The organism is Larkinella fluvii (genome assembly GCF_051857545.1).
Classification (GTDB): Bacteria; Bacteroidota; Bacteroidia; order Cytophagales; family Spirosomataceae; genus Larkinella.
Genome location: NZ_JBPZHB010000014.1, coordinates 1 through 57,671 on the forward strand (window position 1 = coordinate 1; position 57,671 = coordinate 57,671).

Genomic DNA, 57,671 nt, shown 5'->3' on the forward strand with positions numbered 1-57,671 from the left:
TCAAAGAACTACAAGCCAACGTCATTCTGGAAGTGCTCGACTTACCCAACGGTGTTGAGCTACTCAGAAAATACTTAGCACACCAAGCCCGAAGGAGTTAAAACAATCCTTCGTACAGTACTGATTTTACATTTGAAATTTCCGACGTCTGGTCAACCCAGCCGCCTTTCCTTCCACTTACTTTTCTTCGCGTCGGTGACAACGACCTCCGGGGCGGTTTTTACCTGGCGGTTTTGAAACAGCCAGGCCGCTAAAACCCCCGCCAGTTGGGTTTCTTCCAGACTGGTTTCGGGCGTCAGTTTATCGGGTGTAAAATAATGGTTGACGAAATGGGTGTCGAACTGTCCCGAGCGGAAGGCGTCGTGCAGCATCACAAACCGGCAGAACGGCAGCGTCGTTTGCACCCCCGTAATGCGGTATTCGTCGATGGCGCGGATCATTTTCTCGATGGCTTCGGCGCGGGTGGCGCCCGTTGTCACCAGTTTGGCAATCATCGGGTCGTAATAAATCGGAATGGCCATGCCCTGTTCAAAACCGTCGTCGACCCGAACGCCGTTGCCCTGGGGGCGCACGTAGGTTTCCAGCGTTCCGACGTCGGGCAGAAAGTTGTTGGCCGGATCTTCGGCATACACCCGGATTTCGATGGCATGACCGTTGATTTTCAAATCCTCCTGTTTGATTTCCAGCGGTTTCCCTTCGGCGATGTAAATCATCTGTTTCACCAGATCGATGCCCGTAATCTGTTCCGTCACGGGGTGTTCGACCTGAAGCCGGGTATTCATTTCCAGAAAATAGAAATTCAGTTGGTCGTCGACGATAAATTCCACCGTTCCGGCCCCGTAATAGCCACAGGCCCGCGCCACTTCGACCGCGCAACGACCCATCTCGGCCCGAATGGCCGGTGTCAACACCGACGATGGTGCTTCCTCCACCACTTTCTGGTGTCGGCGCTGAACCGAACATTCGCGTTCGAAGAGGTGAATGATGTTGCCGTGTTGATCGCCCAGCACCTGAATTTCCACGTGGCGGGGCGACGTAACGTATTTTTCGATAAAAACCGACCCGTCGCCAAAGGCCGATGTGGCTTCGCTGACGGCACGGTTCATGCCTTCGTCAAACTCCGCGTCGTTTTCCACAATCCGCATTCCTTTGCCTCCTCCGCCTGCACTCGCTTTGATCAGAATCGGGTAACCGATCCGGGCGGCCGTTTTCCGGGCGTCGTCGCGATCCGTAATGGCTTCGGGGGTGCCGGGAACCATCGGAATATTATAGGACGCAACGGCCGCTTTGGCCGCCAGCTTACTGCCCATCACTTCGATGGATTCCGGTGACGGCCCGACAAAAATCAGCCCGGCGTTGCGGACGGCGCGCGCAAAACCGGCGTTCTCCGACAAAAAACCGTAGCCTGGGTGAATGGCGTCCGCACCGGTTTGTCGGCAAGCTTCAATGATGGCATCGGCCCGCAGATACGACTCGGAGGAGGGGGGCGGCCCCACACACACGGCCTCGTCGGCATATCGGACATGGAGCGACTGGCGGTCGGCTTCGCTGTAGATGGCTACGGTTCGAATGCCCATTTCGCGGGCGGTTCGCATGATTCGCAGGGCAATTTCACCGCGGTTGGCGACGAGTAATTTCTGAATTTTAGCCATGGAAGTTGAATCGTTGGTCAGGCGGATTTCGGTGGCAAAAGGGCCTAGTTGCAGCGTAGGACCGAAACGGAATGCCCCTGCAAAAATATACTTCTCGCTGCCTGCTCCTAATTTCCGGCGGTAATTTCTAAAACCAACCCCCGCTTTGTGGTTGACAGATTTTAATTTACTTTTGTACTAATGTGGTTAACAAACTCATTATAAACCGGTAAATAGCGCAATAAAGTGGATTTATTTGAGAAATTACGCACCAACCTCGGACCCATCGGTTCGTCATCGCGGGAGTATAACGCGCACCATTATTTTGCATTTCCCAAGCTGGAAGGCGAGTTAGGGCCGCACATGGTGTTTCGGGGGAGGAAGATGCTCAATTGGAGTTTGAATAATTATCTGGGGTTGGCCAACCATCCCGAAGTCCGGAAAATCGATGCGGAAGCGGCTAAGGATTGGGGTCTTGCGTACCCGATGGGCGCCCGGATGATGTCGGGTAATTCGGATTTGCACGAAGAACTGGAGAAGCAATTGGCCGAGTTTGTCGGCAAGGAAGACTCTTTCCTGCTCAATTATGGCTACCAGGGGGTGATGTCGGCCATCGAAGCCGTAGTCGATTACCGGGACGTGATCGTCTATGACGCCGAATGTCACGCGTGTCTGATCGATGGTATTCGGTTACACAAAGCCAAGATGGGCGAATACTACAAGTTCAATCACAACGATATCGATAGTCTGGAGAAAAACCTGCAACGGGCCACCAAAAAAGCCGCTGAAAAAGGGGGGGGGATTCTGGTCATTACCGAAGGCGTATTCGGCATGTCGGGTAAAGTCGGCATTCTGAAAGAAATCGTGGCTCTCAAGGAAAAATATGATTTTAAATTGCTGGTCGACGACGCCCACGGTTTTGGAACCATGGGGCCGACGGGGGCTGGTGTGGGTGAGTTGCAGGGGTGTCAGGATGGCATCGACCTGTATTTCTCGACCTTCGCCAAGTCGATGGCGGCCATTGGCGCGTTCATTGCCGGTGACCACGATATCATTATGTACCTGAAGTATAACATGCGTTCCCAAACGTATGCCAAGGCCTTGCCAATGCCCTACGTCGTTGGAGCCATGAAGCGGCTCGAACTCATCAAAACCCAACCGGAACTCCGCGAAAAACTGTGGCAGAACGTACGGGCGATGCAGGACGGTCTGCGGGCGCGCGGGCTCAACATCGGGGATACGACCTCGCCGGTGACGCCGGTTTTCCTGCACAGCGAAGGCGGTGTTCAGGAAGCGGGGGTGCTGGTTCGCGACCTGCGCGAAAACATGGGCGTCTTCTGTTCCATTGTTGTTTATCCGGTGGTTCCAAAAGGCGTGATCATGTTGCGGATCATTCCAACGGCTGCTCACTCGCTCGAAGACGTCGACTACACGCTGAAAGCCTTCAGTGAAGTGTCTGAAAAACTAAACCGGGGATTTTATCGTGAAAATGCCCATCAGGTCCTGATTGATTCTGCTCTGGTGCCCTCAGAAGTCGCAAAAACGGTGGCGGAATGACCGTTTAGTAAGGAAACGTGCTTTATTTGGATTTTTCCAACGTTTTTTTTGACGGTTTTCTTGCGCTGAATCATAGAATGCGTATATTTCGTCAAAAACGCGGTTTTTGAGCGTTTTAGGGCATTTTTCACAACTATTTAACCCCCATACGAACTGTTATGGCACGTTTCGATGAAATAAAAAATCTGGTCATGTCTTTGGAAGGCGATTTCGAGAAATTCTACGAAAAAGGCAATCAGGCTGCCGGTACCCGCGTACGGAAAGGCATGCAGGATCTGAAGACGCTGGCTCAGGAGATTCGCTCTGAAGTGCAAGGTCAGAAAAATGCAAAAGAGTAAACAACAACTTACTCCAAACCAAACAAGCCCGGCGATCCACCGGGCTTGTTTGGTTTTTGGAGGGCAATGAATCCGGCGTTCAGGATTTCTTATACATCAAGGTCGCCACACCCCGCGTCGTTAGCTTGCCGGTTTGGGCATCTTTAATGTCGGTCGACACCTCGGCGATGTGTTTGTCCGGATTGGTGGAAACCACCGTAAAAACCGCTTCATAGTCTGTATCGACAAACATGGGGCGCAGAAAGTCCAGCGTTTGTTTCAGGTAGACCGAACCGTGTCCGGGAAATTGCGTTCCCAGGATTTTGGTGAACACGCTGGCACCCAGCATGCCGTGAATAATGGGCCGTTTGAAGGGCGTCTGGCTGGCAAACTCTGCGTCGAGGTGCAATGGGTTGTCGTCGCCGGTAACGCGCGCAAACGCTTCGACGTCGGCTTGCGAAAAGCGAAAGGCATGCCGGTGAACGGCGTTTAATTCAAAAGGGGTCATAAAAACGAAAACGTGATTAGCTGGAATGGTCGCTGACGATCACCCATTGTCCGTTAATTTTTCGCCAAAGTAACGTAAAATGTCCTTCCGCATCGCCGACTTTCGGGCGGGTCAGGTGAAATTTTCCGATCACATACGCTACATTTTTGGCCTGGAACTCCAGTTTCAGAATGGTAAACTTCAATGTTCCCATGGCCGCCCGGTCCGGATACCGGCGTTTGTAATTGCTCAGCGTAGCATCGTAGCCGTACGTAATGCCCACTTTGCCGATAAACGTCAGCGAGTCCGACTTCCAGTAGCCGTTCATGAAAGCCGTGGTATTGCCGGCATTCCAGTCGGCGGTTTGGCGATCCAGAATGGACAGAATCGCTTTGCGGTCGGCGGGTGTCTGGGCCTGAGAACCGGTGATGACGAACAAAAAAAGAAAGAAGCCGACTAGTTTTTTCATTTTATCCCGTACTTTGATGGCTTATAATTTCCCCAATACTAATGAATAAAATTCGCAAATTTTACGAAGAATATAAGCCTTACATCTTTTCCGATGGCTGGTATTATATTTTTATCATCGTGTTCATCCTGATTCTGTTTATTTTCTTTTCCTGACCGTGGCGCAAACAACTTTGCTGGCAATTGTCAATCCCCTGTCGGGGACGGCTTCGGTACAAAAAAAGCAGCAATGGATTGAATTTCTGTTGAAAATAGCCATCGATGCTGGTTTTACACCCGAAGCACGCTTTACAACGCATCCCGGACACGCCACCGAGATGGCCACCGACGCCGTTCGGCAAGGCATCCGCCGGGTGGTGATCATCGGGGGCGATGGCACGATGAATGAAACCGCCCGCGCACTCCTGAACACGCAAACCGCCCTGGGCATCGTTCCGGTGGGTTCGGGAAACGGGCTGGCGCGGCATTTACAGCTGCCGTTGAATCCGAAAAAAGCCATCGAACGGGCCGTTCAGGGCCGCCCGGTGGTGATCGACAGTGGGCGGATTAATGAGCACGCTTTTTTTTGCACCACGGGAATAGGATTCGATGCGCATGTGGCCCGGGAATTTGCCCGGCAGCCCATCCGGGGGTTACCCACCTACATCCGAACCACCAACCGGGCGTTCTGGAACTACCAGCCTGCGACCTACGAAATTGACGGGAAACCGCAGTCGCTCTTCTCCCTGACCGTGGCCAACGCCGGGCAGTTTGGCAACAATGCCTGGATTGCTCCCCATGCCAATGTCGCCGACGGGTTGCTGGATATCTGTCTGCTAAAACCGTTTCCCCGCAGCGCGGTGGGCCTGCTGGCGTGGCGGCTTTTTAACAAAACCCTTGACCAGTCGAACTACCTGACGGTGCGACCCGCCCGGTCGGTGGTGGTGAAAGGAGCGGGGCCGCTATTGATCCACGTCGATGGGGAGCCGTTGCTACTGGACACCGACACGGCAACGGTTCAGGTGGTGCCGTCGAGTTTGCTGGTGATTCGGTAGAGTGGTTCGTCTTGGCTTTTTGGTCGCATAGCGACCGAATGTTTGTAGAAAAAAGTAGCAATATTCCCTCTATCGGTCGCGTAGCGATCGAACTAAAATGGCTAAAAACGATGAGTAAGAAAAATAACAACGATAAATCCCGCTTCGGAATCGTGTATTCGACGGACCCGAATTATGCGTACCAATCCGGCGCTTCCAACGCGAAAACGCTGAAACCGGAACAGCAGAACCTAAAAATCTGGCTTGATCGCAAGGGGGGCGGGAAGGTCGTGACGGCCGTCCGGGACTTCATCGGCACCGACGCCGACCTGACCGAAGTGGCCAAACAGCTAAAAACCGTATGCGGCTCCGGCGGCTCGGCCAAAGACGGCGAGATCCTGATTCAGGGCGATCACCGCGACAAAGTCCTGGCCTGGCTCACGGCAAAGGGGTATAAGGGGAAAAAAGCCGGTGGCTAAATTAAAAGTGAAGAGTTAAAAATTAAAAGTAGGCTGACGCAAGCAGAATACGAATGCGTCAGCCTACTTTTAATTTTTAACTCTTCACTTTTAACTCTTTATTTCACCCCTCCAAGCCAGCTTTTTAGCGGTTTGTAGAAGAGCAGGATCAGGAGGGCGAAACCGAAGCTGAAATAGACGACGCTCATGAACATTTCGGGCATCTGCTGGACGTTCCCTTCGTCGAAACCGCCCGCAAACAAACCGGCGATCAGGTTGCCCAATGAGGTGCCCACAAACCAGATGCCCATCAACTGACTAAGGTACCGTTTGGGCGCCAGTTTGGTGAAAGAACTCAGCCCCACCGGACTTAGGCAAAGCTCACCCAGCGTATGAAACAGGTACGTAAAAGTCAGGAAGATCGGGGAGGTGAGCTGGCCGGTCAACGCAATTTTGGAGGCCACCACCATCACCAGATAACCCAGCCCCAGCAGAAGCAGCGCGACGGCGAATTTGAGGTGGGGCGCCGGATTCTGGTTGCGGTTTCCCAGATAAATCCAGAGCGCAGCCAGAATCGGGGAGAAGATGAGAATGAATGCCGGATTGAAATTCTGGAACCAGCTCGACGGCATTTGCCAGCCGAAAAGATTCAAATCCGTATACCGGTCGGAGAAAATCTGGAGCGACGAGCCCTGCTGTTCAAAGCCCGCCCAGAAGACGGCAGAACCCAGGAAGAATACGAACAGAACACCCACCCGTTTTTTTTCAACGAGTGTTAAGCCGCCCGCCAGCAGAATGAACAGAAAATAACCGACCGCCGTCAGCGTAATGATCACTCCGGCGCCTTTGGCTAATCCCTGCGCAGTGGTCAGATCCAGAATACCCGTAAACTGCAAAAGGGCAAGGATGGCGGCAAGGCCCACTACAAAAAACAGACTGCGGTTCTGGTTGGTCGTGTCGGTAGACGCTTCGGCTTTGGCCGGGACATTTCCGTAGTCGCTGAGGTATTTCTGACCGAAAATCCGGAAGACCACCAGGCCGAACAACATGCCGACGGCAGCCGCGCCAAACCCGTAATGCCATCCCACTTTCTGTCCCAAATATCCCACGATGGTGATTCCCAGAAAGGAGCCCATATTGATACCCATGTAGAAAATCGAAAAAGCCGCATCGCGCCGGGCACCACCTTCGGGATAGAGTTCACCAACGATGGAACTGATGTTGGGCTTTAACAAACCCGTACCGATGGCAACGGTGGCTAAACCGATGTAAAACAAGGCGCTCCCGGCCGGAATGGCCAGCAGAACATGCCCGAACATGATGACAAAACCGCCGTACCAGATGGATTTTCGCTGTCCCAGAATGTTATCGGCAATCCAGCCACCGGGCAGCGAAAGGAGGTACCCCGAAGCCGTGTATAAACCATAGATGGCGGCTCCTTCCATTTCACTAAGGCCCATGCCGCCCCGGACGTTGTCGATCAAAAAGAGCAGCAGAATGGCCCGCATGCCGTAGTAGCTAAACCGCTCCCACATTTCGGTGAAAAACAGGACATACAGGCCTGTAGGGTGTTTGGCAGACGTGGTAGTAGGGGATGCGGTGGCTTGCATTCGGCAGTTTAGGTTGATGAGTGTAGTTAAGAACGAAAATTCGGTGTTTTTTCAGGATTCAGGACATTAAATATAGATGTTACGCCGGAATCTCCCAAAAGTTGTACGGGTATTGGCAAAACTGACCAACTTTGCGCTATGATTTTGCCCTTCGATTTTCGCACCGATCCGTATCTGATACTGGATTTTACCGCCCAAAACCCAGAGCTGGACGGCATTGACCTTACCAATACGGCGGTTTTTACTGACTACGTTTTTGGGAAACTCCGCCGACAGGGTGCCGTGGTGGGCGTGGGCGGTTACAACGAACACCGGGTTATTTACCGGCGCAGTTCGCACTTCAATCAGGCCGAAGCATCCCGCTGCATCCATTTGGGAGTCGACCTTTGGGCTGAAGCCGGAACGCCGGTTTTTGCCCCGCTCGACGGCGTTGTACACAGTTTTCAGGATAATAATCATTTCGGCGACTACGGCCCCACGATTATTCTTGAACACCGGTTGGATGAAAAACCGCTTTTTGCGCTTTACGGGCATCTCAGCCGTTCGTCGCTGCGGGGTTTAACGGTAGGAAAGCCTTTCAAAGCCGGGGAGAAAATTGCTGAAATTGGCCCGTATCCGGAGAACGGCGACTGGCCTCCGCACCTGCACTTCCAACTGATGACCGATTTATGGGGTCATACGGGAGACTTTCCGGGTGTTTGTTCGCTGGCGGATCGGGAACGGTATCTGGCAGTTTGCCCGGATCCGAACCGCTTGTTGCAAATACCGGGATTACCCCGAATCCCCTGAAGGGTAGGGCTGTTAGGTTTTGAATTGGAATTGATTAGGCCGATCGTTCTGACCCTCATTTGCCCCCAGTCCCCTAAAGGGCGAGCTTGGAGCGCGAGAAAGCTCCCCCTTTAGGGGACTGGGGGGCAAATGAGGGTCGGGGATAATTATTTTTCGGTAATCGAAATGATGATGTCGTGGGGGGCCGGTTCGTCACCACCGAAATACGGATAGAGCCGGTAGCGTTTCGTACTTTCTATCGTCGTACAGCCGCGTGCAATGGTGGTTTCCTGTCCTTTGAAGGTGAAGACATAGTTGCCGCCGACGATGCTGATTTGGTAATCAGCAGGCTTGTTAAGCTCAGCGGTGCCGAGTTCCTGCGAAACACGTTCGCCGTTGCGGTAGCAATACGCATAAATCCGGAGGGCTTTGTCCCGCCAGTTCCAGCCAAACCGGGCGCTGGACGTGTTGTGTTGAACATTACAGTCCGAAAAACCGTATAGTTTGTTAATGTCGTGCTGGTTTTCGGGGATTTTATTGGTATAAACGGCAGAACTGTCGAAAATGACGCTAAATGATAAGGTGGTTTTGGCCGTATACGAAAAGTCGTTGTGATCGGCGTAATTGCCACCGGCTTTGATTTTGTACACGGTGGTGACCGGTGCCACAGGGTCATCCGGTTTTCCGGAAGGAATCTTGCACCCGTGAAGACCAATCAGGCCCAGGAATATCAAAAGAATAAAATAACGCATTACCAGGTTGATCCAGAGAATCTTAAAACGAGTGTGAGGTGTGAATGGTTTTGGGCAATCGAAAATAACGAAATGATCACTTATTCAAAAACGGTAAACAACCAGTAATCTTTTATAACCATGTGGAAACTTAGTTTTTTTGTATTGAGCGTATTGAGTCTTTTTTCTCCGGCCGTTGCACAGACGCCGGATCTGCCCGTAAACCGGATTGTGGTTTTGGGCGATGCAGAGCTTGAATTACCGGCCGATCAGGTTCGTATCACGGTCACGTTGCAATTTTCGGACCCGTCCGACGCCCGGAAAGCGTATGTTGCGCACCAGGCTGCCGAAAAACGGCTAGTGAAGTTACTGAAAGATTACCAGATTGACGAGAAAGAAATTCGGTATACCCTATTGCAGGTTCAGAAAAATGACGTGACGATCTACCAGAACGGCCAGCAGAAGCCGGAGGTCATCACCAATCAGCAAGTCATTTTTGAGTTGAATAAACCGGAACGGTATCCGGATTTGCAACTGGCGCTGATCAATGGCGGTTTCAACCGCTTTCAGGCTGGCTATCGTTCGACCAAACAGGAGGCCAGCAAAAATCTGGTGCTGGAAAAAGCCGTTGAGGTGGCCCGCGAAAAAGCGGTCATTCTGGCCAAAGCCGCCGGGCGAACGCTGGGAACCGTGCTGAGTGTGCGCGACACGGAAGAAACCGACCCGGTTTTGCAGCGGGGCTTTGGACTTAGTACAATGGACGAAGTCGTACGTGTCGGTTATGGCGGCAGTTTACTTGATATTCCGCAGACGATCCGGATTCCGGCGCAGGTGAAGGTGACGTTTGAATTGAAGTAAAAAAGGCGAAATGCCGCCGGTATTTGAATAAAGTGGTTAAAAAAAGGGGTGGTTCTGGGTTCAGAGCCATCCCTTTTCTATATTTAGTGCAAGAATACGAACCTGCACTTTATGAACAAACTACTCCTCGCATTAACCATTTTGCTCACTACTTCGGCAGTTGCCCAGACCGCTTCGACCGGCACTCCCCCTACCATTGCGTCGTATACGGCAGGCATGGAAAAGCAACCCGGTTTTATGACGTTTTACTGGGATGCCAAAAAAGGGAAGATTTGGCTGGAAATCGACAAGTTCGATACTGAATTCCTCTACTACCCGACCCTGGCGTCGGGCATCGGTTCCAACGACATCGGCCTTGACCGGGGGCGGCTGGGGCAGGAACACATCGTCAAATTTCAACGCACCGGCCCCAAGGTGCTGATGGTCGAACCGAATTACCAATACCGCGCCATCACCAGCGACGCCCTCGAACGCCGGGCGGTCGAAGAGTCGTTTGCGCAGTCGGTGCATTGGGGGTTCGACATTGTGGCCGAAGAGGAAAGCGGTCCGACGGGTCGGCGGGTGCTAGTCGATCTGACGCCGTTTCTGATGCTCGATGCGGTGGGAGCGGTGCAGGCCATCAGCCAGACCCGCCAGGGAAATTTCCGGCTCGATGCCAGCCGTTGCGCCATGTATCTGCCGCATTCCAAATCATTTCCGCAAAATACCGAATTTGAAGTAACCATTACGCTGACCGGCGACACGCCCGGTGCGTACCTGCGCTCGGTGGTGCCGACGCCAACCGCCGTAACGATGCGGCAGCACCATTCCTTCGTTCAGTTGCCGGAAGCGGGTTATAAAGCCCGGGAGTTCGATCCGCGCATCGGCTACGGCGGTATTGAATATTTCGATTACGCAACGCCCGTCAGCCAGCCGATTATCAAGCGGTATATTTCGCGGCACCGGCTGGAAAAAAAAGACCCGAAAGCGGCTGTCAGCGAAGCCGTTAAGCCTATTGTCTATTACCTCGATCCGGGTACGCCGGAGCCCATCCGCACGGCCTTGATGGAAGGCACGGCCTGGTGGAATCAGGCGTTTGAAGCCGCCGGGTACAAGGATGCGTTTCAGGTGAAATTGCTGCCGGCCGATGCCGATCCGATGGACATTCGCTACAACCTGATTCAGTGGGTGCATCGCTCCACGCGGGGCTGGTCTTACGGAGCGAGTATCATCGATCCGCGAACGGGTGAAATCATCAAGGGAAAAGTGACGCTGGGTTCTCTGCGGGTTCGGCAGGATTACCTGATTGCGCAGGGACTGGTCGGCAACTTCGATACCGATACCTCGCACGTAACCGAAATGATGCAGATGTCGCTCAACCGGCTGCGGCAACTGGCCGCGCACGAAGTGGGCCATACACTGGGGCTGCCACACAACTACATTGCCAGTACCCAAAATCGGGCGTCGGTGATGGATTATCCGACGATGGTGGCCAAAGTGAAAGGCGCGGCCATCGACCTGTCGGATGCCTACACGCTGAGCATTGGCGACTATGACAAATGGAGCATCATCTGGGGCTACCAGGATTTTCCGGCGGGAACCAACGAGAAGCAGGAGTTGAACAAAATCGTTCAGCAGATGCACGCCAAAGGCCTGACATTCCTGACCGATCAGGACGCCCGGCCCGAGAGCAGCGCCCACCCGGCCACGCACTTGTGGGACAATGGCGGCAATGCGGTCGATGAATTGAAGCGCACGATGGAAGTTCGGCGGGTGGCGCTGGATCATTTTAACGAAAAGAAAATTCCGGCGGGAACGCCGATGGCAACGCTGGAAGAGGTTTTTGTGCCGATGTACCTGTTTCACCGGTACCAGGTCGAAGCGGCCGCCAAGGTGCTGGGCGGACAAACGTACACCAATGCGTTGCGGGGCGATGGACAGCCGGTTTTGTCGGTGGTTCCGGCGAGCGAACAACGCCGGGCGCTGGATGCTCTGTTGTCTACGCTCCGCCCACAGGTTTTGACGGTACCGTCGGTGCTGTTGAAATCCATTCCACCGAGGCCGTTCCGGTACAGCCCCAATTCGCGGGAGGTGTTCAAACGCCGGACGGGCATGACGTTCGATCCGCTGGCTCCACCCGAAGCGGCCGTGGCGATGACGTTGCGGATGCTGCTCAACCCGGAACGCTGCGCCCGGCTGGTTCACCAGAAGGCCTTCGATCCGGCCCAACTTGGTTTGGAAGAGGTTCTTGATCAGCTACTGAAGGCGGTTTATAAACGACCCTTCGATAAAGGCTATGTTGGAGAAATTAACCACATGACCAGTTTGAAGGTAGCGGAACAACTCATCGCGTTAGCCCAGAACAAAGAGGCCGATGGAGCGGTTCGGGATCTGGCCCATCGGTCGGTGTTGCGCATCAAAACGCTGGACAGACCCGCCCAGGCAAGCGCCACTTCCTATAGCCTGATTTCGCACCTGATTCAACAGTATGAGCAGAATCCGGCGGAGGTGCCTGCCCCTTCCGTCCTGGCTGCGCCGGATGGAGCGCCCATCGATCCCGGTCAGGAGTGGCTGGAGTCATTGCTGGGCGAACCCGCCTGCGAGTGGGTGCGCTAAACGCATTACGGTTTCAGCCGTATTAAATCAACGCGAACTATGAGATGATGCCCTTGCCTAACCGTAGTTTGAGTGCCAGCGGCACGTAATGTTAATAGCAAATGCGTATTCTGAGCACTCCAGGCGTGCCGGAGTGCTCAGAATACGCATTTGCTATTAACATCAGACCCCTGCGGGGTCAATAATCTCATAGTTCAAGTTAAATCACATTTTAGCAGAAATTAAAGACCGAACCGCCTACTTTTGGGGGTTCGGTCTTTAATTTTTTCGGAAAAGAGAACTGAGACAAGACCAGGTGCAGAGAAGAGTCTTTTCTCTCTTGTCTCAGCTCTCACATCCTTTACACCACCTCCTGATGAGAAAAATACTAGCTATCCTTTGTTTTGTAAGCAGTCATTCGATTTTCGCCCAACCATCCGCCGATTCGCTGGCTTCGGCCAAAACCGCCCGACCAAAACCGGTACCGGAGAAAAATGAGCTGAGATACAACCTGAACGAGTCGGGTTCCCATTTTTTTAAAGTCACGTTTCTGAACCAGACCTGGTTGAGGCTTAACCAGAGCAACCCCGGCACAACGGTGGTCGGTGACCCCAAAGACCAGACGTTCGATATTGGCTTGCGCCGGACCCGGATTCAGCTATTCGGGCAAATCAACGACCGGGTTCTGGTGTATTTCCAGTTTGGGATGAACAACTTCAATTTTCTGAACGCATCTCCCGCTTTCAACACCACCGGAACGGTTGCAAACCGGAAAGTGCAGGCATTTTTTCACGATGCCGTGGCGGAATACCTGGTTTTCAAGGACCGGGATTATCTGAAAATCGGGGGCGGTTTAACCATTGTGAACGGCTTGTCGCGCTTCAGTCAGCCCGGCGTCAGTTCGATCCTGTCGATGGATGTGCCGGTTTTTGCCCAGGCGACGGTCGATCAAACCGACGAGTTTGCCCGGAAACTAAGTCTGTACGCCCGGGGTCAGGTCGGTCGGTTCGACTACCGGGTGGCCATCAGCGATCCTTTTCCGATTCAGACCAACGGGGCGGCTCCTCCGGCGCTGGGACCCAACGCCAATTTTGCGCTGAAAGGCCACACCAAGCAGTTTCAGGGCCTGTTGCTGTACCAGTTTTTCGACAAAGAGGCCAACCAGACGCCAGGCTACATGACGGGTACGTATTTAGGGAAAAAGAAAATCGTCAACCTCGAAGCCGGTTTTATTTCGCAGAAAAACGCCGTCTGGCACACCGGTGCCACGGCGACCGACACGGTTTACCAGAACCTAAATCTGTGGTCCGTAGCGGCTTTTCTGGACATGCCGGTCAACCGCGCGAAGGGTTCCGCCATCAGTGCGTACCTCGGGTATTTCAACCTCGATTACGGCAAAAATTACCTGCGCTACAACGGCATCATGAACCCGGCCAGCGGCACCACGCAGTCGGTTGGCGGATTGGGCGGGACACAGGGCAATGCGTTTCCAATGTTCGGAACGGGCAGTGTAATTTATGCACAAGCCGGGTATTTGTTCCGGCAGGATTTGCTGGGCAACCACGGAACGCTGATGCCCTACGCGCAGGCCCAAATTGGCAACTACGACCGGGTGAACCAAAGCATGGGTGTTTACAACGTCGGCCTGAACTGGCTGATCAAGGGCCACAATTCCAAAATTACACTCGACTATCAAAACCGCCCGTACTACATCGCGCTTCCGGCCACCGGCCAACTCGACGCGCAGGGACGGCGTGGTCAGCTTGTCCTGCAATACCAGGTCTTTATTTAAGCGACCAAGGATGAAAATCAAGGAGAGCGGCTCGAAAGACCGCTCTTTTTGATGCGACGGCAAAAAAGGATTTAGGTGTTTATTTTCTTGCTACGATCTTCATATGGAGTTCGATATCATCCGAAACCGTTTGATCCGCTAAATTATCGTAAAACTTTCCTGATCTGTAACGGATACCCCAATTTGTTCGATCAATAATTAACTTGCCATTCGCTTTTACAATGCCATCCTGAACTTCCATTCTGGCCGGAAAAGTAACCGGGTGTGTTACCCCTTTAATGGTCAGATCACCTTTAACGATAGTGTGACCTCTCAATGATTCAATCTTGGTAATTGCGATAGTAGAAATAGGGAATTTTTCGACATCAAAATAATCAGGCGATTTTAAGTGTTTAACAGGCGTGTTTTTACTTGCCTTGTCTTTATATTCAATTGAATGCATGTCTATTTCAGCTGTACCACCCATAAGTTGACCGTTTTCAATCATTAATTCTCCTTTTGATAGATGGACATACCCTACGTGTTCTTCGTCAATATCAAATAGCATTGAACCTTTCCATGTTATAACACTTTCAGTCGTATCTATACTATATTTTTGTCCCCGGGATACGGCGCTTGCTGATGCATTGTTTTTATTTTCCTCTTTTAGAGATTCACTGCAACCGAAGAATAAAAGGGCAATAAATAAAATTAAGTAAGTGATTGATAATTTGTTGTTCATACTACAGAGATAATAATAATTGACAAATGATTTTTAAATTAACGCGAACTATGGGATTATTGGCCGCGTAGCGGACTGATGTTTGTAGCAAAACTTGTTGCGTACCCAGAGGCACGCGGAGGAACTGGGTAATTCGTTTTGCTACAAACATGTCGTACCTATGGTACTTAATTAGTTCATAATCAATCTAATAGTTTGCGTTAAATTAGCAATACACCTTATTTCTTAACCTCTTTACTTTTAAAGTCCGTGATGGTCTTTCCATCATAACGATACACGCCACTCATAGATCCCAGACCTCCAAACCAAATACTTCCATCGTTAGCTTCCAAAATCCCCAAAAGAGCTGGTCCTCCTGACACTATTTCGGTTACAGTGGGCATTTTATCGTACAAGGACTTTGCATCATAACGTGATAGTGCCCAGACCTGCGGATTCACTTCACCGGTAGTCCAGATGTTTCCTTTTTTATCTTCGATTATTGCATAAGCCCCCCTCTGCGATACCTTAGTAAAGGTTCTGCCGTCATAGCGCCAAAGACCATCAACGTCACCAAACCAAATGCTTCCTTTTTTATCTTCGATTATTGACCAAACGTTGTTAAACGCCTTGCCATCTTTGTTTTTTAAAACGGTAAATGTTTTTCCATCATAAACGAACATGTTTTCTCCTTGTGCACCAAACCAAAGCTTGCCGGTTTTGTCTTCAAGGAGTAAACGAATACTGTTACTGGGAAATCCATCTTTTGTAGTAAAATTTCGAAAGGATTTCCCATCGTAACGGCTTGCTCCGAACCAAATATTACCGGTTTTATCTTCATAAATATGAAGAGCTTGATTACTGGCAAGCCCATCCTTTGTTGTAAAATGCTGAAAGGATTTACCATCGTAATAATAGACACCTGAATCTCTGGTAGCGAACCAAAGATTTCCTTTTCGATCTTCCAGGACATCCCAGAAGCTGGGCGAAGGTATGTTACTTGTTATATTGGTAAATGATTTTCCATTGTATCGAAAAACACCCTTCCATGAGGCAATCAAAATGTCTCCGTTTCTAGCTTGCTTTATATTCCGAACCATACTAGTAGGCACCCGGGAAGTGACTGTGTCTTTGGTTTCGGACTTGATCGTATCTTTTGATAGGTCAGTTTTGTCTTTTCCTTTACAGGAATTGCAAAAAACAAACATCATTAAAGCACATACGTGCAGGAGTTTAGTCATTTCTATTTTTGTTTTTAGGGACTTCAACAAAGCTAAAGGCTGTTATCCCGGCGTCTGTCAAGAGCCTGTAAAAGAAGGTTAATGAAATGTTAAAGTTGTTTGTGCGCTGCTTTCTTACAACGATCCAGTGTAGGCCTGATTCAAAAAGGAAGAATAATATCACAAATGAAGATAAAAGTAGTAGAACGCTGAAAGCGTGGCGTCTAACTTTGTCTATGAAGGCATTTTAGAAACACGAACACGATGGAAATAAACGCTACCGGGAGCTCATCACGAAGAAATTTTCTGCAAAAAACCGCTCTGCTGGCGGCCTTGACGCCGAAGCAATGGGGACGTTCTGCCGCTGAAAGGGAACCGGCCAGTCTGGTCGAACCTGGCGAAAATGTCCCGGAAATGGTGGAAGCAGACGGTCGGTTACGCCTGCGTTTTGGCGAAGAAAAGGTGATTGTTCCGAAAGGATTGCAGCCGTTCATGCTGGTGACCAAAACCGGCGCGATCATCGTTCAGGCGCAACTGCCGGAAAAACCGTTTCCATCGCCCCGGATGCACTACGAACGGGCAATGGGAACGTACATTTCCCGCGATGACGCCAAAACCTGGACGAACATTCCGCTGAAACCCGGAGAAAACGGTGTGAATCTGGAAGGGGGCGGTATTCAGTTGAAGGACGGTACGCTGGTCGCGCTGGATACGTACATTGTACCGGGAAAAAAAGACGGGCAGGGGATGGGTCAACTGTATACCTCCCGGGATGACTGGCAGACGCTGGAAGGGCCGGTGGACGTTCCGTTCGATCTGCCGGGGGCTGATTTTTACGCATCCAAAGACGACGGCGGTCACCCGCACGAAGCGCAGCGACTGCACCGCCGGATCCTGGAAATGCCCAATGGGGATCTGTTGACCACGTATTACGGGTGGACCAAAGAGGACCGGACGCCTTCGACCTACATGGCCAGTATGATGAAGACCCGGGTCTTGCTGGTGCGTTCAACTGATAAAGGGAAGCACTGGAAACAGGTTTCCACCATCGCCGTTGGCCCCGACATCGGCACGGAAGGACTCGACGAACCCGTCATTGCCCGGATCAGCAAGGGACCGAATGCCGGGCGGCTGCTCTGTTTTATGCGAACCGGTCGTGAACTGCGGGAGTCGTTTTCGGATGACAACGGAGCCACCTGGAGCCCGCACCAGCCCCGGATTTTTGCCGGGTTGGATATCTACCGGACGGAACTCTGGGTCGACTGGCTCCGAAACAAAACCGACTCCAAAGGAAAACCGCTCGATGAGGGCAATCCTGACGAACTTCGGGGCGCGGTGGTGGACCCTGATTTGATTGAGCTTCGGAGCGGCTTGCTGGTGGCGGCATTCGGTGTTCGCGTTCCGCAGAAAGCGTGCTGGAAGTACCCGGAACATTCCTGGAATGGCAACTACCTGGCGTTCAGCCAGGATCACGGGAAAACCTGGCCTAACGTAGTCCGGATGACCTCCGGTGTCATGACCACCCATTACATGGCCATTGAGGAAATGAAGACCGATAATAAAGTGTATGTTGCCTATGACCTGGGAGCCTGGGGAAAAAGCCCACGAAATGCCGTTGGGCGTACCCTAGAGATAACGATCAAATCCTGAGTTTGGCAGAAGTCGATACGAAAAAAGGACACCATTACGGGTGTCCTTTTTTCGTATCGGGAAACGGGATTCTTTTAAAGATCCAGCGTTTTCAGAATGTCGTTCATGTTCCGAACGGCGTCGGCCGACTTGTTGAAAGCCGCCTGCTCGTCTTCGTTAAGGTCGAAATCCACGATCCGTTCCCAGCCATTGCGGCCGATGACTACCGGCACACCGAGGCAGATATCCGACTGGCCGTATTCGCCTTCCAGCAGAACGCAGCACGGAATGACGCGTTTCTGATCGCGAACGATGCTTTCAACCAGGGCCGCACCGGCGGCTCCGGGGGCATACCAGGCCGAGGTGCCGATCAGTTTGGTCAGCGTTGCTCCGCCCACCATCGTATCGGCGGCTACTTTTTGCAGCGTTTCGGCATCCAGGAACTGGCTGACCGGAACCCCCGAGTATGTCGCCAGACGCGTCAGCGGAATCATGGTCGTATCGCCGTGTCCGCCGATCACCACGCCCTGCAAATCGTTGGGCGAACACTTCAGCGCCAGCGACAGATACGTTTTAAAACGGGCCGAATCCAAAATTCCTCCTAATCCGATTATACGGTTTTTGGGTAGTCCGGACGACTTCAGCGCCAGGTACGTCATCGTGTCCATGGGGTTGGAAATGATGACGAAAATAGCGTCTGGAGAGTGTTTTAAGATATTTTCGGTAACGCCTTTCACGATGTTGGCGTTGGTACCAATCAGGTCTTCACGGGTCATTCCCGGCTTGCGCGGAATCCCCGATGTAATCACGACAACATCCGAATTGGCGGTTAATTCGTAATTATTGGAGGAACCGGTGATTTTGACGTCACAGTCCAACAACGTAGACGCCTGAAGCATGTCTAAACCTTTGCCTTCGCTAAGACCCTCTTTGATGTCCAGGAGCACAACCTCCTCGGCTAATTCACGTCGGGCGATGTTATCGGCACAGGTCGCTCCGACGGCCCCGGCACCTACTACGGTAATTTTCATAGAGTTAATGGTTTATTAACTGACAACTGTTTTGAACGATACAAAAATAGGGGAGCCGGGGGACACTGGTACTGTAAATAGAAGCTTTTTTTTACAGAATAAGACAATTGGGGTAGAAAATGTGTTATTAGGGTGTCCAGCTATCCAGGGACTTTAGATACCATCAACTATGGCAAACCGTCGCTTATTAACGGCCATCCTGAGTTCATTTTTCTTCCGGCGCTCCACAGCAAAAGCGTCGCGGTACACCCGAAGTGGGAAGAGTATGCTTGATTTGCTGCACCGTGTGGCCGAGAAAACCCGCGTTTTGGGCGTAGGGGCCAGTTATTCGGCGGCCAAAGACCAGATCAACATTCTGGTCCGGATGGTGCGGGCGTATGCCAAAGGCGAATACCGGGCCATTTCCGGAAAAACGCTGCTGCGTATGGTGGCAGTGCTGGTGTATTTTGTGTCGCCACTCGACTTTATTCCGGACGTGTTGCCGGTGCTGGGCATGACCGACGACATTGCCCTGATTCTGTGGCTGGTCAGTTCCATATCCGACGATATCAACCGGTTTACCGAGTGGGAACGCAATCATGCGTCATCGATTAAAATTGGGTGAAATCGTTTTTTTAGTACACAATAATTTCGTAATAATCGTTACTTTTGTAAAGAGTTTCTGCATACACTCATAACTCATACTATCATGGCATTACTCACAATTTATGCATTTTTAGGCTCACTCGGCGGAACGGAACTTCTTTTGATCGGTCTAGTAATCCTGTTATTCTTCGGTGCAAAACGAATTCCTGACCTGATGAAGGGCCTTGGCAAAGGCATTAAAGAATTTAAAGACGCTACCAAAGACGTTCGCGAAAACATCGAAGAAGGACTTCGCGATACAAACGTTAAATAAGGAATGATAAATGTAAAATGATGAATGTTAAATGTAAAAGGAGATAGCATTCAGTAACTTTTACATTCGACATCTTACATTTAAGATTTATCATTTTAACACAAATTTCAGACAACAGCTCGGCCTGAACGGTCGTTCTGTTGTCTCTTTTTTTCTACCAGCCGTACTTTGTTATGCCCGTAAAACCGTACGATTCCCTCTCCGACATCCAGCGCGATCTGGCCACTGGATCAGTTACCTGCCGCCAATTGGTGGAGCATTACCTCCAGCGAATTGACGACCACCAGCACCTGAATGCGTTTGTGGCGGTGTATGCCGACGAAGCGCGGCAGCGGGCGGATGAAGTGGATGCGAAATTGAAAGAGGGAAAGGCGGGTCGGCTGGCCGGCATGGTGTTGGGCATTAAGGATGTACTCTGTTACAACCAGCACGGTGTTCAGGCGGGGAGCCGGATTCTGGACGGTTTTGTGTCGCAGTTTACGGCCACCGCCGTGCAGCGGGTCATCGACGAGGATGTCATCATCATTGGCCGTCAGAACTGCGACGAGTTTGCGATGGGTTCCTCCAACGAAAATTCGGCCTTCGGTCCGGTTCGGAACGCGGATGATCCCGACCGGGTGCCGGGTGGATCGTCGGGCGGTTCGGCGGTGGCGGTACAGGCGGGGTTGTGTCTGGCGTCGCTGGGGTCGGATACGGGCGGTTCGGTGCGCCAGCCTTCGGCCTTTTGCGGCACGGTGGGCCTGAAACCCACTTACGCCCGGGTGTCGCGCTGGGGTCTGATTGCCTACGCGTCGTCCTTCGATTGCATCGGCCCGATTACGCACACCGTCGAAGATGCGGCTTTGCTGCTGGAAATCATGGCCGGCGCCGACGACTTCGACAGCACCGTGAGCCGAAATGACATCCCGGCGTATAGCCAGCATCTGACGCTAAACCGCCCGTTGCGGATCGGCTACCTACGCGAAGGCGTCGAAAGCGAAGGGGTTGATCCGGTTATTCGGCAGAAAACCCAGGAGGCTCTAAACCGTTTGCGCGAGCTGGGGCACACCGTCGAACCGGTGGATTTTCCGCTGTTGAAACACATTTTGCCTACGTATTACATTCTGACTACCGCCGAGGCCAGTTCCAACCTCTCGCGGTTTGACGGCGTCCGGTTTGGTTACCGCAGCCCCGACGCCACGGATCTGGAGTCGCTCTACAAAAAATCCCGAACCGACGGTTTTGGCGATGAAGTTCGTCGCCGGATTATCCTCGGCACTTTTGCCCTCAGTTCCAGTTACTACGACGCATATTACACCAAAGCCCAGCAGGTTCGCCGGTTGATCAAGGATGAAACCGATGCGCTGTTTGCCCACTACGATCTGATCGCTTCCCCCGTAACGCCAACAACGGCTTTTCGGATTGGTGAGAAAGCCAGCGATCCGCTGCAAATGTACCTGGCCGATATCTTTACGGTGCAGGCCAACGTAGTTGGTTGCCCGGCCATTTCCATTCCGAACGGCACCGACGAAAACGGCCTGTCCATCGGTTTTCAATTTATGGCGGCCCCCTTCCGCGAAGCCGATATGCTGGCGGCTGCCAATCAGTTAACAAAATTGCAAGCCGTCGAAGCGTAGCCCATTTCTTTCGTCGGGTAACGTCTTTGAGTAACCGAGACATCTTGCCCCGTCAGGGCCTGAACAGCGCAGCGTCGGTAGCCAGATTGTTTTCCGCGTTCCCCGCGTGCCTTTGGGTATGCAATATTCCCAACACCGGTTGCGTGCCCAAAGGCACGCAGCGGTCGAAATGTCCATCGCTATCTACCGACGCTGCGCTGTTTAATCCCTTCGGGATGAATAAACCGGATGACCTTACTTTTTCGCCTGTTTCACCGGCGCAGTTGTCCGCAGGAAAGCCACGAGATCAATGACTTCATCTTCTGTCAGGGCATCGAGCAAACCCGTGGGCATCATGGAATTGGGTGTCACTTCGCGCGACTGCACATCCGATTTGTTCAGAACCACCGCATCCTGGCCTACGACCCGCAGGGTGAGTTGCCGTTCGTTTTCACCGGCCACATTCCCGGAATACGTGCGCCCGTCGCGGGTCGTCACCACCACCATCTTGTAGTCGTCCTGAATTTCGCCACTTGGATTGAGAATATTACTGAGCAGATAATCCACATTGCCCCGGTTTGACCCCGTAATATCCGGCCCAATGCTGCCGCCTTCGCCGTACATCTTGTGGCAAGGCCCGCAGGTGCGCTGAAACACCAGACGTCCTTTGACGGTATTAGCACTCAGCAACGCCCGGTCAGTGAGCAGTTTCTGGTAGCGGGTATACGCTTTTTCGTCGATACCGTGCTGCTCGATAGGCCCCCAGATTTCGACAAAACCGCTGCCCACCACCCGCAGCAACTGCCGGGCGGCATAGGTCGGCACATCCCGTTTCGGAATCTTGTTGTTTTTTAACGCCTGTGCCAGTTGCCAGCCGTATTTCGGGCGGGACGACATCGTTTGCACCACCTGAAGTTTATCAGCGGGACTGAAATCCGCATACCGGGCCAGCAGCAGTTCGCCCAGCGATTCACGGTCATACCCGGCAATGGCGCGGATGGTTTCGCTGCGCAGATTCGGCTCGTTCAGCAACGCGGGCAATTCTGCTAGGAGTTCGGGCCGTTGCTGACCCGCAATGGACTTCAAGGCTTTGAGTCGTTGGTCGAGGGGCGCTTTCCGGTCTTTCAGCGTCGCCAGCGACTTCCGGGCGGTTTCTGTATCGCCAAACTGCTGGCCTACCTGCTGAGCGAGCGGGGCGGTTTTGGGATTGGCTTTTAGTTTGGCGTAAACCGCCTTCCAGTTGGCCGGGGTTGCCAGATCCGAGCGTCCTTCCAAACCGTCGCGCATGCCTTCCAGCAAGCTCACCTGCGTTTTGGGTGATTTTCCGAGCGCCGTAATCAACGTTGGCGTTTGGTCGGCATCCACGATTCGACGGGCAATAAACCGGGCCACCATCGGAATTTCGCAACGGGCCGCGAGGTCTAACGCCCGGGTCGGATTGGTTTTGACGAGTGGTTCAAAACCGAACCAGATCATTTTGGGCAGGTTGTGATCGTTTTTGTCTTCGCCGTGGGCCATCAGTTCTCCGGCGATTTTCCACTGCGATTCTGTGTCAATCCGTTGCAGGGCCGACGCCAGATAAAGCCGCACCACCGCCGAGGGGTCTTCGCGGGCCATCCGAACCATTTTTTCCTGAACATCCGCTGATGGAGCCTTGTCTTCGCACAACAACTGAACGGCCCAGGCCCGAACGTGGGCGTCCTTGTCGTCCAGGACTTTCGTGAGTGCTTTTTCATCGAAACCGCCAGTGATGTGCAGCGTCCACAAGGCCCGGAGCCGCCAGTCGGCGTTGGTGTTCGTCTCGAATAGCTGGCGGAGTTGTGCGTGGGTTTGACCGCCGAGTTTCCCCTTTGCGGCCCGGTTTTGCAGAATAACCCGCGCACGGCGGGCGTGCCAGTCGCTTTTAACGGTTTGCAGATTGACCAACTGCTGATCGGTCATTTTGGTCAGGTCCGAATACCGTCCCGTCCAGTTTTCAGCCAATGAGTTTTTGGGCATGACCCGAAAAATCCGGCCGGTTTCGCTGTTCAGGACTTCCTTCCCACAAATGTCCGCATCGTGCCAATCCAGCACATAAAGCCCGCCATCCGGTCCGACTTCCATGCTGAAACCCACCCATTGCGCGTTGTTGGCCTGCAAAAAATCGGCCCCGTGATGCCCGACGAAGCCCGATCCTTTGGGTTCCAGCACATCCGCCAGAATGGCGTGTTCATGGATATTCGCCATGAAAATCCGGCCCTGCTGCGACGCCGGGAAGGCATCGGACTGGTATACCCGCGCCCCGCCATGGGCTGATCGGTGGCTGTGGTCGGCAATGGTTTTGATGTCGTTATAGACGTACGGGTTGAAATGCTGCCCGCCCTGCCGGTGGTAAATACCGCCCGGAATGACGTGCCAGAGGTGCGGAATGACGCAGGCCGTCATAATAAGTTGCCCCTTCGCATCGTAGTCGATACCCCACGGGTTGCTGAAACCGTGAGCCACGACCTCAAACCGGTCTTTGGTGGGATGATAGCGCCAGACGCCCCCGTTGATGTCGACGCCTTCGCCCTGCAAAATGTCTTCGGGAAACGGATCGTTGTGTTTATACAGCTTCCCTTTGCCGTTCGGTTTCCGAACCTTCGACGGGGTGGCAAAGCCCTGCAAACCGTAGAGCCAGCCGTCGGGGCCCCAGTGCAGGCTGTTCAGGGTTTCGTGCCGGTCGCGGATGCCCCAGCCCGTCAGCCGAACTTCAATGTCTTTTTGATCGGCCCGATCGTCGCCGTTGCGATCCGGAACAAAGAGCAGGTTGGGGGGCGCACCCAGAAACAGGCCGTCGAAGCCCACTGCCATCGCGGCCGGGAACGGAATGCTGTCCAGAAATACTTTTTGGCTGTCGGCCACGCCGTCGCGGTTGGTGTCTTCCAGAATCAGAATGCGGCTGTTTCCGGCTTTGGAAAAACCGTATCCACGCGATTCGTAATCGCGGTTTTCGGCCACCCAGAGTCGTCCGCGGTCATCCCAGCAAAAAGCCATCGGTTGAGTCATCATCGGTTCCGACGCCCAGACGTTGGCCTGGTAGCCGTCGGGCATCGTCATGCTTTCAACCGCGGCCTGTGGGGTCAGAAACTTCGCTGCCAGGCCTTCTTTCTGAGCAATTCCCCAGAGCGAGGCCGTCGAGTTCACCCCACTGAAATTGCTCCAGGTTTTGGTTAGTTCCACATCATTCAGCTCACCGGTGTAAACCACTACCTGATGGCGGATGATTTCCGTATCGCCTTTTTCGATTTTCCAGTCACCGGTTCGGGCGCGGGCGGGGCCGATGCCGAGCTGGTTATCGACCCGCCAGGTTTGGGGATAGCCTTTGTTTTCCGGGTGGTCAAAAATGGCGATGTGGGCCAGGTCGGTCCGGCCTTCCACCTGCATTCCGGCATCGACCCACATGGCGCGCTGGCCTTCCGCTTTTTCGTTGCGTTGGCGGGCCGCATTGATCACTTCACCCTTGATGCCTTCGCGCCAGGGCATCCGCAGAAACAGCCCGCCGTAATCGTATTTACCTATCGTAATCTCGGAGATGGCTTTGCCTTTCCACTCTAGATCCAGCAGAAACTTTCCGTTCTGTTCGCGCATCGTCCAGTTCTGGGTTTCCCGCAGAACGGCCTCGCCTTTTTCGTCCAGCAAATCATACACTGTCTGCCACTTGACGTCGGTTCCGGTGGCTTTGGTCACCGTGGCCGAAACCCGGCGCCAGTAGTCGCCCTGTGGGTGGTGGAAATAATCCCGGCCATTGACGCGGGTAAAGCCCCAGTACAAACCGGTCTGGTGTTTGTGGTGGCCGGGGCTGTATTCGGTCAGAACGCCCTTGCCGTCGGGCGCGGTGATGGGGTGGAGGTAAGGCCGGAAATCGGGCCTGGCATTCTGAACCACAATCGGCTTTTGGCCGTCGCTTCGAAAAACCGAAATCGTACCGGTTTTGGCATCCTGTTTAATGCGCAACGGTTTTCCCGTACCGGGCGGCTGCCTGGACGATCCTGTTTGGGATCGTTGAAAAAAGCTGGCAGAAGAGAGAATGATGAGGGTTAGAAATAAGAAAATGGATTTCATAACGGTTTAGGAAGAATAAGGCGATTCGGTGCCCAATTTAGTATGAAAGCCGCTAAAAATTGCACAATACTCGACGATTAAACGCGATACTCCGGTTCGAATGGCTTTTATTGGGACCACGCGCACCGATCGCTGGTAAAACACTGGTTTGCATCTTATTTTGGGGCCGCTATTCCTTTATCACTGTTTTTACTTTTTTAATTCCATGCCAATCCAGCCTGATCCCTTCCAGAATAACCTGCTTTACAGCAGTCTGACCGAATTATTCGGTGATTTTGACGACACGGTTCTATCCACCATCACCCCGCTTCTGGAAGGGATTGAAATTCAGGGTGGTGATTGCCTTTTTCGTCAGGATGACCCCGGTGACTCGCTGTATTTTGTCATGAGCGGCCGGTTGCAGGCACTGGTGACGGAAGGCGGGGGGGAGTTTCGAAAGATCGGTGAAATTATCCGGGGTGAAACCGTCGGCGAAACGGCGCTCATTACCGGTGACCCCCGGAATGCATCGATTTTTGCGCTGCGGGATAGCAGCCTGGTCAGGCTCTCGAAAAAAGCGTTCGAGGAGGTCATCGCTCATCATCCAGCGGTGGCCTTGAACATGGCTAAACGCATTATCTACCGGCTGAAAAATACGCCCCTGCCGGGTAAATCCCACAAAAAGCCGGTCACGATTTGCCTGCTGGCCCTTCATTCGACCATCGATCTTGCGGGTATGGCTCGTAACCTGAACGAGCTTTTGCGCAGCAAAGGTAGCGTCTATCTGCTGTCGGGCGACCGGATGAACGAGTTCTCCGATCAGGCCAATGAACGCCCGGATCGGGAAGCTGATCCGGCGCCTTTTCGTACGTTGTCCCGGTGGCTGGACCACCTGGAGTCGCAGTATGAATTTCTGCTGCTGGTAGCAGATCCGCCGGAACCCACCGGTTTGCTGACGGAATGGTCGCAATTTTGCCTCCACCAGGCTGATGACATCGTGCAGTTTGCCGATGCGCAACAGGCGTCCGATCTGACACCTCCAGAGATTCAACTGCATCATAAAGGGCTGATTACCGGACAGGTGGAAACCCTGGTGCTGGTGCATCAGGCCGATACCCTGATTCCCCGGCAAACGGCTGGCTGAGCAAACGCCCCCGGATTCGGGCTCATTATCACATCCGGGCTGGCTCCGACCGGGATCTGGCCCGGCTTAGCCGGATTTTAAGCAATACCGCCATCGGTCTGGTGCTGGCCGGGGGTGGTGCCCGAGGATTTGCGCACGTCGGCGTTCTGAAAGCACTTCAAGAACATGGTATTCCCGTCGATTTTGTGGGAGGAACCAGCGTCGGCGGTTTGATCGCCAGTGCGGTTTCGTTCGATCAACCGGCCGAAATCGTTCGGAAACACGCACGGAAAGGCGCTTTTTTCAACCCAACCAAAGATTACAACTGGTTGCCGATGATTTCGCTCATCCGCGGGCAGCGGATGGAACGGATGATCCGGGATACCGTTACGGAATTCCTGAACGACCACGAACCGGATCTGGAAGATAGCTGGTTGACCCTGTTTGTTGTTTCCAGTAATTACACGCAGGCGCGTGCGGAGGTACACACCCGTGGTTCGCTGGTTAAATACCTGAAAGCCACAACGGCCATTCCGGGCGTGTTTCCGCCCGTCATCGACGGTGATGATTTTCTGATCGATGGCGGAACAGTCAACAATTTTCCGGCCGATGTAATGCGGCAAATGCCCGTTGGCCGAATCATTGGCATCGACCTGGTCGTTGAAAAATCGCGGAAACTGACCATCTCCAGCATACCCGGCCCCGCTAAATTGCTTCGTGACCGGTTTAGACCAAAAAAACTGCGGAAATTCCGCCTGCCTTCCCTGGCATCGATTATCCTCAATTCGACCTTGCTGTATAGCTCGTCGCAACGCAGCCAGATCCGGCAATATGTCGATCTGTATTTCAACCCCGATGTAAGCCGCTTTGGTCTGATGGAGTGGTCGGCTTTCGATAAAATTGTCCAGAAAGGCTACGAACATGCCATGATCGTCCTGAAAAGCAGGAGTGCCGACGAGCAGGCCATGTTTCGGGGAGAACCTTCCGAAGAGCGGTGACAACCCGTCGCGTCGCCCGCGGTTTTGCCGGTCGGCCTCACTTCGGGTCTTAAATTTCGTTAAAAAAGGAAACCGGGTACGATCGTTCGGTTGCGATTCGTTGACTACAGCAAAGAGTGTCTCACTCCATACAACCACCGACTGGTTGCCGGATAATCCGTTTCAGGGTCAAGGCAAACCGTAAACTTTACACTTGAAAGCATCATGAATTTCAAAGCATCCCTGCTCGCCGTTTTGATTACTGGGTTCAGTATCGCATCAACCCCGTTGATGGCCCAGCCGAATTCTGGTACTCCCACTCAGAAAGAAACCGCCAAACTCGAAGCGGCCAATACAATCGTAACGGAATTTAGCCAGATGAAGGAAGCCATACCCCGGCAACTCCTGGACCTTTCGGAAGGAATTGTCATTATTCCCAAACTGATCAATGCCGGTTTTGTGGTGGGTGGGAAAAGAGGCAAAGGCATTGCACTGGTAAAAAATAAGCAGGGCGACTGGAGTGATCCGGTTTTTGTAACCTTAACGGGCGGAAGTTTTGGCTTTCAGATCGGCGTTCAGGCGGTGGATTTAGTGCTGGTTTTTAAAAGCAGCAAGACGTTGCTCGACATGAGCAGCGGGAGTTTCACACTTGGCGGTGATTTGTCAGTGGCAGCCGGGCCGATGGGGAGAAGTTCAACCGCCAGCACGGATGCTAAACTGGAAGCCGAGGTGTATTCGTATTCACGCAGCAAAGGGCTGTTTGCGGGCATCACCCTCAACGGGGCGGCCCTGTCGGTGGATACGGACGCCAATACCGCCTTTTATGAGGAGTTTAAAAACGCCAACACCTTGTTTAACAGCTTCGATAATACGTCCAGAGAAGTGCAGGATTTGAAAAGTACCCTGAAAAGTCTGAAGTAAAAAAACGGTCGGCATACCTGCCAAGGGACGTGCGCCCGGCGCGTTCGCTCTTAGTAGGTATGCACGATCCCCTGTTTCAGGGCATTCTCATAGGCGTCCTTCTCAAATTGATACAGATACGGAGACCGGTGAGGACCAATGGCCCGCTGTTCCGCCAGTTTTTTGATCAGCCCCAAACTCACGAGCTTTTTCGCAAAATTCCGCTGGTCCAGTTCCTTGCCCAAAATCGTCTCATACAGGGAGTGAATTTCCGCCAGCGTGAATTTTTCGGGCAACAGACTGAGTCCGATCGGCTGGTGATAAATCTGGAGCCGGAGGGTTGCCAATGCCTTTTCCACCACCTCGTTCTGGTCGAATAAAAGCGGAGGAATGTCACTGATATCCCACCACCGGTAATCTGTCGTGAAAAAATCCGTCCGGACGCTTACCTTCGAGTAGTCCACCAAAGCAAAATAACCAATCGATAACGTTCGTTCGAACAGCCAGTTATCTTTCTCGACAACAAGCCCGTATTTTTCGGTAAACTCACGGGCGCTTCGCTCCTGAAGCCGGTAGGGCGAATCCCCAAAAACGTGGAACTGTTGCAGGAATAAGTCTTCCAGACCCGTTCGCTCCTGCAAGATGCGGTGGGCGGCCTGGCTCAGCGGTTCCCGCCGACGTATAAAACCGCCCGGCAGTCCCCAGCCATCCAGTCCGATCCATTTGTGGAGTAAAATTTTGAGTTGCTGATCGTGGTAGCCAAAGATGACCGGGTCGATGCTGAGGTGGGGCAGATACTGCTGATGGCCGTTTCTAACAAAGTCGTTTACTTCTTCTTCCGAGTTCATAAGCCAAAGGTAAAAAAAAATATTCCGTAAAATTTACGGAATACAAAAAAGCACTCTATCTTTATTCCGTAAAATTTACGCTTTAGAGATTAGTTTAATTTTATACGGCAATAAGTCTATTCAAAAACGATGAAAAAACGTATTCCTTATTCCCTCCGCTGGTTGGCTGGGGTTGTGTTGGTGGGCTTTTTGGCCACCGGACTCTGGTCGTATGGGTTCGTCAAAGACCCACCCCGCATTCTGGTATTCAGTAAAACGCTGGCCTTTCGTCACGCTTCCATCGGGGCGGGTCAGAAAGCCCTATTTCGACTGGGTAAGGAACAGGGATTTGCTGTCGATACCACGGAAGATGCGGGCCGCTTCTACGAAGAAAATCTGAAACGTTACCGGGCGGTCGTTTTTTTGAGCACCACCGGCGACGTGCTGAATGCCCAGCAGCAGAACGCCTTTGAACGCTACATCCAGTCGGGAGGAGGCTACATGGGCATTCACTCCGCAACGGACACCGAATACGACTGGCCGTGGTACAATCAACTGGCCGGGGCCTGGTTTGCCAACCACCCCATGCCCAACAACATCCAGAAGGGAACCTTTGTGGTAGTGGACAAAAACCATCCATCCACCCGGTTTCTGCCGGAGCGCTGGGAGCGGGAAGATGAATTTTACTCCTTCAAAAACATCAGTCCGGCGCTACATGTCCTGATGACGATTGATGAAAAAACCTACCAGGGCGGCACCAATGGCGACAATCACCCGATGGCCTGGTATCAGGAATTTGACGGCGGACGTTCGTTCTACACGGCGGGTGGCCACACCGACGCCAGCTTTTCGGAACCGCTGTTTTTGAAGCACCTGGGAGCCGGGTTGCACTACGCGATGGGGGGTGATTCGCCAAAACCGCTGGACTACACCAAGGCGAAAACGAAACGACTACCCGAAGAAAACCGGTTTTCAAAAGTGGTGTTGGGAGAGAAACTCGATGAACCGATGGAACTGACCGTGCTGCCGGATAACCGCGTGCTGTTTGTGGAACGCCGGGGCAATGTTAAACTCTACAGCCCCGCGACCGGTAAGATTACCCTCATTGCCCATATTCCGGTGAACACCAAAGTCACCGATAAGGAGGGAAAAGTCGGTGAAGACGAAGGCGGTTTGCTGAGTCTGACGAAAGATCCCCATTTTGAGCAAAACCACTGGATTTACCTGTATTATTCGCCCGAAGGAAACGAGGCTAAAAACAGCCTGGTTCGCTACGAGTTGAAAGGCGACGAACTGGTGATGAGTTCCAAAAAAGTCATTCTGGATGTGGCGACCCAACGCGAAATCAGCGGTCACGCGGGCGGGTCGTTGACCTTCGACGCCCACGGAAATTTATACCTGTCGACCGGCGATAACATCAACCCGCAGCAATCCAACGGCTACAGCCCGTCGGATGAACGCCCCGGCCGGTCGCCCTTCGATGCGCAGATGACCTCGGCCAACACAAACGATCTGCGCGGTAAAATTCTGCGGATTCACCCAGAAGCCGACGGTTCTTACACCATTCCGGAAGGCAACCTTTTCCCAAAAGGAACCCCTAAAACCCGCCCGGAGATTTACACGATGGGGCACCGGAATCCATTCCGCATTTCGGTAGACCCCAAAACCGGCTTTCTGTACTGGGGCGACATTGGTCCGGATGCGGGGCAGCCGGGCGAAAAACGCGGTCCCGCCGGACAGGATGAAATCGGGCAGGCGCGGAAAGCCGGGAATTACGGCTGGCCGTATTTTGTGGGCGATAATAAACCCTATTTCCAGTATGACTTTGCCACCGGCCACTCCGGTGCGTTGTACGACCCCGAAAAACCGGTCAACAATTCGGTCAATAATACCGGCTTAAATCAGTTGCCACCGGCGCAGAAAGCCTTCATCTGGTACCCGTACGCCGAATCCAAAGAGTTTCCGCTGATGGGAGCCGGTGGTCGTTCGGCAATGGCCGGGCCGGTTTTTCACCGGGACCAGTTCACCCAGGCGAAGCGACCTTTCCCGGATTATTACGACGGGAAATTAATCATCTACGAATGGATGCGCGGCTGGCTGATGGCGGTGACGCTGGACGCGAACGGAAACTACGCGTCGATGGAGCGGGTGATGCCCAGCTATAAGTTCTCCAATCCGGTGGATATCGAGTTTGGCCCGGAAGGCAATTTGTACATGCTGGAATACGGCAGCGGCTGGTTTACGCAAAACGACGACGCCCGGCTGGTGCGCATCGAGTACAACGGCGGCAACCGCAAACCGCTCGTTCAGGTAGCCACGTCCAAAAAAGGCGGATCGATTCCGTTCAAAGCCCGGCTTTCGTCGGAAGGCACTAGGGATTTTGACAACGATGCCTTGACGTATAGCTGGACGGTCACTTCTCAATCGGGAAACTCCAAACGAACCTTCCCGGTGGCAAACCCGACCGTCAGCTTCGACAAAGCCGGAATTTACAAAGCGACCTTAACGGTAACCGATGCCAAAGGCGGCCGCAGCAGCCGGACGGTGGAAATTATGGCCGGTAATGAAGAACCGGTGTTGACGTTCGAAACCAAAAACAGCAACCAGACCTTTTTCTTTCCGGGACAACCGTTTGCCTACGAAGTAAAAGTCCAGGACAAGGAAGATGGTAGTCTGGCGAGCGGAAAAATCAAACCCGCCGAAGTTGCTGTCAATATCGATTATTTAGCCGAAGGCTACGATCTGGCCGAAATTGCGCAGGGCCACCGCAGCGCCGATGCATCCGCGCAGGTCGTCAAAGGGCTGAAATTTATGGAGAGCAGCGATTGCAAGGCGTGTCACAGTGTCGATAAAAAATCGGTGGGACCTGCTTATGAGCAAGTTGCTCTCAAATACAAAGGCGAAGCCGGTGCCGCCGAGCGGCTGGCCCAAAAAGTGATCTCCGGCGGCAGTGGTGTCTGGGGCGATGTCGCCATGAGTGCCCACCCCCAATTGGCCCAGGCCGATGCACAGGAAATGGTGCGCTACATTCTGAGTCTGGCCGAAAAGAAACAGGCGTCTCCATCGTTGCCGGTCAAGGGAAGTTATACCATGAATCTGCCCGAGGGTGATAAGGGCGAAGGCCGGTATCTGGTTCGGGCTGCGTATCGGGACAAAGGTAGTTCCGGTGTTCCCGCGATTACGGCCGAAAAAACGCTGGTTTTGCGCAGTGCGAAGCTCCCCGCCGGGAAAGCCGACAAGATCGAAGGCGTCATGAAATACGGCACCGTCATCATTGCCTCCGTAAAAGGCTCCAGCATTGGGTTCAGCAACCTGGATTTAACCGGTATAGAACAGATCAAATTTACCGCTTCGGCACCGAAAGCCCAGTTGAACGCAGCCGGTGGCACGATCGAGGTGCGGCTGGATGAACCCACCGGTCAACTCGTCGGCGAAACCGCCTTCATTTCGCCGGGTGAGGGCGGTAGTGTCACCAGTATGCCCCCGTCGGTGGTGGCTAAACTGTCCGGGGCAACGGGGCTTCACGATGTGTATCTGGTCTTCAAAAATGACAAAGCCCCCGCCGGTCAAGCCTTGTTTGTCGTGATCGATCTGGAGTTCCAAACGCGCCAGTCGGCGGAAACCAGCGCAAAACCGGCTTCGACGCCAGCGTCTGCGGCAGCAGGTCAATCCCAGGATCTGGAAGCGTACGCGGGCAAATACAAAATGTCCGGGCTTCCGTTCGAATACATCGAAATTACGCCCAAAGCCGGACGGCTGTCCATGAAGGCGGGGGATAAGGAAGGCGAACTCACGCCCGGGCCGGGCGCCGATGAATTTAAAGGCGGTAATGATTCCGTGTTCAAATTTAGTCGCGGGGCCGACAAAAAAGTCACCTCGTTAACCCTTGAGGTTCAGGGGATGTCTTTCAAAGGGGATAAGTAGTTTCCAAAAATTTCACGTTTAAACCAATTTGATGATGAAAAAAGTAAGCCTGTTTCTGTTCATTTTTCTCCTGAGCGTTTGCGCCCGGAGCTTTTCTCAAACCACAACGCCCCCTGATTTTTTTGCCGGGAAATGGGAGATTACGATTATTGGAACGCCCAATGGCGATTCCAAATTGACGGCGGATCTGGTTCGGAAAGACGGTAAGCTGACTGGTCAGCTCATCAACGCGGCTGACTCGACGGCGAAAATTCCGATTACCAGCATCGACGAAAAAGGAGACAATCTGGCAATGGCGTTTACGGCGCAGGGCTACGATGTGACCATCGACTTGACGAAGGTGGACGACGACAACCTCAAAGGCACGTTGATGAACAGCTTTGAAGCCAAGGCAAAACGGCTGAAATAAAAACCGGTTTCGTTCGACCGTAGTACCCCTGTGAGCAAGGAAGATGATGAACTTCGCCATCTACCTTGCTCACTTATTTTCCTTCTATGCGGGAGCGTAAGAAATGATAAAAGGGTGACAAGTAATAATAAAGTCATACCGGCTTTTCGCACAAAGAAGCATCCAAAAGGCGCACTTCCAATACCCCAACGACCAATCTCTATGAAAAAAATGACGGTTCTGGCCTGGCTGCTCCCGGCTTTGGCCTTTGCGCAGCCTTCCGCGCTCCAAAAAGGCTTTCAAACTCCGCCCAATACCGCCAAGCCCCGCGTGTGGTGGCACTGGATGAATGGCAATATCACCAAAGAAGGCATCACCAAAGACCTGGAATGGATGAGCCGCGTCGGCATCGGCGGTTTTCAAAACTTCGACGCCAGCCTGTTTACGCCCGCCGTGACGCCCAAAAAGCTGGTGTTCATGACCCCCGAATGGAAAGACGCCTTCAAACACACCACCGATCTGGCCCAGAAACTCCAGTTGGAAATGGCCATTGCCGGATCGCCGGGCTGGAGCGTGACGGGTGGCCCGTGGGTGCCTGCCAGCGATGGCATGAAAAAGTACGTCTGGACCGAAACCCGCGTTCCGGGTGGTCAGCCGAACGCGGCCCGACCCTTTTCGGGGAAACTTCCCCAACCGCCGAACACCACCGGCAATTTCCAGAACGTACCGCTCGGTGCTGCCATGCTCGGCGGTTCAGCGGGAAAACCGCAAAACTACTACGCCGATGCTGCGGTTATTGCCTACCGTCTGCCTGCGGCTGAGAAGCTCATGGCTACATTAAATCCAAAAATCACCTCGAGTGGCGGCACCTTCAGCCTCGCCGACCTGACCGACGGTGATCTGGCAAAAACTACGATGCTGCCGCCAATGGAAGTGGGTCAGGACATGTGGATTCAGTACGCCTTCGACAGCCCGCAGACGGTCAAGGCGTTTACCATTGTGGGCGCCACCAGCGGGGGGGCATTGGCCGAATTCAGAGGAGCACCCGACAACCGGACGCTGAAAGTGAGCGACGACGGTGTCAATTTCCGGGATGTGGTGGTGATCCGGGGCAGTACGGTTCCTCAGAACACGATGAGCATTTTGCCCACCACCGCCAAGTATTTCCGGGTTACGTTTAAAACCCTGGAACCGCAGGGCAATCCGTTTGCGGCCATGATGGGCGGAAGTGCGGCTCCGGGCAAACCGGAGGGCGTGCCGGTGGCGGAACTGGTGCTGCACAACACCGACCGCGTGGACCTGTTTGAAGAAAAAGCTGGTTTTAATCCGTGGAAAGAAAGCACGCACTCGCTCATAAAAACCGATGCCGACGCCATTCTGACCCAGGATGTGGTAGATCTGACCGCCAAAATGAGTGCCGACGGAACGCTGAACTGGACACCACCGGCAGGTGGTGACTGGGTGGTCATGCGGCTGGGCTACTCGCTGACGGGCCGCAACAACCACCCCGCTTCGCCCGAAGCCACCGGTCTGGAAGTCGATAAGCTCGACAACGTGGCCGTTCGTAAATACATCGATGCCTATCTGGACATGTACAAGGAGGCCACCGGGGGCCAGATGGGCGTGCAGGGGCTGCAATACATGGTGCTGGACAGCTACGAAGCGGGTCACATGACCTGGACGAAAGCCATGCCGGAGGAGTTTCTGAAACGACGCGGCTACGACATCAAACCCTGGCTTCCGGTGCTGACGGGCCGGGTCGTGAATAGTGCCGAAGCCAGTGAGAAATTTCTGTGGGATTTCCGGAAAACCATCGGTGAACTGATCGTTGAAAACCACTACGAAGTCATTGGCGATGCGTTGAAAGCCCGGGGGATGAAACGGTATACGGAATCGCACGAAGGCGGGCGGATTTATTTAGCCGACGGCATGGACGTGAAGCGGAAAGCCGATGTGCCGATGTCGGCCATGTGGACGCCGGGCAGTCTGGCCGGTGGTGCCGATGAAGAAGTGCGCAGCGAAGCCGACATTCGGGAAGCGGCTTCGGTGGCGCACATTTATGGACAGAATCTGGTGGCCGCCGAGTCGATGACCTCCGTTAGCAATGCGTTTAGCTGGCATCCCGAGAAACTGAAGCGCACCGCCGATCTGGAAATGGCGTCGGGCCTGAACCGCTTTGTGGTGCATACGTCGGTGCATCAGCCGCTGGATGATAAAAAACCGGGTATCTCGCTCGGGCCTTTTGGGCAGTATTTTACCCGGCAGGAAACCTGGGCCGAGCAGGCCAACGTCTGGATGAGCTACCTGGGCCGGAGTTGCTTCCTGCTCCAGCAGGGCAAACCGGTCGTGGATGTATTGCATTATTATGGTGAGAACAACAACATCACCCAGCTATGCACCCAGAAACTGCCTGCTATTCCGGCCGGTTATGCCTTCGATTTTGCCAATGCCACGGTGGTGAAGACGGCGCTGCGGGTGGAAGGTGGAAAGATGGTGACGCCGAGCGGTCAGCAATACCGCCTGATGGTGCTGGATTCGTCGGCGAGAACCATGACGTTGCCCGTGTTGAAAAAACTCGGTGAACTGGTTCAAGCCGGTATGCACGTGGCGGGTGTCAAACCCGAGCGTTCTCCGAGCCTGAGCGACAACCCGGCCGAATTTGCCGCACTGGTGAATCAGATCTGGACCCATCCGAATGTCTCGACAAAACCGCTGGATGCGGTTTTAAGTGAGATGAACGTTCCAAAAGACGTGGACATTTCCGGAGCCAGATCGAAAATACTCTATGTCCACCGCCAAACCGCTGACATGGACCTCTACTGGCTCGACAACCGCAGCGACAACCCGAACACGGCCACCGTCAGTTTCCGGGTAACGGGTAAAGTACCGGAGTTGTGGAATCCCGAGACGGGCAAAATGGAAAGAGTGTCGTATCAAATCAAAGACGGACGTACCATTGTGCCGCTCCAATTCGAGTCGTGGCAAGCGTATTTTATCGTTTTCCGCGATAAGGCGACGGTAACGTCCTTCACCAAACCCGCCGTCACGGAATCACCCGTTGTCAGTGTGACGGGTGCCTGGAACGTTGCCTTTCAGGCGGGGCGGGGCGCTCCCGCGCAGGCCACGTTCAACACGCTGGCGTCGTTGACGGAAAATACCGATCCGGGCGTTAAATACTTCTCCGGTACGGCCATCTACGAAAACGCGTTCAATGTGCCGAAGGTAACGAAAAATGCGTCGTATATCCTGGATCTGGGCGAGGTGAAGAACATCGCGGAGGTGATTGTCAACGGCAAAACCGTGGGCACTGTCTGGAAAAAACCGTTCCGCATCGACATCACGCAGGCGCTGAAAACCGGTCATAATACCGTACAGATTAAGGTCACGAATCTCTGGGTAAACCGCCTGATCGGTGACGCCCAGGCTGGTGTGACCAGCAAGATTACGTTCACCACCATGCCGTTTTACCGGGCCGATTCACCCCTGTTGCCGTCGGGGCTGCTGGGACCGGTTCGCGTGCTGGAAGCAACGCCGGCCGCTGCAACGGTGAAGCGGTAGGGAGAACCCGCTGTTGAACCCAAAACGGCTATCAGGAAGGCTCCGTCGCTTCGTACGAGCTTCCTGATTTATTCTAACTGATAAAGCACCTTTGAAGGAGGGAAGTCCAGCCCTGTTCAGGCTGAATGCCATTCACGGCCTGGCAGTAGTCAGATGATGTTAATGGTTTAGGATTAATCTATATAGAAACAAAGTAGGGATTATATTTGCGCTTTCTCTGCATTCAGTGCCTGAAGCGCAGCCGCATACCGCCCCTTTTTAAATCGACGAAAAGTCGTTTCGGGCGGTGTATGTGCGGCATTGAGAGCAGGTTTTTGGGGTCTGTTACGACAACCTGCGCAATAGCGAGGTCGCCAAATGTCGACGCTGAAAACGAATCTTTTCGAATACCTCACCTATTTCCCTATTAAGTATGCTGCTAAAGGCTTTCTCCGTTGTGGCTCTGCTGCTGATTGACTGTGTTCATATCCAAGCGCAACAACATCGGAATGGCCAGCAAACGCCACTGGAACAGTCCTTTGCTGACGCCAAGCGGGCGTTTGCCAACTTTGAAAAAGCGCATGGCCATTTTGTTACGACTAAGAATGGTCGTATGCATTACCTGACCTGGGGAAACCCTGCTGCTCTTCCACTCGTCTGGTCGCATGGGAGTTTAACGAATGCACTGGAACTGCTACCGCTGGCTGCAGGGCTGGTGAAAGCCGGTTATTATGTGATCGCCATTGATTATTATGGACATGGCCAAACCCCGATTCCGGCGCATGAAGTTTCGCTTCATCACGTGGCCGACGACATCAAAGTCATGCTGGATGAGCTGAAGATCAAAAAGGCCGTCATTGGCGGCTGGTCACGAGGGGGAATGATCAGTACGGCTTTCTATGATGTCTATCCTGATCGGGTTGCCGGGTTGATTCTGGAAGATGGCGGCTCTGTGTCTACCAATACGCATTATCATTCGATGAAACCCATTCAGCTCACCACGCGGATAGGGGCCATTTTTAAAGACCGATTGCCCGATACGACCTATAAGAGCGAGTTTGAAGCCTATCGCGCCTACTACGATACCACGCAGAAAGGGAATCAATTTGAGTTGCTGGCGTGGATAGCCCCCACCAAAGAGGGCCGATGGGCCATTAGCCCGGGTGTGTTGGATTTGTTTAACATGAAAACGCCGGAGCAATTCCTGGATAACATCCTATATCCCACCCGCGTACCGCTTTTTGCGGAATCGATGTCGATTCTGGAACCGAAAATTGTCTTTCGAAATTTGTCAGTTCCGGTCTTGATTCTGGATCCGACCGGCCCTGATGATTTGTTCCCTTTCGAAACCCGTAATGCCGCCCTTCAGCAGGCACATCCTGCTCTCATTGTTCACAAAGTATACCCCAACACGGGGCATAACATTCATCATGAACGTCCGGAGCAATTCCTGAAAGATGTAACGACTTTTATGTCCAAAGTGAAATTGCATAACCGGCTCAAATAAGCGTAGAGTACCCGGAACGGTTTTATTCGTTTGAAAAATCCGCAACGCTAAAAATACGTAAGAATCATTGCTTAATTGGACATAAAATTTGGCAAATTCCTGCTTATTCGATTAAGTAATTACCAATTGAATTATTCTTGAAAAAATAAGTGTTAAATTGACAGTAAACTTAGATTAAAGAGAATTTTTTATTGGAATAGTACGGTTTTAATGCCTACATTAGCTATTTATTATAAGGCATTCCGTCTCTTTCATCGAAAATAGCCAAAAGGTCAGTTCATGCGGATTCGAAAACTACCCATCCGGTTGGGTCAAGACGCTGAAAAGGAGATCACCCTGCGGTTGAAAGCGGGTGACGAAAACGCTTTTGAGGAAATTTTCTACCGCTACTACAAACACCTGCTCGCGATTGGAATCAAGTTTTTGAAGAATCCGGATCTGGCCGAAGATGCCGTTCAGGACATCTTTCTCAAACTCTGGGACCACCGCGATGCCCTGAACGAGACCTACTCCATCAAGAATTTCCTGTCGGTTTCCATGAAGAACCACGTCCTGAACGTGATTCGCAACAACCATCAGTCGATCTGGGAATATCTTTCTGCCGAAATGGAAGAACTCAACGGGGAAGATACCACCAGCGACGCGTTTCAATTGCAGGAATATGGAACTATTCTGGAGCAAGGGATGCAGAAACTGCCGCCCCAACGGGAAAAAGTTTTCCGGTTGCGGGTATTTAGTGGCCTGGACAATGAGCAGGTTGCCAGACAATTATCTATCTCGGTTAATACCGTCAAGTCGCAATTTACACAGGCTACCCGGTTTTTAAAAGACTACCTCAGCAAACACGCCGACCTGGAAGGAATTCTTCCGGTTCTCCTTTTTCTTCTATTCAATTAATATTTTTTCTCCGATCAGTAATACTTCCGGTCTGCTTATGTGTATCTAATTAGGAATGGATAGAACATTTCCTAATCTCTATTAATACTTAATGGATACACAACTTCTACAGAAGTACGTACGGAATGAGTGTACTCCGGAGGAGGCTCGGATCGTCTTGTTGCATCTGGCAACGGTTAACGGACAACGCCAGTTGCAGCAACTACTCGATGCTGATCTGACCGAACCGGCAGCGATTCCGCTCAATGCCGCCGAGCGGCTCGACGCCCAGCGGTTGTTTAGCCGAATCCAGTCGACCAAGCGCAATGCAGCCGGCACCCGGACCGAATCGCCCTTGCGCCGAATGAGACCGCGCTGGACCTGGATGGCTGCGGCTACCATTGGCGTGCTCCTGTTGGCAACCGGCTCGCTCTTTTTCTACCGCAAAACCGCCACGCCCGAACTGCTTTCCCTGCATACCGATTTCGGCCAGACCCGCCGGGTCGTGCTGCCTGATCAATCCATTGTAACGATGAACGGAAACTCCTCCATCCGGTATGCCGACCACTGGCAGGCTGATCTGCCCCGCGAAGTCTGGGTCGAAGGGGAGGCCTTTTTTGAAGTCGTTCACACCAAAAACCACCAGCGGTTTCAGGTTCATCTGCCCAGCCAGATGAACGTCGAAGTGCTGGGGACGCGCTTCAATGTTTACACCCGCAAAACCCAGACGAAAGTGGTGCTGAACGAAGGCCGTATTGAGATGCGGGTTTCTGATAAGCCCGGCAACCACCTGGAAATGAAGCCCGGTGAGATGTTTTACGCAGATACGCAAACGAAAAACTTTTATAAAAAGCCCGTCAATGCGGTGGCCCAGTCGTCGTGGCGCACCAGCAAGCTGATTTTTGACGGAACAACCCTGGCCGAAATTGCCCAGCTTCTGAAAGATACCTACGGTCTGGAGGTCGAAATCCGGGATCGGGACTTGCTGCAACAAAAGTTTTCCGGCACCATTCCGGGCCAAAATGCCGACACGATTCTGAAAGGGCTTTCCGGCCTCTTTGACTTAAAAATTACCCGAAAATCCAACTATATTCTAATTGAATAACCTATATACGCATGAAAAAAATAGTCTTGTTTCTGTGGGGAGTGCTAGTGGTCGGAACCCTGCCGACCTACGCTCAACTGATTGCATCGAACGGGCAGCGGGTAAGACAACAGGAGAAAGACATTGCCGCGCCGGTGGTTACACTCAAGGCGGCTTTGTCGGAACTGGAAAAACACTACCGGGTTTCGTTTATCTACCGGACGGATCTGGTCGATACGAAGGTGGTGATGACCGGACGGCGGGATCGGACGGTGGAGGAAGCGTTAACGAATTTACTGTCGGACAAAGGGTTGACTTTCGAGAAAATTCAGTCTAACTTCTACGTCATTGTCGCCACGAAAGAAAAGGGTACCCGGTTTTTTCGAAAAATTAACCAGATCGAAAAGAAGGTCTTCGAACCCCAAACCGGCACAGAACCCGTAACGTCGGCCGACCTGAACATCACCAAGCTGGAGCGAATCGGGTATTCGGTTCTTTCGGCGGAGCGGGCTTTGGAAGACATCCGCGGAAAAGTGACGGATGCTGCCGGCGAAGGATTGCCGGGTGTGAGTGTGGTAATCAAAGGATCGACGCGGGGAACCACTACCAACGGGCAGGGTGAATTTTCCATCAATGCCCCCGCCAATGCCACGCTGGTTTTCAGCTTTGTCGGGTACGCGTCCAAAGAAATGCAGGTGAACGGGCAGACCATGCTGAATGTGTCGCTGGTGCAGGATGAGCGGGCACTGGAAGAGGTGGTCGTCGTGGGGTACGGAACCCAGAAACGGGCTTCGGTAACCGGCGCGGTTTCGTCTGTAACGCCCAAAGAACTAACGGCTTTGCCCGTGATCAGTGCCGAGTCGGCCATGCAGGGCCGGGTGCCGGGGGTTCGGGTCGTCAACAACGGGAGTCCCGGCCAGTCGCCGATCGTGCGCATCCGGGGGGTCGGTTCCATCAACTACGCATCCGGGCCGTTGTATGTGATCGACGGTGTGCCATCGGGTGATCTGAACAACCTTGATCCTAAAGACATCGAATCGCTGGAAGTCCTGAAAGACGCCAGTGCTGCGGCCATTTACGGTTCGCGGGCGTCGAACGGGGTCGTGATCATTTCGACTAAGAAAGGTTCAAAAGACGGTAAACTGCACGTGAGTCTGGATACCTATTTTGGCACCCAGAGCGCCTGGAAAAAACTCGATCTGCTCAATACGCAGGAATACATCCAGTATGCTACGGCACTGCTGGGTAACGCCGGGATTGCGATGCCCAGCCGCCTGAGCAACCTGAACACCCCGATCTATAACGGTGCAACACAAACCTTCGCCCAAACCGCCACCGACTGGCAGGACGTAATGCTCCGCACGGCACCGATCCAGCAACACCAGATTTCGGTATCGGGCGGGAACAATGTATCCCGGTTTTTTACCTCCGCCGGGTATTTTGACCAGGAAGGAATTCTGATCGGGACAAACTACAAACGGGCTAACGTTCGTATCAACTCCGATCACCAGGTGACGAAATTCCTGACGTTCGGTCAGACGTTGATGTTGTCGTACGACAAAATGCGGGGTGAGCAGGGCTTTGGGGGCGGTCGCACGGCGATTATGCAGGCCATCCGGAATTTGCCCTACTGGCCCGTTTCTGATCCGACCAAAGTGGGCGGCTACAGTTCGCCAACGGCAGCCGATGGGACGGACCCCGACAACCCAGTTCGGATCGCGTTGCAGGATCAGAGCTACACGCAGCGCATCAAGTTGCTCGGAACTCTGTTCACCGAAATCAAATTCACCAATTTCCTGAAATACCGGTTCAGCTTCGGGGCTGATGTGGTGACGAACATCGGCAACAACATCTTTCCGATTTACAATGATGGCTACAAAAGCCGCGTGCAGAGTGATCTTCAGGACAATCGCTCCTCGTATTTTTCACCCATCCTGACCAACCAGTTGACGTTTGACAAGACGTTTGGCAAGCACTACGTCAACGTGACTGCCGTCGCTGAAAAACAGAACTTCCGGAGTTCAAGCCTGAACGGAAATGGTTTCCGCCCGAACAACGACATCGATGTGTTGCAGGGTATTTCGAATCCGGGTGTGACGAGCAGCCGCGACGAAAGCACCCTGATTTCCTACATCGGTCGGGTCAATTATGATTTTGCCGGAAAATACCTGATCAGTGCTTCGGTTCGGCGGGATGGTTCGTCGCGTTTTGCACCGGGCAACAAATGGGGAACCTTCCCCTCTGCGTCACTGGGCTGGCGGGTGAGCGAAGAAGCATTCATGAAATCCGTTCCCGCCATCTCGGAACTGAAAATCCGGGGTAGCATCGGGCAGACCGGTTTCAACGGCATCGGTAGCTACGCCTGGCAATCACTGATTTCGGCCGATAACACCAACTACGTCTTTGGGGCCAACAGAGTGCTGGGTTCTTATTTCAGCGCCCTGGGCAACACGGATCTGAAGTGGGAAACCACGACCATGACCAACGTCGGGGTCGATATGGGCCTGTTGAGTAATAAACTGACCTTCACGGCGGAAGTATACAACCGGAAAACTGACGGCCTGCTGCTGAATGTCCCGATTCCCAATTCCATCGGCTATGCGTCTCCGCCACTGGCCAACATCGGTAGCATGAAAAACTGGGGCTACGAGTTCCAGGTGGGCTACAACCAGAACGAAGGTGACTTCCGCTGGAATGTGTCGGCTAATATGGACGTGACCCGCAACCAGATCACCAGTCTGGCAACGCCGAGTGCCACGCTCTACTCCGGATCGAATGCGGATTTTGGGGGTTCAGATATTACAAAAACAGAAGCCGGTCAGCCCATTCAGTCATTCTTTGGCTATCAGGTGGAAGGAATCTATCAATCGATCGATGAGGTGTATAATTCACCCAGACCCCAGTCCCGGCCCGAAAATCGCGAGGATCATGATCCGACCAAAAACACTTCGGCAGGTGATATCAAGTTTAAAGATGTCAATGGCGACGGGGTGATCGATGCCAGTGACCGGGTCTACCTCGGCAGCTACATCCCGAAATTTAGCTATGGTGTTAATTTGGGAGCTAACTACAAAAACTTTGATGTAACCGTTTATCTGCAAGGGGTTTACGGAAACAAAATCTACAACGGAACGAAAGTGATCGAAGAAGGGATGCTGCGGTTGTTCAACGCTGGGAAAGGCGTTCTGGATGCCTGGACCCCGACCAACACCGCCACCGATGTTCCCCGGGCCATCAGTGGCGATCCGAACAATAACACCCGTACATCCGATCGTTTTATCGAAAGCGGCTCGTACATGCGGGTGAAGAACATCAGCATTGGCTACACCATTCCGGCAACGATCCTGGGTAAACTCACCATGAATACGTTGACGAAAGCACGGATCTACGTTTCGTCGACCAACCTGCTGACCTTTACCAAATACAGCGGTCTTGACCCGGAAATCGGGATCAATGGAACGGCGGGTGACAATACCAAATTGTTGACGAACGGGATCGACTACGGCCAGTATCCGCAACCCCGGACGCTCCTGATCGGTTTGAATATCGGTTTCTGATCCAACCGGCGATGTTTTAGTGAATAGTTTTAAACGAAAGATTCTGATGAAAAATAAATTTCTTTTATCCGGGGTACTTTTTCTGGGTCTGATGGCAGGCTGTCAGGAAAGTGATTTGGACAAACTGAACCCGAATGGTGTCACGGTCGACACCTTCTATAAAAACGGCGCGGAACTGAGCAGTGCGGTCAATGCCGTGTATGCCATGGCGAAGGCCAATACGCTCACCTCGCGGGAGTGGTTCTTTCTCCATGATTTGCGCAGTGACGACGTCGCTGCTGGTGGTGGACAACTCGAAACGCCCCGCAACCAGATCCTGATTGGCAGCTACACGACTGACAACGGTGTTGCGAGTGCCGTTTGGCAGGGATTTTACCGGCTGATTCACCGGGCTAACGCTACCATCGATTTGTCCGAAAATGTGGCTGACATCCCGGCGGCTGATAAGGCCCGGCTGCTGGCCGAAGCCCGCTTTCTGCGTGCCTGGTCGTATTTTGATCTGGTGACCATGTGGGGCGGTGTTCCGCTGTACAAAAACTACGTGACATCGGTGGAAGGCTCTTTGCCCCGCTCGACCGAAAAAGAGGTGTATGATTTTATCATCGCCGACCTGAAAGCAGCCGTTGAAGCCCTGCCGGCCACCTACAATGCCGACAACCAGGGCCGCGCTACCAAAGGAGCCGCCCAGATGTTGCTGGCCCGGGTGTATCTGCAACAGGCTGATTATACGAATGCGAAGGTCGAACTGCAAAAAGTCATCACCTCAGGTACGTACAGTCTGGTGGATGAGTTTTCGGATAATTTCATCGAGGAAACCGAGTTCAATAAGGAGTCTATCTTCGAAATCAACTTCTTTCCGGCGGGTGGAAACTACAACTGGGATGCCGACGGCAACGGCGCGACCGCCGGCACCGAAACCGTACGGACGCAGGAATATTCGGCCATCGGCTGGCGGAACGTAATTCCATCCAACAGCCTGTTGAATGAATTCGAGAAAACCGCTACCGGAACCGATCCCCGGTTTGCCAAATCGTTTTACGTAACCGGTGACAAATACAACCTGGACAAAAACGTGCTGACGGATGCCGCCCAAAACGGTAACTCGTCGGTGGTCGACGGCAAAACGATGAAAGTAAGCTGGCGGAAATTCTCGCTGATGTATAAAACCGACCAGACGTTTCTGACCGGCGGTATCAATCAGCGGATCATGCGCTATGCCGAAACCCTGCTGGCGATGGCCGAGGTAGAAAACGAAATCGGTTCCATCACAGAAGCTGTCAAATACCTGAATATGGTTCGCGCCCGGAAGAGTGTCGCGATGCCAGCTTATCCGACGGCGGCTTATCCGGTGAGCACGAAAGATCAGGTTTTTGCGGCCATCATGCACGAGCGACGCGTTGAACTGAGTGGCGAACAAATCCGCAACCGCGACATTCTGCGCTGGCGGAAAGCGGGTAAACTGAAAACCGAGCCGTTTACGTATTTCCAGAAAAATAAGCACGAATTGCTGCCTATTCCGCAGCAGGAAGTGGACAATAACCCGAAAATTGAGCCAACTGATCAAAACCCGGGGTATTGATTTTTGATAGTTAACCTGATGAAGTAGTATAGAAGGCGGGGGGCAACGGTAAATAACCGCTTGCTCCTCGCTTTATTCGCTTTCAGCCAGTCGTTATTGCCCGTGAAATCCATGCGTTTTTCCTCTTTTTTATACCGGATTCTCCTTCTGTTGATCGTCGGATGTACGGCCTGTCGGCAGTCGGAGCCGACGCTTTTTGAACAAATGCCGACCGGTCAGACCGGGATTTCCTTTGCCAATACCCTTAAACCCACCGATTCGTTAAACGCGTTTTCATTCACCAATTTCTACAACGGCGGGGGCGTCGGTGTCGGCGATGTCGATAACGACGGCAAACTGGATGTGTTTTTCGGCGGCAATCAGGTCAGTTGCAAGCTGTATCTGAACCGCATCGATTCGACGACGCACGACTGGAAATTTGAGGAGGTTACCGAAGCCGCCGGATTAACCACCAACCGCTGGTGTACCGGTATTTCCATGGCCGACGTAAACGACGATGGCTGGCTGGATATTTACGTGAGCGTGGCCAAACACCCGGCCATGCCTCATTCGGAGAACCTGCTGTTCATCAACCAGGGTGTTCAGAATGGCAAACCGGTTTTCAAGGAAATGGCCGCAGCCTACGGTCTGGCGGATGCTAACTTTACAACCCAAACCGCTTTTTTCGACTACGACCTCGACGGCGATCTCGATGCCTATCTGCTCAATACCGGCCCTGATCTGCAAAATCCAAACTATCTACGGCCCACCATCAACGACGGTTCATATCCCAGCACCGGCAAATTGTACCGCAACGACGGTGTTGGTCCGCAGGGCCACCCGGTTTTCAAGGATATTTCCCGAGAGACCGGTATTGTCTACGAAGGACTGGGTTTGGGCCTGGCCATCAGCGACCTCAACAAAGACGGATATCCCGATATCTACTGTTCGAACGACTTCATCAGCAGCGACATTCTGTATTTGAATACCGGAAAAACCGCCCCCCAAAATCCCGCGTTCAGCAACGTAATCCGGCAGGCCACAGCCCACACGAGCCTGTACGGCATGGGTGTCGATGTAGCCGATTTTAACAACGACGGTTTGCCCGATATTTTCCAGCTCGACATGCTGCCGGAAGAAAACGCACGGCAGAAAACGATGCTGGCCGGGCAGGATTACGACCGCAAGGAACTGAGCATTTCCGACCCTTACCGCTACCAGATGCAGTACATGCGCAATTCGCTGCAACTGAATCTGGGGGTTGATGGGGGCGAAGCGGGGAAAAATACGGTGCCTCTGTTCAGTGAAATCGGACTGCTGGCGGGGGTTGCCAAAACCGACTGGAGCTGGGCCGCGCTGATGGCCGATTACGACAACGACGGTCGCAAGGATCTCTACATTACCAATGGCTACCGCCGGGATGTGACCGACCGCGATTTTATTCAGTTCACCGAGGAGTTTTCCGGATTCGGTACGGCGGAGTTTCAGAAGGACAAGCGAGAGGAATTGATTCAGAAAGTGCCGGAGGTGAAGGTGCCGAATTACGCCTACCAGAACGCCGGTGATCTCTCGTTTGCGGATGTCTCGAAAGCCTGGGGCCTGGCTGATCTGTCGTATTCCAACGGCGCGGCTTATGCCGATCTGGACGGCGACGGCGATCTGGATCTGGTCGTCAACACGATCGATTCCGAAGCGTTGGTGTACCAAAACCGGGCGCAGCAGCAGAATCCGGCGCACTATGTATCCATCAATCTGGAAGGCCGACCAGGAAACCGGCAGGGCATTGGCACCAAAGTAACGCTCTGGGCGGGTGGGCAACCGCAGTATGCCGAACTGTCGGTGGTGCGCGGTTTTCAGTCCTCCGTCGAGCCGCTGTTGCATTTTGGACTCGGAAAATCGGCGATGATCGATTCGTTGCTGGTGGAATGGCCGGGCGGTTTGTCCGAAAAGCAGTACCGGATTCCGGCGAACCAACGCCTGACGCTTCGGTTCAGTCAGGCCCAAAAAGGCGTCATTCAAGCTACTCCGAAAACCGGCAACCCGTTTTTTGCAAATGTGACGGATGAGATTCCAATGGATTTTCAGCACCGTTCTTCGGGGTTTGTGGATTTCAAACAGACGGCGGCTTTGCACAAAATGCTGTCGCGCACCGGTTTCGCGCTGGCTTCCGGTGATGTCAACGGCGACGGTCTGGACGATTGCTTTGTGGGAGGAACCTACCGGGGCAGTGAAGCCTGTTTTCTGATCCGGACCAAAACCGGCGGTTTTACCAAAAAACCGTTCCCGATTCATACCAACCACGACGATACTGCCGCCTTGCTGTTCGATGCCGACGGCGATAAAGACCTGGATTTGTACGTGGTTGGCGGGGGAGCCGAACGGCCTGCGTCCGACAAATCCTTTTACCAGGATCGGTTGTATGTGAACGACGGGAAAGGCGGTTTCAGCCCGGCCCCGGCGAATGCCTTGCCGGACGTGTCGGGCAGCGGTTCCTGCGTGGTGGCGGCTGATTACGACCGCGATGGAGACCTCGATCTGTTCGTCGGAGGACGGCAGATTCCCGGTCAGTACCCGCTTCCGGCCCGCAGTTATCTGCTCCGCAACGACACCAAAAACGGTTCCGGCAAGTTTACGGACGTCACCGCCCAGCTTTGCCCCGATTTACTGAAAGCCGGTTTGGTCTGCACCGCCCTCTGGACCGACACCAACAACGACCAGTGGCCCGACCTGCTAATCGCCGGCGAATGGATGCCCCTAACCCTCTTAAAAAATGAATCCGGTAGGCAATTCACTCATTCACTCATTCGCTCATCACCGCTCCGGCGGCCCGGTCATTGTACCGGTTGGTGGAACTCCCTCGCGCAGGGCGATTTCGACAACGACGGTGATCTGGACTACATCGCGGGCAATGAAGGATTGAATACGCTCTACCGGGCGTCGGAGAAAGAGCCGATCAAGGTGATTGCGAAAGACTTTAACAAAGACGGCACGTTCGATCCGCTGATGGGGTATTTCATCAAGGGTGTTCAATACCCGGCCATTCCCCGCGACGCGCTCAACCAGCAGGTGATTCAATTCCGGCGCAAATACCAGCGGTATGCCGATTATGCGAAGGTGACTTTTGACGAACTATTGACGAAAGACGACCTTGACGGAGCCTACCAGGTTGAGGCCACGTATCTGGAAAGTGCCTACATTGAGAACCTGGGCAATGGTGAATTTAAATTAACGCCCCTGCCGCGCCTGGCGCAGCAGTCGCCGGTTTTTGAGATTATTCCGCAGGATGTGAATCACGATGGCAAGCTGGATGCGGTGTTGACCGGCAATTTTTACCCGAACGAAGTCAACATGGGGCGCCAGGATGCTTCGTTCGGGCTGGTGTTGCTGGGCGACGGACACGGCCATTTTAACCCGCTCATGCCCCGCGAAAGTGGTTTGTGTATTACCGGCGACGCCCGGAAGTCGCTGGTGGTTTCCGGCAAAGGCGTGGACCCATTGCTGGTCACGGCAGTCTATGGGCAGGGGCTGCATTTCAACCGGTATGTGCGGTAGGTTCACGGTTCGAGTAGATAACCGGGTGCTACAAAATGATTCATCCCTACGGGATTGGACAATCCCGTAGGGATGAATCATTTTGTAGGGTGCAATCCCGCCGAAACGATCAAACCCACAATCAATGAATCCCGTAGGGATGACCTATCGTTACAATGATCCCGAGTTGGTTCCGGCTGCGTACCAAAGAGCGGCAACGGCTTTCTGATATTTTGCCCGCAATTCTTCCAGTTTGACTTGTAAATCAATCAATTTGGTTTCCCGGCTGTTGATCAGAAACAGCGAGCTTTCGCCGATGTCGAACTTCTGCTGCTCGGCCCGTACCAACGTTTGCTGGTTGGCAACCGTCTGTTGCTGAACCGCAATCAGCCCCTCCAGCGTTTTTAGTTCGTTCCAGGCAGCCTGTACGTCGTTGGCAATATCGCGGCCGGTTTGCTGCCGTTCCAGGTTCAACTGCTGGCTTTTGATCTGCACCTGCCGAAGTTTGCCGCGCTCTTTGCGCAGAAAAAGCGGAAACGTCAAATCCAGACCAATTTTGTGGTTTTCGGGCCGAAACGCATAGTAGCTGGGGCCGTCGTAGCCCAGTCCCGGCAAAGGTGTACGACTCAACAGACTCGCATTCAGTGTGATCTGGGGTTGCAGCAACGATCGCCGAAACCGCTCTTCCACCGCCAGTTGCTGCCCTTTGGCCGCCAGACTCAGCAATTCAGGGTGCTGTTCGGCCGCCCGACTCAGCAGATTTTGCAGTTGGGCTTCGGTGGTTCGATCAAGCGGAGCGGTCTGCGGCACCACCGCCAGGGGCAGGTCAACCGGTTTGGGCGGTGTATTCGCATCATCGCTGATCCACAGAAAAGCCGTCAGCCGCAAGCGGGCGTTCTGCCAGTCGACTTCCGCCTGTTGGAGTTGCACCAGCCGGTCCTGCACCGTAATTAGGGCTTCGGTGGTATCGATGGGAGCCACGTCGCCCAGGGCGGCCCGTTCCCGCATGGCCCGAAACCGGGTATCGGCCAGTTGGTAGCCCTGCCGGATCAACTGATACTGCTGATAGGTCATATACCAGTCCCAGTAGGTTTTGGCCGCATCGAACAGCGTTTTGTTAATCAGTTTCAACCGATCGGCATCCGCCAGATTGACCGCCAACTGCGCCTGACGCAAGGCATTGCGCCGGGCGTCGATCAGCAAGCCCTGCCCAATCGGGACGCTCAGACCCACAGCCGCCAGACCGGAAGACGGCACGCGGTATTCCGGATTCAGGTACTCGCCCCGGTTGCGGTCGTAGGTCATCTTGACGTCGATGCCGCCCGGCAAAATCGGCACTGCCAACCCGGACTGCCACTTGTCGTAATACAGATTATTGCCGAATTCCTTGCGGTCATAAGCCGAAAACAGCTTCGGGTCGAACGCGCCCTGCGCCTGGCGAATTTCCTGCCGGGCTTCTTCATTCAGCAAAGCCGCCTGCCGGACAATCGGGTGGTGCTGCGAAACGACCCGATAGAAATCAGCCGCCGAAAAAACCGTCGTATCCGGGGCGGGCGTCGGAGTTTGCCCGGACGTTGTGCTGAACACCGCGCCACGCAGCAGGAGCCCACAGAGTAGGATGAGACGTTTCATGCCTTCTTTTCCTCTTTAGGTTCTTCTTTCAAACTGGGCGGAAAACCGTTCAACTGTCGCCAGATCTCATACCAGATCGGTACGTCGTCGAGCATCACCCAACCATACACACCGGAGCCAACGCGCAACTGTTTGGGCCAGGGCTGGTCGCTGGGCCGGGCTTTGGGCCGCACCAGCAGGCGGTATTTGCCATTGACACTACTGACGGCATCGATAACGGCCACTTCGCCCCCGAACGTACCGACGGCTACCGTCGGCCAGCCCGAAAACTGAATGGCCGGCCAGCCATCGAACTGAATCCGGACTTCGCGCCCGCGCTGAATCAGCGGCACGTCCATTGCCCGGACGTAGAGTTCGACGGCGATGGAGGGGTTGGCGGGTTGCAGACTGGCGATGGATTCGCCTTCCTTGATGGTTTCGCCAATTCCGAATTTCAACGAGCGAACCACGTAGCCATCCTGCGGAGCGCGCACGACATAGAGCCCCCGCCGAACGTCCACACTGCTGATTTTATTCCGGATTTTGGAAATCTCACCGTCGGCTTCGGCCCGGTATGAAACCGCCGAGCTGCGATCCGAGAGGGCTTTGGCAATTTTTTCCTGGTAATCCGCTTGAATTGTGTTCAGATCAAGCCGGGCGTTGACCAGTTCCTGCCGCGAGACATTGAGCTTGTTCTCCCACGCAATCACCTTGGCATAGTCCTGCTGCACTTTCAGCCGCCGGGATTCGAGGTCGGTGAGTGAAAATAGCCCATTTTTATAGCCTTTCTCATAACGCTCCAGCCGGTCGAGGGCAATCTGGTAATTCTTCCGTTCGGCGAGCAGGTCCGTGCTGTCGCTGGTCACTTTGAATGCGCTCTGTCGAATCTTGTTCCGGGCCGACGCCAGTTTGACCTGTAACCCGGTTTTGAGGGCGGCAATCTGTCCGTCGAGGGCCGAGATTTTGGCATCGGTGGCTTCCAGGCTGCCTTGTTTGGCGTCGAGTTGTTCGTCGAGCCGCTGGGGAAGTCTGGGGTCGAAATATTCGTCTTTGATTTCGGAGATGACCAGCATCGTATCTCCTTTTTTGACATACTGGCCTTCCTGAATTTTCCAGCGTTCAATCCGGCCGGCGATGGCGTTCTGGATGGTTTGCGGGCGATCCTGGGGCGTCAGGGCTGTGACGGTTCCTTCGCCGTTGAGGTTCTGCTGCCACGGCAGAAACATGACAATCAGGCCGATGAGCAGCATGACCAGCATCCAGCGACCCAACCGCCGACCGCTCTCGGGCTGGGGCAGGGTTCGGAGGGTTTTGAGCGGGTAATGGGTGAGCAGTGCCTCATCGACCCGTTGATTCGATATATTAAGCATGGGTTGCGGAGTCGGTTTCGAGTGGTAAATCCGTAACGTTGGCAATTTTTTCGACGGCGGTCAGCATATCGAAAACCGTGTCGATGCCCGAAATCAGTTTCTCCACCGATCCGGAAATCAGGACGATCACCAATTCGGCCGCCACAAACTGGCCCAGCGTCATTTCCCGGCTGATGACCAGCGATGTACCCAGGATGAGCAAACCACCGGTGATCAGGGTCCGGAAGGCGATGGCGCTGTAAAAAAACCGTTTCAGGACGCTAAAGTGCGAATTGCGATTCGATACATAATTGGCTACCAATTCGTCGATCCGGTCGATCGGCTCCGGGTCGTTCTGGTGTCGGTAGCGGGGGAGATCATGGGCGAATTCTTCCAGGCAACTGACCACCTTGTATTTGTATTTGGATTCATCCAGGCTCGTACGAATGCCCCGCGGCCCGTAGAGCCAGCTAACGCCAAAAATGACCAGCAGGGTAAAAAAACCAAATCCGAGAAAAACCGGGTGGTAGAACGAGAGCAGGATGAGCCCAAACAGAATTTGTACTGCGGCCGCCGTCAGGTCGATCAATAATTTGGGTAATCCCTTCTGAATCGTCAGTACGTCGAAAAACCGGTTCATCAACTCGGGGGGATAATACGCCGAGAGTGCTTCGGGCTGAATCCGGGGGAGCCGGTAGGCAAACTCAAAAGCTGCTTTGGCAAAAATGCGTTGTTGCAGCACTTCCACCAGCGTCATTTGACCCACCACCAGCAGCCCGGCTGCCAGCACACCCACCACCACCAGACCAATCAGGACATAGACCGAACTGAACACCAGCCCGCTGGACACCAGATTGAAAACCGCCTGAATACCGAGCGGCAGGGAAAGGCTGATTAAGCCCGTAATCAGCGCGTAGAGATAGATGTACCCAATGTCTTTTTTTTCAGTTCCGAGCAGCCGGAGAAGCCGTTGGGTGGGGGTTGGCGGAGGTTGTTGATATGAATTTATAGTTGCCATAAAATTGCTTTCTTAACTGATAGTAAAACTATCATTCTTGCAAACATAACTTTTATTCCTGAAAGTTTGTTTCTTTGTGGAGTTATTTTCTGTTACACAGTAAATAGACGCGCTAAATGGAATATACTGTAGTGGTTCGGATGAACGAGAAGCTTTTTCTGCGCGATCCGGAGGGCTCGGAACTGGGTCGCCGGATCATTCGGCAGGGCATTCAGTTGATGGCCGAAATTGGGTTTGAAGAGATGACCTTCCGCAAACTGGCGGACAGGATCGGCACCAAAGAGTCCAGTATTTACCGGTATTTTGAAAACAAACACCGGTTGCTGGTTTATCTGGTGGCCTGGTACTGGCAGTGGCTGGAATACCAGGTGTTGTTTCAGACCAATAACCTGACCGATTCGCGGGAGAAACTGGAACGGATTCTGAAGCTGCTGCTGCTGAAAGACCTGTCGCAACTCCATATATCGACAGCAGTGGACGACATGGATATTCCGGCTTTGCACAGCATCGTGATTCAGGAAGCGAGCAAAGCGTATCTGACCCACCACGTGACGGAAGACAACCGGGAGCAACTCTTCAAACCGTACAAAGATTTATGCAGCCGTATTGCCGGCATCATTCTGGAATACCGTCCCGGCTATCCCTACGCCCGGTCGCGCGCCAGCTCCCTGATTGAAACCGCGCATTACCAGGCGTTTTTTATGCAACACCTGCCGGCGCTGACCGACTTCGGCGCTGAGCCGCCTGGCCGGGTCGAAAGCAAAGATCCCTTGCTGACCTTTCTGCGGCACCTGTTGTTCTCGTCGCTGGACACCGCCCGGTTTTGAATGTCAGCCGGGATTAAATACCGGGTAAAAGATACAGAATCAGGAGAATAGCGCCGATCACGATGCTCAGGGTCAGCAGGAGCGAAAGCCGTTGAGAGGGGAAGAAAACGTTTTCGTTGAGTTGTTTTTCGACCGATCGGTATCGGAAGAAAGCCAGCAGTGCCAGGACAGCACCTAAAGCCACCATCAGCACGCCGATAACCGCCGAATACCCTTTTGAGGGCAAAACCGTTCCTTCGCCAAGGGCGACACCGAGCTGGCGAATGAAAAGGGCAAATTTGACAATGACAAACCCGAAGCCCATCAGGGCTACGCTGGTCCGTATCCAGGCCAGAAAGGTTCGTTCGTTGGCCAGATAATCGGCGGGTCCCGGCGTTTTGGTGGGAAGTTTATTGGGTTGTTCCATCGTACTTCGTATAACCGGAGGGGTTCTTTAAAGTTTCGGTTCGAGCGGTTTCCCGGTCTGCCAGTGGTAGCGCAACATGCCCCCGGTCATCATCAGCACCGACAAAATAACAGTTAACATGAGCATTCCGGAAGGAAGCCCGTTGAGACGCAGCGACTCCGGAATGCTCAGAAATAGCAGCACTGTAATCAGACCCCGGGGCGCAATCGGAATCACCGCAAAAAGGCGTCGATCGCCCAGGGTTCTGAAAATAAAGAACCGCAAACTGAAAATGATCGTAATCAGGCCCAGACTGCCCAGGAGGGCCGTTGTGTCAAAGAGCGAAGGCAAATCCGTTACGTAGCCAAACAGGAGGAAGAAAAAAGTGCGGACCAGAAAAGCGGTTTCGCCGGTCAGGTTTTTGATCTGGGTCAGTTCCTGTTCAAACAACTCGTTGTGGAGCAGTCGCTTGAGCCGACCGCGGACGAACAACTCCGTGTTGTTCATAAACAGCCCGAACACCAGCACCAGCAGGAGAGACGAAAGGTGGTAGAGTTTGCCGATGGCGTAGAAAAGTACCAACGAGGCAATGATGGGGAAATATTTGACGGAGTGGTTGATCTTGCTGATGAGATACAGCAGCAGAAAACAGCAGGCAACCGACAATCCGCACATGATGGCCGTATCCTTCACAAAAGCGAGCATCGACCACCAGCCTCCCGGAATGTTGTAGATGATAAAATTAAAAACCATCACCCCGATGATGTCCGATAATGAGGATTCGTAGATAACGAACTCGCGGCTGAATGCCGGGAATATCCGGACGCTGGGAATGGCTACCGCGCTGCTGATGACCGAAAAGGGAACGGCGGCCAGAATGCCGTTGACAAGCGGTTGCTGAAGCCAGTGGCTTAGGAAAAGGCCAATGGCGAGCGTGGAAACCACGATGGTGAGCACGGTGGCCCGAAATGCCCGCCGAACAAGCGGTAGCCGGTCGGGCGACAGTTCCAATTCCAGCGCCCCTTCCAACACGATCAGGATTAACCCTAGCGTCCCCAAAACCGGGAGGAGCCGATTTTGCAACGGGATCTGAAAACCGGTGTAGTCGGCCAGTTGGCGAAGCAGCATTCCGGTGCCGAGCAGCAACAGCACCGACGGAATCCGGTATCGGCGGCTCAGCAAGTCAAATACATATGAAAGCAGAACGGCTAAACATAGTAAAATGATAAAATGCGTGTTGCGCATAACGACTGGATTTTGAACGCCGTCTCACGGACGACTGGACGTTGAACCGGCGTCCAGTAACCGGGCCAGTTCATCGATCAACGCATCCGTCTGAAGAAAATACGCTTCTTCGGACAGTGCGCCCTGTTTATAAAGCTGTAGCAATTGATCCAGCTCTTTCTTGATTCGGCGGTAACTGGCATCCATCCCGGTATTTTCTAGGTGGATTTTGTTTTTCAGGCGTTCCTCTTTTTTTTGTTCCCAATACTGCCCCACCATAAAGCAAAAAATGCCTACGGCCAGTGCGGTTAGAAGGATAAAAAGGATCATGGCCTGAAGAGGTTTACCAATACCGTATTCTCGGGCGTAGGTCGGTCCGGCAAATTGCCGGACCACTCATTCTACTGAATCGCCGTTCCTTCTTTGATGGTTTCCCGGGCGTTGAAAATGACTTTGTCGTTGTCGCGTAAATCGCCGAAAATTTCAATCATGTCGCCGGATTTCTGGCCCCGCCGAATCGCCACACGCTTGGCCCGGCCGTCCTCGACTTTGATGACGTATTGACCTTCCGTGGAGGCAATAACCGCCGATGTGGGAACCGCCAGCGCACCGGGCGTTCCGGTGGCCGACAGGCTGATGTCGGCAAACATGCCGGGTTGAAGCTGGCGGTTTTGGTTATCTACGTCGATTTCCACCGTTTCGGAGCGGAACTGTTGATTCATCGTGCCCGACCGGCGGCTAATTTTCCCTTTGAAGACCTTTCCCGGCATGGCACTGACGGTAAACGCCAACGCTTCGCCTTTCCGGAGCTGGCTGCTGTAGGTCTCGGGAACATCGAAAACCAGCCGCAGGCGGTTTTGCTGTTGCAGCACCAGCATGGGCCGATCCTGCCGCGCACCGGTTCCGACCAATGCCCCCGGGTGAACGTTCCGCTCGGTGATGAATCCATCGAACGGAGCCGTAACGGTTAGGTACGATTTAAGTTTGGCCATGGCGCGGTAATTGGCTTCTTCGCCCAGCAACGACGCACTGTCGGCCTGCACCCGCGCCAGGGCGGTTTCGAGATCCAAAGCCGATACGGAGCCGGGGACCTTGTTACTGGCCAGTAACCGCCGGTAATGTTCGCGACTGGCCACCAGCAGGGCCTGGGCTTTGAGCGAATTGGAACGGGTAGCCGCCAGCCGCTCTTCGGTTTCGGGCGCATCGATCGTCATCAGCACCTGACCCTTGCGAACCGCCGAACCCCGGTCTACCAGCACCCGATCCACAAAACCTGTAGCCCGGGGATAGATAGTAACTTCCTGGTAGGGGTGAAATTCGCCCGGCAATTGCACGGTTTGCCCCACCGGTTGCCGCGACACGGCGCCAATGCGGTATTGGGTTTCGGCCACCGGTTTGGTGGTCGACTTCTTTTTTAGAACCGTCTGCCCCGAGTCCGACGAGTTACAGCTACTCAGTGTACAAAGGCCCAGCAAGGCCAGCAAACGACTATATTCGATGATTTTCATACGCTTAAGGATGAACGGTTTGGGGTTCAAAATCAGGAGTTTCAACGTCCGGATGATCGGCAGTCGTGTCGTCGGGCAACAGGGATGGGTCCACGTAATTCGTGTTTCGCTGCAACCAGACGTAGACCTGTGGCACGATGTAAAGAGCGGCCAGGGTAGAGGCAATCAGTCCGCCAATCACGGCCCGGCCCAGCGGAGCTACCTGCTCCCCGGCCTCGCCCGTACCCATCGCCATGGGCACCATACCGGCCACCATTGCAAACGAGGTCATCAGAACCGGTCGGAGTCGCAGCCCCACACTGTCGATGGCAGCCCGGGGCACATTGCGGTATTCCCACCGCAACCGCTCCGCATTGGTGACAATCAGAATGGCGTTGGCGACCGAAATACCGGTCGACATAATGATCCCCATGTACGATTGCAGGTTGAGCGTACTACCCGTCAATAGCAGCAGCCCAATGGACCCCACGATGACGGCGGGTACGGTGCTAAGGACCACAAACGAGAGCTTGAAGGATTGGTAGTTGGCGGCCAGCAACAGGAAGATGACCAGCACCGCAA

43 protein-coding genes (1 of these 43 running past the window's edge) are annotated in these 57,671 nt (G+C 53.4%); 25 read left to right on the forward strand and 18 right to left on the reverse strand.

Going from position 1 to position 57,671, the window contains the following annotated elements; genetic code table 11:
- Nucleotides 1-152: 152 nt before the first annotated feature.
- Nucleotides 153-1,652 (reverse strand): acetyl-CoA carboxylase biotin carboxylase subunit, encoded by a 1,500-nt coding sequence (locus tag ACS5NO_RS29255; protein ID WP_439418418.1) that lies wholly within the window; start codon nucleotides 1,650-1,652, stop codon nucleotides 153-155.
- A gap of 225 nt (nucleotides 1,653-1,877) precedes the next feature.
- Here ACS5NO_RS29255 and ACS5NO_RS29260 point away from each other — a divergent pair, with 225 nt between their 5' ends.
- Nucleotides 1,878-3,188: an aminotransferase class I/II-fold pyridoxal phosphate-dependent enzyme gene (locus ACS5NO_RS29260; protein ID WP_150880634.1), complete on the forward strand. Its 1,311-nt coding sequence runs from the start codon at nucleotides 1,878-1,880 to the stop codon at nucleotides 3,186-3,188.
- 158 nt (nucleotides 3,189-3,346) lie between these two features.
- Nucleotides 3,347-3,526: a BF3379 family histone-like protein gene (locus ACS5NO_RS29265; RefSeq protein ID WP_114408473.1), complete on the forward strand. Its 180-nt coding sequence runs from the start codon at nucleotides 3,347-3,349 to the stop codon at nucleotides 3,524-3,526.
- A 79-nt stretch (nucleotides 3,527-3,605) separates the two neighbouring features.
- Here ACS5NO_RS29265 and ACS5NO_RS29270 read toward each other — a convergent pair whose 3' ends face one another.
- Nucleotides 3,606-4,013, reverse strand: coding sequence for a MaoC family dehydratase (locus ACS5NO_RS29270; RefSeq protein ID WP_138991372.1), 408 nt, complete (start codon nucleotides 4,011-4,013; stop codon nucleotides 3,606-3,608).
- A 16-nt stretch (nucleotides 4,014-4,029) separates the two neighbouring features.
- Entirely contained in the window at nucleotides 4,030-4,461 is a 432-nt protein-coding gene (locus tag ACS5NO_RS29275; RefSeq protein WP_439418419.1) for a YybH family protein, read from the reverse strand.
- Nucleotides 4,462-4,618: 157 nt separating this feature from the next.
- Here ACS5NO_RS29275 and ACS5NO_RS29280 point away from each other — a divergent pair, with 157 nt between their 5' ends.
- Both ACS5NO_RS29280 and ACS5NO_RS29285 read left to right on the forward strand, forming a co-directional pair.
- Nucleotides 4,619-5,494, forward strand: a complete 876-nt coding sequence (locus tag ACS5NO_RS29280) for a diacylglycerol/lipid kinase family protein (RefSeq protein WP_439418420.1) — start codon at nucleotides 4,619-4,621, stop codon at nucleotides 5,492-5,494.
- A gap of 110 nt (nucleotides 5,495-5,604) precedes the next feature.
- Nucleotides 5,605-5,952, forward strand: a complete 348-nt coding sequence (locus tag ACS5NO_RS29285; RefSeq protein WP_114408469.1) for a translation initiation factor — start codon at nucleotides 5,605-5,607, stop codon at nucleotides 5,950-5,952.
- A 98-nt stretch (nucleotides 5,953-6,050) separates the two neighbouring features.
- Here the strand turns inward: ACS5NO_RS29285 and ACS5NO_RS29290 are convergent, their stop codons facing one another.
- A complete protein-coding gene (locus ACS5NO_RS29290) occupies nucleotides 6,051-7,541 on the reverse strand; it encodes a peptide MFS transporter (protein WP_439418421.1) in 1,491 nt (496 codons plus the stop codon).
- A 138-nt stretch (nucleotides 7,542-7,679) separates the two neighbouring features.
- Between ACS5NO_RS29290 and ACS5NO_RS29295 the strand changes: the two genes are divergently transcribed.
- On the forward strand, nucleotides 7,680-8,330 hold the full coding sequence (locus ACS5NO_RS29295; protein WP_439418422.1) for a peptidoglycan DD-metalloendopeptidase family protein: 651 nt from the start codon (nucleotides 7,680-7,682) through the stop codon (nucleotides 8,328-8,330).
- Between the two features lie 146 nt (nucleotides 8,331-8,476).
- On the opposite strand, the gene ACS5NO_RS29300 is transcribed toward ACS5NO_RS29295, so the two are convergent.
- Nucleotides 8,477-9,061, reverse strand: coding sequence for a hypothetical protein (locus tag ACS5NO_RS29300; protein WP_439418423.1), 585 nt, complete (start codon nucleotides 9,059-9,061; stop codon nucleotides 8,477-8,479).
- 120 nt (nucleotides 9,062-9,181) lie between these two features.
- On the opposite strand from ACS5NO_RS29300, the gene ACS5NO_RS29305 reads away from it, so the two are divergent.
- The 3 genes from ACS5NO_RS29305 (at nucleotide 9,182) to ACS5NO_RS29315 (ending at nucleotide 14,264) form a co-directional block, all read left to right on the forward strand.
- On the forward strand, nucleotides 9,182-9,898 hold the full coding sequence (locus ACS5NO_RS29305; protein WP_439418424.1) for an SIMPL domain-containing protein: 717 nt from the start codon (nucleotides 9,182-9,184) through the stop codon (nucleotides 9,896-9,898).
- Between the two features lie 111 nt (nucleotides 9,899-10,009).
- Complete coding sequence (locus ACS5NO_RS29310; protein WP_439418425.1) at nucleotides 10,010-12,493, forward strand: zinc-dependent metalloprotease; 2,484 nt, start codon at nucleotides 10,010-10,012, stop codon at nucleotides 12,491-12,493.
- Nucleotides 12,494-12,848: 355 nt separating this feature from the next.
- Entirely contained in the window at nucleotides 12,849-14,264 is a 1,416-nt protein-coding gene (locus ACS5NO_RS29315) for a hypothetical protein (RefSeq protein ID WP_439418426.1), read from the forward strand.
- A 79-nt stretch (nucleotides 14,265-14,343) separates the two neighbouring features.
- Here ACS5NO_RS29315 and ACS5NO_RS29320 read toward each other — a convergent pair whose 3' ends face one another.
- Nucleotides 14,344-14,985 (reverse strand): YceI family protein, encoded by a 642-nt coding sequence (locus tag ACS5NO_RS29320; protein ID WP_439418427.1) that lies wholly within the window; start codon nucleotides 14,983-14,985, stop codon nucleotides 14,344-14,346.
- A 218-nt stretch (nucleotides 14,986-15,203) separates the two neighbouring features.
- Nucleotides 15,204-16,205: a ligand-binding sensor domain-containing protein gene (locus ACS5NO_RS29325; protein ID WP_439418428.1), complete on the reverse strand. Its 1,002-nt coding sequence runs from the start codon at nucleotides 16,203-16,205 to the stop codon at nucleotides 15,204-15,206.
- A 243-nt stretch (nucleotides 16,206-16,448) separates the two neighbouring features.
- Here ACS5NO_RS29325 and ACS5NO_RS29330 point away from each other — a divergent pair, with 243 nt between their 5' ends.
- On the forward strand, nucleotides 16,449-17,834 hold the full coding sequence (locus ACS5NO_RS29330) for a sialidase family protein (protein WP_439418429.1): 1,386 nt from the start codon (nucleotides 16,449-16,451) through the stop codon (nucleotides 17,832-17,834).
- 74 nt (nucleotides 17,835-17,908) lie between these two features.
- On the opposite strand, the gene mdh is transcribed toward ACS5NO_RS29330, so the two are convergent.
- A complete protein-coding gene (gene mdh / locus ACS5NO_RS29335) occupies nucleotides 17,909-18,844 on the reverse strand; it encodes a malate dehydrogenase (protein ID WP_439418430.1) in 936 nt (311 codons plus the stop codon).
- 169 nt (nucleotides 18,845-19,013) lie between these two features.
- On the opposite strand from mdh, the gene ACS5NO_RS29340 reads away from it, so the two are divergent.
- The 3 genes from ACS5NO_RS29340 (at nucleotide 19,014) to gatA (ending at nucleotide 21,358) form a co-directional block, all read left to right on the forward strand.
- The gene (locus tag ACS5NO_RS29340) at nucleotides 19,014-19,448 is read left to right on the forward strand and encodes a YkvA family protein (RefSeq protein ID WP_138991384.1); all 435 of its coding nucleotides are present in this window, start codon (nucleotides 19,014-19,016) and stop codon (nucleotides 19,446-19,448) included.
- A gap of 84 nt (nucleotides 19,449-19,532) precedes the next feature.
- The gene (locus ACS5NO_RS29345) at nucleotides 19,533-19,742 is read left to right on the forward strand and encodes a Sec-independent protein translocase subunit TatA/TatB (RefSeq protein ID WP_114408458.1); all 210 of its coding nucleotides are present in this window, start codon (nucleotides 19,533-19,535) and stop codon (nucleotides 19,740-19,742) included.
- Between the two features lie 173 nt (nucleotides 19,743-19,915).
- Nucleotides 19,916-21,358, forward strand: a complete 1,443-nt coding sequence (gene gatA / locus ACS5NO_RS29350) for an Asp-tRNA(Asn)/Glu-tRNA(Gln) amidotransferase subunit GatA (RefSeq protein ID WP_439418431.1) — start codon at nucleotides 19,916-19,918, stop codon at nucleotides 21,356-21,358.
- A 234-nt stretch (nucleotides 21,359-21,592) separates the two neighbouring features.
- Here gatA and ACS5NO_RS29355 read toward each other — a convergent pair whose 3' ends face one another.
- Nucleotides 21,593-25,420 (reverse strand): PVC-type heme-binding CxxCH protein, encoded by a 3,828-nt coding sequence (locus ACS5NO_RS29355; protein ID WP_439418432.1) that lies wholly within the window; start codon nucleotides 25,418-25,420, stop codon nucleotides 21,593-21,595.
- Between the two features lie 205 nt (nucleotides 25,421-25,625).
- On the opposite strand from ACS5NO_RS29355, the gene ACS5NO_RS29360 reads away from it, so the two are divergent.
- The 3 genes from ACS5NO_RS29360 to ACS5NO_RS29370 all read left to right on the forward strand — a co-directional run bounded on the left by ACS5NO_RS29360 (nucleotide 25,626) and on the right by ACS5NO_RS29370 (nucleotide 28,420).
- Nucleotides 25,626-26,543 (forward strand): cyclic nucleotide-binding domain-containing protein, encoded by a 918-nt coding sequence (locus ACS5NO_RS29360; RefSeq protein ID WP_439418433.1) that lies wholly within the window; start codon nucleotides 25,626-25,628, stop codon nucleotides 26,541-26,543.
- A gap of 101 nt (nucleotides 26,544-26,644) precedes the next feature.
- Nucleotides 26,645-27,520: a patatin-like phospholipase family protein gene (locus tag ACS5NO_RS29365; protein ID WP_439418434.1), complete on the forward strand. Its 876-nt coding sequence runs from the start codon at nucleotides 26,645-26,647 to the stop codon at nucleotides 27,518-27,520.
- A gap of 204 nt (nucleotides 27,521-27,724) precedes the next feature.
- Entirely contained in the window at nucleotides 27,725-28,420 is a 696-nt protein-coding gene (locus ACS5NO_RS29370; protein ID WP_439418435.1) for a lipid-binding SYLF domain-containing protein, read from the forward strand.
- A gap of 50 nt (nucleotides 28,421-28,470) precedes the next feature.
- Here ACS5NO_RS29370 and ACS5NO_RS29375 read toward each other — a convergent pair whose 3' ends face one another.
- On the reverse strand, nucleotides 28,471-29,247 hold the full coding sequence (locus ACS5NO_RS29375; RefSeq protein WP_439418436.1) for an NUDIX hydrolase: 777 nt from the start codon (nucleotides 29,245-29,247) through the stop codon (nucleotides 28,471-28,473).
- A gap of 129 nt (nucleotides 29,248-29,376) precedes the next feature.
- Between ACS5NO_RS29375 and ACS5NO_RS29380 the strand changes: the two genes are divergently transcribed.
- The 9 genes from ACS5NO_RS29380 to ACS5NO_RS29420 all read left to right on the forward strand — a co-directional run bounded on the left by ACS5NO_RS29380 (nucleotide 29,377) and on the right by ACS5NO_RS29420 (nucleotide 49,209).
- The gene (locus ACS5NO_RS29380; RefSeq protein ID WP_439418437.1) at nucleotides 29,377-33,150 is read left to right on the forward strand and encodes a ThuA domain-containing protein; all 3,774 of its coding nucleotides are present in this window, start codon (nucleotides 29,377-29,379) and stop codon (nucleotides 33,148-33,150) included.
- A gap of 34 nt (nucleotides 33,151-33,184) precedes the next feature.
- Complete coding sequence (locus ACS5NO_RS29385; RefSeq protein WP_439418438.1) at nucleotides 33,185-33,559, forward strand: hypothetical protein; 375 nt, start codon at nucleotides 33,185-33,187, stop codon at nucleotides 33,557-33,559.
- 201 nt (nucleotides 33,560-33,760) lie between these two features.
- Nucleotides 33,761-37,096 carry a glycosyl hydrolase gene (locus ACS5NO_RS29390; RefSeq protein ID WP_439418439.1) on the forward strand — a complete coding sequence of 1,112 codons (3,336 nt, stop codon included), beginning with the start codon at nucleotides 33,761-33,763 and terminating at the stop codon, nucleotides 37,094-37,096.
- Between the two features lie 412 nt (nucleotides 37,097-37,508).
- The gene (locus tag ACS5NO_RS29395) at nucleotides 37,509-38,582 is read left to right on the forward strand and encodes an alpha/beta fold hydrolase (protein ID WP_439418440.1); all 1,074 of its coding nucleotides are present in this window, start codon (nucleotides 37,509-37,511) and stop codon (nucleotides 38,580-38,582) included.
- Nucleotides 38,583-38,861: 279 nt separating this feature from the next.
- Entirely contained in the window at nucleotides 38,862-39,479 is a 618-nt protein-coding gene (locus tag ACS5NO_RS29400; RefSeq protein ID WP_439418441.1) for an RNA polymerase sigma-70 factor, read from the forward strand.
- A 91-nt stretch (nucleotides 39,480-39,570) separates the two neighbouring features.
- Nucleotides 39,571-40,563 carry a FecR domain-containing protein gene (locus ACS5NO_RS29405; protein ID WP_439418442.1) on the forward strand — a complete coding sequence of 331 codons (993 nt, stop codon included), beginning with the start codon at nucleotides 39,571-39,573 and terminating at the stop codon, nucleotides 40,561-40,563.
- 11 nt (nucleotides 40,564-40,574) lie between these two features.
- Nucleotides 40,575-44,099: a SusC/RagA family TonB-linked outer membrane protein gene (locus ACS5NO_RS29410; RefSeq protein ID WP_439418443.1), complete on the forward strand. Its 3,525-nt coding sequence runs from the start codon at nucleotides 40,575-40,577 to the stop codon at nucleotides 44,097-44,099.
- Nucleotides 44,100-44,145: 46 nt separating this feature from the next.
- Nucleotides 44,146-45,678 carry a RagB/SusD family nutrient uptake outer membrane protein gene (locus tag ACS5NO_RS29415; RefSeq protein ID WP_439418444.1) on the forward strand — a complete coding sequence of 511 codons (1,533 nt, stop codon included), beginning with the start codon at nucleotides 44,146-44,148 and terminating at the stop codon, nucleotides 45,676-45,678.
- A gap of 111 nt (nucleotides 45,679-45,789) precedes the next feature.
- Nucleotides 45,790-49,209 carry a VCBS repeat-containing protein gene (locus ACS5NO_RS29420; RefSeq protein ID WP_439418445.1) on the forward strand — a complete coding sequence of 1,140 codons (3,420 nt, stop codon included), beginning with the start codon at nucleotides 45,790-45,792 and terminating at the stop codon, nucleotides 49,207-49,209.
- Nucleotides 49,210-49,359: 150 nt separating this feature from the next.
- On the opposite strand, the gene ACS5NO_RS29425 is transcribed toward ACS5NO_RS29420, so the two are convergent.
- Genes ACS5NO_RS29425 through ACS5NO_RS29435 form a run of 3 tightly spaced genes read right to left on the reverse strand, consistent with a single transcriptional unit; the run spans nucleotide 49,360 to nucleotide 53,166 of the window.
- A complete protein-coding gene (locus tag ACS5NO_RS29425; RefSeq protein WP_439418446.1) occupies nucleotides 49,360-50,820 on the reverse strand; it encodes a TolC family protein in 1,461 nt (486 codons plus the stop codon).
- The gene (locus tag ACS5NO_RS29430; RefSeq protein ID WP_114408427.1) at nucleotides 50,817-52,169 is read right to left on the reverse strand and encodes an HlyD family secretion protein; all 1,353 of its coding nucleotides are present in this window, start codon (nucleotides 52,167-52,169) and stop codon (nucleotides 50,817-50,819) included. The genes ACS5NO_RS29425 and ACS5NO_RS29430 overlap by 4 nt, the downstream gene beginning before the upstream one ends.
- The gene (locus ACS5NO_RS29435) at nucleotides 52,162-53,166 is read right to left on the reverse strand and encodes an ABC transporter transmembrane domain-containing protein (protein WP_114408426.1); all 1,005 of its coding nucleotides are present in this window, start codon (nucleotides 53,164-53,166) and stop codon (nucleotides 52,162-52,164) included. The genes ACS5NO_RS29430 and ACS5NO_RS29435 overlap by 8 nt, the downstream gene beginning before the upstream one ends.
- 116 nt (nucleotides 53,167-53,282) lie before the next feature.
- Between ACS5NO_RS29435 and ACS5NO_RS29440 the strand changes: the two genes are divergently transcribed.
- On the forward strand, nucleotides 53,283-53,993 hold the full coding sequence (locus tag ACS5NO_RS29440) for a TetR/AcrR family transcriptional regulator (RefSeq protein ID WP_439418447.1): 711 nt from the start codon (nucleotides 53,283-53,285) through the stop codon (nucleotides 53,991-53,993).
- 13 nt (nucleotides 53,994-54,006) lie between these two features.
- On the opposite strand, the gene ACS5NO_RS29445 is transcribed toward ACS5NO_RS29440, so the two are convergent.
- The 5 genes from ACS5NO_RS29445 to ACS5NO_RS29465 form a co-directional block, all read right to left on the reverse strand.
- Complete coding sequence (locus ACS5NO_RS29445) at nucleotides 54,007-54,399, reverse strand: YidH family protein (RefSeq protein WP_439418448.1); 393 nt, start codon at nucleotides 54,397-54,399, stop codon at nucleotides 54,007-54,009.
- 27 nt (nucleotides 54,400-54,426) lie between these two features.
- Nucleotides 54,427-55,623, reverse strand: a complete 1,197-nt coding sequence (locus ACS5NO_RS29450) for a cation:proton antiporter (RefSeq protein ID WP_439418449.1) — start codon at nucleotides 55,621-55,623, stop codon at nucleotides 54,427-54,429.
- Nucleotides 55,624-55,647: 24 nt separating this feature from the next.
- Nucleotides 55,648-55,932 carry a hypothetical protein gene (locus ACS5NO_RS29455; RefSeq protein ID WP_133299922.1) on the reverse strand — a complete coding sequence of 95 codons (285 nt, stop codon included), beginning with the start codon at nucleotides 55,930-55,932 and terminating at the stop codon, nucleotides 55,648-55,650.
- Between the two features lie 71 nt (nucleotides 55,933-56,003).
- The gene (locus tag ACS5NO_RS29460) at nucleotides 56,004-57,110 is read right to left on the reverse strand and encodes an efflux RND transporter periplasmic adaptor subunit (RefSeq protein ID WP_439418450.1); all 1,107 of its coding nucleotides are present in this window, start codon (nucleotides 57,108-57,110) and stop codon (nucleotides 56,004-56,006) included.
- A gap of 4 nt (nucleotides 57,111-57,114) precedes the next feature.
- Nucleotides 57,115-57,671: the end of an efflux RND transporter permease subunit gene (locus ACS5NO_RS29465; RefSeq protein ID WP_439418451.1), read on the reverse strand. The gene runs 2,644 nt beyond the window's last position; 557 of the gene's 3,201 nt are visible here — the last part of the coding sequence; its start codon lies off the right edge, out of view; its stop codon occupies nucleotides 57,115-57,117.

What these genes read in the sequence shown, in the direction of transcription:
- ACS5NO_RS29355 (WP_439418432.1), bottom strand. Translation starts at nt 25,420, where the DNA reads ATGAAATCCATTTTCTTATTTCTAACCCTCATCATTCTCTCTTCTGCC.
- ACS5NO_RS29270 (WP_138991372.1), bottom strand. Translation starts at nt 4,013, where the DNA reads ATGACCCCTTTTGAATTAAACGCCGTTCACCGGCATGCCTTTCGCTTT.
- ACS5NO_RS29440 (WP_439418447.1), top strand. Translation starts at nt 53,283, where the DNA reads ATGGAATATACTGTAGTGGTTCGGATGAACGAGAAGCTTTTTCTGCGC.
- ACS5NO_RS29295 (WP_439418422.1), top strand. Translation starts at nt 7,680, where the DNA reads ATGATTTTGCCCTTCGATTTTCGCACCGATCCGTATCTGATACTGGAT.
- ACS5NO_RS29370 (WP_439418435.1), top strand. Translation starts at nt 27,725, where the DNA reads ATGAATTTCAAAGCATCCCTGCTCGCCGTTTTGATTACTGGGTTCAGT.
- ACS5NO_RS29380 (WP_439418437.1), top strand. Translation starts at nt 29,377, where the DNA reads ATGAAAAAACGTATTCCTTATTCCCTCCGCTGGTTGGCTGGGGTTGTG.
- ACS5NO_RS29445 (WP_439418448.1), bottom strand. Translation starts at nt 54,399, where the DNA reads ATGGAACAACCCAATAAACTTCCCACCAAAACGCCGGGACCCGCCGAT.
- ACS5NO_RS29375 (WP_439418436.1), bottom strand. Translation starts at nt 29,247, where the DNA reads ATGAACTCGGAAGAAGAAGTAAACGACTTTGTTAGAAACGGCCATCAG.
- ACS5NO_RS29390 (WP_439418439.1), top strand. Translation starts at nt 33,761, where the DNA reads ATGAAAAAAATGACGGTTCTGGCCTGGCTGCTCCCGGCTTTGGCCTTT.
- ACS5NO_RS29385 (WP_439418438.1), top strand. Translation starts at nt 33,185, where the DNA reads ATGAAAAAAGTAAGCCTGTTTCTGTTCATTTTTCTCCTGAGCGTTTGC.
- ACS5NO_RS29430 (WP_114408427.1), bottom strand. Translation starts at nt 52,169, where the DNA reads ATGCTTAATATATCGAATCAACGGGTCGATGAGGCACTGCTCACCCAT.
- ACS5NO_RS29450 (WP_439418449.1), bottom strand. Translation starts at nt 55,623, where the DNA reads ATGCGCAACACGCATTTTATCATTTTACTATGTTTAGCCGTTCTGCTT.
- ACS5NO_RS29415 (WP_439418444.1), top strand. Translation starts at nt 44,146, where the DNA reads ATGAAAAATAAATTTCTTTTATCCGGGGTACTTTTTCTGGGTCTGATG.
- ACS5NO_RS29285 (WP_114408469.1), top strand. Translation starts at nt 5,605, where the DNA reads ATGAGTAAGAAAAATAACAACGATAAATCCCGCTTCGGAATCGTGTAT.
- ACS5NO_RS29290 (WP_439418421.1), bottom strand. Translation starts at nt 7,541, where the DNA reads ATGCAAGCCACCGCATCCCCTACTACCACGTCTGCCAAACACCCTACA.
- ACS5NO_RS29300 (WP_439418423.1), bottom strand. Translation starts at nt 9,061, where the DNA reads ATGCGTTATTTTATTCTTTTGATATTCCTGGGCCTGATTGGTCTTCAC.
- ACS5NO_RS29330 (WP_439418429.1), top strand. Translation starts at nt 16,449, where the DNA reads ATGGAAATAAACGCTACCGGGAGCTCATCACGAAGAAATTTTCTGCAA.
- ACS5NO_RS29420 (WP_439418445.1), top strand. Translation starts at nt 45,790, where the DNA reads ATGCGTTTTTCCTCTTTTTTATACCGGATTCTCCTTCTGTTGATCGTC.
- ACS5NO_RS29395 (WP_439418440.1), top strand. Translation starts at nt 37,509, where the DNA reads ATGCTGCTAAAGGCTTTCTCCGTTGTGGCTCTGCTGCTGATTGACTGT.
- ACS5NO_RS29320 (WP_439418427.1), bottom strand. Translation starts at nt 14,985, where the DNA reads ATGAACAACAAATTATCAATCACTTACTTAATTTTATTTATTGCCCTT.
- ACS5NO_RS29425 (WP_439418446.1), bottom strand. Translation starts at nt 50,820, where the DNA reads ATGAAACGTCTCATCCTACTCTGTGGGCTCCTGCTGCGTGGCGCGGTG.
- mdh (WP_439418430.1), bottom strand. Translation starts at nt 18,844, where the DNA reads ATGAAAATTACCGTAGTAGGTGCCGGGGCCGTCGGAGCGACCTGTGCC.
- ACS5NO_RS29360 (WP_439418433.1), top strand. Translation starts at nt 25,626, where the DNA reads ATGCCAATCCAGCCTGATCCCTTCCAGAATAACCTGCTTTACAGCAGT.
- ACS5NO_RS29325 (WP_439418428.1), bottom strand. Translation starts at nt 16,205, where the DNA reads ATGACTAAACTCCTGCACGTATGTGCTTTAATGATGTTTGTTTTTTGC.
- ACS5NO_RS29460 (WP_439418450.1), bottom strand. Translation starts at nt 57,110, where the DNA reads ATGAAAATCATCGAATATAGTCGTTTGCTGGCCTTGCTGGGCCTTTGT.
- ACS5NO_RS29255 (WP_439418418.1), bottom strand. Translation starts at nt 1,652, where the DNA reads ATGGCTAAAATTCAGAAATTACTCGTCGCCAACCGCGGTGAAATTGCC.
- ACS5NO_RS29455 (WP_133299922.1), bottom strand. Translation starts at nt 55,932, where the DNA reads ATGATCCTTTTTATCCTTCTAACCGCACTGGCCGTAGGCATTTTTTGC.
- ACS5NO_RS29315 (WP_439418426.1), top strand. Translation starts at nt 12,849, where the DNA reads ATGAGAAAAATACTAGCTATCCTTTGTTTTGTAAGCAGTCATTCGATT.
- ACS5NO_RS29340 (WP_138991384.1), top strand. Translation starts at nt 19,014, where the DNA reads ATGGCAAACCGTCGCTTATTAACGGCCATCCTGAGTTCATTTTTCTTC.
- ACS5NO_RS29265 (WP_114408473.1), top strand. Translation starts at nt 3,347, where the DNA reads ATGGCACGTTTCGATGAAATAAAAAATCTGGTCATGTCTTTGGAAGGC.
- ACS5NO_RS29345 (WP_114408458.1), top strand. Translation starts at nt 19,533, where the DNA reads ATGGCATTACTCACAATTTATGCATTTTTAGGCTCACTCGGCGGAACG.
- ACS5NO_RS29310 (WP_439418425.1), top strand. Translation starts at nt 10,010, where the DNA reads ATGAACAAACTACTCCTCGCATTAACCATTTTGCTCACTACTTCGGCA.
- ACS5NO_RS29275 (WP_439418419.1), bottom strand. Translation starts at nt 4,461, where the DNA reads ATGAAAAAACTAGTCGGCTTCTTTCTTTTTTTGTTCGTCATCACCGGT.
- ACS5NO_RS29305 (WP_439418424.1), top strand. Translation starts at nt 9,182, where the DNA reads ATGTGGAAACTTAGTTTTTTTGTATTGAGCGTATTGAGTCTTTTTTCT.
- gatA (WP_439418431.1), top strand. Translation starts at nt 19,916, where the DNA reads ATGCCCGTAAAACCGTACGATTCCCTCTCCGACATCCAGCGCGATCTG.
- ACS5NO_RS29435 (WP_114408426.1), bottom strand. Translation starts at nt 53,166, where the DNA reads ATGGCAACTATAAATTCATATCAACAACCTCCGCCAACCCCCACCCAA.
- ACS5NO_RS29405 (WP_439418442.1), top strand. Translation starts at nt 39,571, where the DNA reads ATGGATACACAACTTCTACAGAAGTACGTACGGAATGAGTGTACTCCG.
- ACS5NO_RS29410 (WP_439418443.1), top strand. Translation starts at nt 40,575, where the DNA reads ATGAAAAAAATAGTCTTGTTTCTGTGGGGAGTGCTAGTGGTCGGAACC.
- ACS5NO_RS29400 (WP_439418441.1), top strand. Translation starts at nt 38,862, where the DNA reads ATGCGGATTCGAAAACTACCCATCCGGTTGGGTCAAGACGCTGAAAAG.